Origin of the sequence: Pseudomonas rustica, assembly GCF_049959085.1 — a bacterium.
Lineage (GTDB): Bacteria > Pseudomonadota > Gammaproteobacteria > Pseudomonadales > Pseudomonadaceae > Aquipseudomonas > Aquipseudomonas rustica.
On sequence record NZ_CP188200.1, the window covers coordinates 4,145,788 to 4,201,738 of the forward strand.

The window sequence follows — 55,951 nt, forward strand, 5'->3', positions numbered from 1 at the left end:
CAAACGCCGAAAAGGTAACCCAAAAGGCTTTGCCCCGGCGTACGGCACTTCGCTGAGGCTCAGTGTTCCCTCGCTACGGTGTCCATCCGGGGACATCGCCTACGGTTTGCTTCGCTGCACCTCCTCTCGATGTGTGCGGCTACGCCGCACGGCGCTACGCGCCTGATCCCCGGATGGACACCTACGCTCGGCCTGCCGAAGGGGCTTGAGATCAAAAGCCACGTCAAAAGCCAGATCAAGATCAAGAGCCCCTCACTAGCCCTCTCCCGGAGGGAGAGGGGACTGATCGGGGTGTTTGGGAGAGGTACGCCGGCTTGGGATACCGAGTCGAACACACATTTTGAAAAGCCCACCAATCGGCTCCCTCTCCCTCGGGAGAGGGCTGGGCGGGCGGCGTTCCGATGAGGGGCAAAAACGCCACAAAAACCAAAGCCAAGCGCGCCGTGCTCCACACCACTCAATAGGCCGAGTGTCAGCTCGCCTGCTCTTGATCTTGATCTTGATCTCGGAGCCCGTCGGCAGGCTGAGTGGAGGGATTGATCCGGGGGTGGGAGCGCAGCGACCGTTTGGCGCAGCCAAACACAGCGAGAGGAGGTGCAGCGAAGCAAACCGTAGGCGCTGCCCCCCGGATCGATCCCGGAGCGAAGGAACCCCGAGCCCCAGCGAGCGGGCCGAACGTCAGGGCAAAGCCTTTTCGGTTACCTTTTCGGCGTTTGGAAAAGGTGACTCGCCGTAAGGGCGAAACCCTAAGCAGCCGTTACCGCAGCAACGGATATTCACAAAACACACCCCCAGCCTGGTCGGCCCAAAGGCCGCCAAGGCCGCCAAGGCAAAAAAAAGGGGCAACCGAAGTCGCCCCAAAATGCCTTGCGTGCCCATCAATCCAGAAGAATCACTTCTTACGCTTATGCGCATCCTTCCAGATAAAAAATCCAAACCCTGCAAAAAACAGAACCATCAGCCCTACAGTCAGAACCCCGGCAAACACCACGTTATCGAAAAACATGACTGGCCTCCTGGCCCCTGCTTTGCTGCGATGGGACTAAATTACCAAACACACAGGCGCACAAATTGACCGGGATCAATAACCGCAACAAAGGGAGAGAAAGGAGGGGAAATAACTGACCTGCATCAACAGATGCAGGGGGAGATCAACGCTTTTTCGGCTTGTTCTTCGACTTTTTCTTCGGCTTGCCCAACGGCATCGCCTGCTCAAACGCCTGACGCACTTCGTTCAGCCGCTTCTCTTTAATGTCATGCACCCGCTTGGCGCGTTCAGTGCTGAGGTCGATCAGTTTGTCGTCTTGGCTCATGGCGTTCAGAACATCGCTTCAAAGAATCACAACTGCCACATCACCGGCAGGACTGCGCCAATAATGCCGCCTGCCGTCAGCGCTGACCAGCCACCCAGCCCAACACGATCAAACCAATCATCTAGCCAGAGCCGCTCAAATCTCGATATCGACCCACAAGCCCTGACGCGGCTGATCTTCAATCAGCGGCACCACCGGCACGGTATTGTCGGCGTTGAGCACGGTACCCGGCACGGCCAGATGCTCTTCCGAGTCTTCGTCGGCCTCGCGCCGGCGACGATCACGCTCCTGCTGACGGCGCTGTTCTTCGCGCGCCAGCAGTCGATCCTCTTCCGGATCACGTTTCTGCAGATCGATCGTACTTTCGTTGGAGCTTTCCTGCACCGGCACCACCGGAGGAATATCCGGCCGCTGGCGGATCGGATCCTGCTGCGAAGTGATCGGCACAGCGCTCAAGGGGAGCATCGGTGGCAACATATAGGGGTTCTCCTGTCAGCAGGCTATCGGCTAAGACAAACACGCCTTGAGCCACCCGTCGCAATTCTGTGACCTGCTTAACACTTACAGGTGCCCTGCAAGAGGAGAAAACAGACGCATGACGCCTTTTGTTTCAGCTTGCAGCTCGCAGCTAAAAGCTCGCCACTGCTGCTAATCCTTTGGCCCTGAAGCCCTCATTCCGTTAAGATAGCCCGCTTTTTCAAGGTGGGAGTCAGGCAGCATGGCGCAGCAGTATCAACCGGGGCAACGCTGGATCAGTGACAGCGAAGCCGAGCTGGGTTTAGGCACCGTTCTGGCACAGGACGGCCGCTTGTTGACCGTGCTCTACCCGGCCACTGGCGAAACCCGCCAGTACGCGCTACGGAATGCGCCCCTCACCCGCGTGCGATTCTCGCCGGGTGACACCATTACCCACTTCGAAGGCTGGAAGATGACCGTGCAGCAAGTCGACGATGTCGACGGGCTGATGGTTTATCACGGCCTCAACGGGCAGAACGAAGCCGTTACCCTGCCAGAAACCCAGCTGTCGAACTTCATTCAGTTCCGTCTGGCCAGCGACCGTCTGTTCGCCGGGCAGATCGACCCGCTGTCGTGGTTCTCGCTGCGTTACAACACCCTCGAACACACTAGCCGCCAGCTGCAATCTTCGCTCTGGGGCCTGGGTGGCGTGCGTGCGCAACCGATCGCGCACCAATTGCACATCGCCCGTGAAGTCGCCGACCGCATTGCGCCGCGCGTATTGCTGGCGGACGAAGTAGGTCTGGGTAAAACCATCGAAGCCGGTCTGGTGATCCATCGCCAACTGCTCTCGGGTCGCGCCAACCGCGTGCTGATCCTCGTCCCGGAAAACCTCCAGCACCAGTGGCTGGTGGAGATGCGCCGCCGCTTCAACCTGCAGGTCGCGCTGTTCGACGAAGAACGCTTTATCGAAAGCGATGCCACCAACCCGTTCGAAGACACCCAACTGGCGCTGGTTGCGCTGGAATGGCTGGTCGACGATGAGAAGGCGCAGGACGCTCTGTTCGCCGCCGGTTGGGATTTGCTGGTGGTCGACGAAGCGCACCACTTGGTCTGGCACGAAGAAAAGGCCAGCGCCGAATACTCGCTGGTCGAGCAACTCGCCGAAGTCATCCCGGGCGTGCTGCTGCTCACCGCGACTCCGGAACAACTTGGTCAGGACAGCCACTTCGCCCGTCTGCGCCTGCTCGATCCAAACCGTTTCCACGACCTGGCCGCGTTCCGTGCCGAGAGCGATAACTATCGCCCGGTGGCCGAAGCCGTTCAGGAACTGCTCGACAAGGGCCGTCTCTCGGCCAAAGCGCACAAAACCATTCAGGGTTTCCTCGGCAACGAAGGCGAAGCCCTGCTGACCGCGGTCAACGATGGCGACACCGAAGCCAGCGCCCGCCTCGTGCGCGAACTGCTCGATCGCCACGGCACCGGCCGCGTGCTGTTCCGTAACACCCGCGCTGCCGTGCAGGGTTTCCCGGAGCGCAAGCTGCATCCGTACCCGCTGCCGTGCCCGGACGAATACCTCGAGCTGCCGTTGGGCGATCACGCCGAGCTGTACCCGGAAGTCAGCTTCCAGTCGCAGCCGGACGCCAGCGAAGAAGAGCGCTGGTGGAAATTCGACCCGCGCGTCGAATGGCTGATCGATCAGCTGAAAATGCTCAAGCGCACCAAAGTGCTGGTGATCTGCGCCCACGCTGAAACCGCGATGGATCTGGAAGACGCCCTGCGCGTGCGTTCCGGCATCCCGGCCACGGTGTTCCACGAAGGCATGAACATCCTTGAGCGTGACCGCGCCGCCGCGTACTTCGCCGATGAAGAGTTCGGCGCGCAAGTGCTGATCTGCTCGGAAATCGGCAGTGAAGGTCGTAACTTCCAGTTCGCACACCACCTGGTGCTGTTCGATCTGCCGTCGCACCCGGATTTGCTTGAGCAGCGTATCGGTCGTCTCGACCGGATCGGCCAGAAGCACATCATCGAACTGCACGTGCCGTACTTGGAAACCAGCCCGCAAGAGCGCCTGTTCCAGTGGTACCACGAAGCGCTGAACGCGTTCCTCAACACCTGCCCGACCGGCAACGCCTTGCAGCATCAGTTCGGCCCGCGCCTGCTGCCGCTGCTCGAAGAAGCCGACGACAGCGAGTGGCAAGCGCTGATCGACGAAGCGCGCAGCGAGCGTGAACGTCTGGAGGCCGAGCTGCACACTGGCCGCGACCGTTTGCTGGAGCTCAACTCCGGCGGCGCTGGCGAAGGTGAAGCGCTGGTTGAGGACATCCTTGAGCAAGACGATCAGTTCGCCCTGCCGATCTACATGGAAACCCTGTTCGACGCGTTCGGCATCGACAGCGAAGACCATTCGGAAAACGCCCTGATCCTCAAGCCGAGCGAGAAGATGCTCGACGCCAGCTTCCCTCTGGGCGACGACGAAGGCGTGACCATCACCTACGACCGTAACCAGGCGCTGTCGCGCGAAGACATGCAGTTCATCACCTGGGAACACCCGATGGTGCAGGGCGGCATGGATCTGGTGCTGTCCGGTTCGATGGGCAACACCGCCGTCGCGCTGATCAAAAACAAGGCGCTGAAGCCGGGCACCGTGTTGCTGGAATTGCTCTATGTCAGCGAAGTGGTGGCTCCGCGCGCGCTGCAACTGGGCCGTTACCTGCCGCCGGCCGCCCTGCGCTGCCTGCTCGATGCCAATGGCAACGACTTGTCGCCACGCGTCTCGTTTGAAACCCTGAACGATCAGCTGGAAAGCGTGCCGCGCGCCAGCGCCAACAAGTTTATCCAGGCTCAGCGCGATCAGCTGACGCCACGGATCAATGCCGGTGAAGACAAGATCACCCCGCGTCACGCCGAGCGCGTGGCCGAGGCCCGTCGCCGTCTGGCGGCCGACACCGACGAAGAACTGGCGCGCCTGACCGCGTTGCAAGCAGTCAACCCGACCGTACGTGACAGCGAACTGGTGGCATTGCGTGAACAGCGCGAGCAAGGTCTGGCGATGCTGGACAAAGCGGCGTTGCGCCTGGAAGCGATTCGGGTGTTGGTGGCGGGTTAAACCGCCCTGCTCCCCTGCTGAAAACAACAAGGCCCGCAGCGATGCGGGCCGATCGTTCCCACGTTCCGCGTGGGAATGCCTCAAGGGACGCTCAGCGTTCCAGCTCTGGAAAGGGACGCAGAGCGTCCCGTGCTGCATTCCCACGCAGAGCGTGGGAACGATCATGTAGGAGCTGCCGAAGGCTGCGATCTTTTGATCTTAAGCCGTCGCCACTGCAACCTCTGGTTCAACCACCGCAACCAAACCTTCCTTCATTCGCTGCGCATCGCGCACAAAACACCGCGCCGCGAGAAACAGAAACACCATCGTCAGAAACAGCGCCACCGGAATCAAATACATCGCGTCATGCAGCCCGACTGCCTTGAACGCCTCGCTCATCTGCTCAGCCCCCGCCGCCAGCATCGCCGTGTGCGCAAAGTGATCGGACAAACCACCGACCACCACCGGCCCCAAGCCACCGCCCAGCAGATACAACCCGGCAAAGAACAACGCCATCGCCGTCGCCCGCAGACGCGGTTCGACCACGTCTTGAATCGCGGTGTAAACGCAGGTGTAGAAGTTGTAGGCAAACAGCCAGCCGACACTGAATACCGCGACAAACACACCAATCTCGATGCGCCCGGAATGCAATGCCCACGCCGTGCACAGGGTCGAAATAATCAGACTGAACGCCGCGAACAACAGCCGCCCGTTGGCCACGCGCTGGTGAATCTTGTCCGCAATCCAGCCGCCCAGCGTCAAACCGATCAGTCCGGTCACGCCGACGATCACGCCAGTCGCCACGGCCGCTTCCTGCAGCGGCATGAGGAAATAGCGCTGCAGCATCGGCACCAGAAACGAGTTGCAGGCATAGGTCGCGAAGTTGAAGCACAACCCGGCCATCACCAGCCAGAGAAAGGTCGGCACGGCCAGAATCCGCCGGATCGGCTTGTCGACGCGTTCCTGCGAAACCTGCACGGTTTCCGCCGCGCCGCGCTTCGGCTCTTTAATGAAGAACATGAAGATCGCCAGGACCAGCCCCGGCACCGCCGCGATAAAAAACGGCGCGCGCCAGCTGTCGAATGCCTTGACCATCCAGCCGATGGTGAAAAACGCCAGCAACAAGCCCAGCGGCAGACCGAGCATGAAAATGCCCATCGCCCGCGCCCGACGATGCGCCGGGAACAGATCGCCGATCAGCGAGTTGGCTGCCGGCGCATAACTGGCCTCACCGATGCCGATGCCCATGCGCACGATCAAAAAGCTCCAGAAGCTGCCGACCAGCCCGTTGACTGCGGTCAGCGCGCTCCACGTCGCCAGGCCCCAGCCCATCAGTTTGCGCCGTGAGCCGGTGTCGGCCATGCGCCCCAACGGCAGGCCGGCAATCGCGTAAACAAGGGTGAATGCGGTACCGACGATGCCCAGTTGAAAGTCGCTGAGATGCCATTCCATGCGGATTGGCTCGATGATGATCGCCGGAATGGTGCGGTCGAAGAAATTGAACAGGTTGGCAAGGAACAGCAGGAACAGAATGCGCCAGGCATTCGCCGCTTGGGTCGAGTTCTGCATGGGTCCGTCTCTTTATTGTTATAGGGCTTCACTGCCAACGCATCCGAGCCCGGAACCTGCAATCTAGTCAGCCTGAACGGGGCTGTCTGTGATCATTCGTCTGCCTGATATCGGGCCATGGCACTGTAACGAAACGTAAGCCCTTGATAACGCTTGAATCCCCCGAAAACCGGGGCTTTTGCGGCAAAACCTTGCCACAAAAAAATAGTTTCACGCCCCCCTTCCCAACGCCGTGGCGAAGCCTAGAATAGCCGCCGGAACCGTCCGGATCTCCCGATCAATCCCTTTGATACCCCCGTCCATGTCCGAAGTCAGTCCGTGTCTGAATTGCGGTGCCTGTTGTTCCCATTTCCGTGTGTCTTTTTTCTGGGGTGAGTGCGCTTCCTCCGGCGGCACCGTGCCCGATGAACTGGTCACGCAGATCAGCCCGAGCCGGGTGGCGATGAACGGCACCGACTGCAAATCGCCACGCTGCACGGCGCTGGAAGGCGAAGTCGGTAGCGAAGTGAAGTGCTCCATTTATGAATTGCGTTCCAGTCCCTGCCGCGAGTTCGAATCGTCGTGGGAAAACGGCGAGCAGAACGTCGATTGCGACAAGGCCCGCGTACGTTTTGGCCTGCCGCCGCTGCAACCGGAATGGGCGCAAATACCTTTCGAACAGATCGCCTAAGCCTTTAGCGCCAATCGCTATGACGCTAATGCCGAAATCATTAGCGCCAATGTGCCACTACCACTTGCTCTGCGAAAACCGCCTCTATACTCCAGTCATTCGCCTGCGCTAGCCGCGCAGTAAGGACGACTCAGAGACGGGGCATGCTATGGAGTGGCTTGGTTTGCAGTTTGTTACCGAGCTGCCGGAGAGCGGGCAGGTCATTCTTAATTGCAGCCATAACCCGCTGCTGGTGCTGGTGGCCTATCTGGTCGCGTGCGCCGCCAGTTTTGCCACCCTCGACATGGCCGAACGCGTCGGTCACGCGGAAGACCCGCGTTCACAGCGACTATGGCGCTGGATCGGCGCGACCTGCCTGGCCGGCGGCATCTGGGCCATGCACTTCATCGGCATGCTTGCGTTTCAGGCACCGATCGACATCCAGTACGACCTGCCCATCACCCTGTTTTCCCTGCTGATCGCCCTGCTCGCCTCGTGGCTGGCCATGCACACCCTGAGCGAATCCCAGCCCAGTCTGGTGCTCTACCTGAAAACCGCGCTCGTCATCGGTCTGGGTATTGCCGGCATGCATTACGTCGGCATGGCGGCGATGCAATCGGCCGCAACGGCGTATTACGATCCTGGACTGTTCACCCTGTCAGTGGTGATCGCCATCGGCGCCAGTTTCGCCGCTCTGTGGGTGGCAGGCTATCTGCGCGAAGGCAGCGGTTTACTTCATCAGGTACTCAAATACAGCGCCGCACTGATCCTCGGCGCCGGCATCTTCAGCATGCATTTCACCGGAATGGCCGCACTCAAGCTGATTTTGCCCGAGGCCAGCACGCCGACACTGACCGCCGAAACCAGCCACCTGCAATTGGGCCTGACCGTGGCCCTGATCACCTTGCTGATTCTCGGCAGTGCGATCAGCGCCGCACTCGCCGACAAAAAGCTGCAACACAAGGAGCATGACCTGCGCCGGGTCAACGCCCTGCTCAGCCAGCTCGATCAGGCGCGCATGTCGCTGCAGCAAGTGGCCAATTACGACGCACTGACCAACCTGATCAACCGTCGCGGCTTCAACCAGATCTTCGCCGAGAAGCTCAATCAGAAAGCCATCGAGGGCGGCATGCTCGCGGTGATGTTTCTCGACATTGATCACTTCAAGCGCATCAACGACAGCCTCGGCCATGACGCCGGCGACGCGCTGTTGAAAGTCATCGCCGACCACATCAAAGGCTCGGTGCGCAGCCATGAAGACGTGGTCGCGCGGTTCGGTGGCGACGAGTTCTGCATCCTCATCGGCCTGCATGACCGCGAAGAAGCGCGCGGCATGGCCCAGCGCATCATGCAAAAAATGAAGGAGCCGATTGAGCTGGCCGGGCGGCGCATGGTGATGACCACCAGCATCGGCATCAGTCTGTTTCCGGATGACGGCACCACCTGCGAAGAACTGCTCAAGCACGCCGATCTGGCGCTGTATCAATCCAAAGGTGCCGGGCGCAACGGCCTGCACTTTTTCAATTCCAACCTGAAAAACCGCGCGACCATGGAGTTGCAACTTGAAGAAGAACTGCGTCATGCCCTGCGCGAAGAAAATGGTTTGATGCTGTATTACCAGCCGATCTTCGAACTGAAAACCGGCAAGGTCACCAAGCTTGAAGCGCTGATCCGCTGGCAGCATCCGGTGAACGGCCTGCTGACGCCGGATCGCTTCATCAGCATCGCCGAAAACAATGGCCTGATCGCCGAACTGGACAACTGGGTGCTGCGTCGCGCCTGCAAGGATTTGGGAGAACTGTCGCGCCACGGCTGCGACGAATTGAAAATCGCCTGGAACTGCTCGCCGCTGAACCTTGGCCGCGAAGAACTGGCTGACGAAATCGAAAACGCCTTACGCACTGCCGGTGTCGCGCCGGAACGGCTGGAGCTGGAAGTCACCGAGAATGCGCTGATGGGCAATATCGCCAACACCCTGGTGTTGTTGCGGCAGATCCGCGCCCTCGGCGTGTCGCTGTCGATCGATGATTTCGGCACCGGTTATTCGTCGTTGGCCTACCTCAAGCGTCTGCCGCTGAATACGCTGAAAATCGACCGCTCGTTCATCATCGACATTCCCAATGCCACCGCGGACATGGAGATCGTCCAGGCGATCATCGTCATGGCGCACACCCTGCATTTGCAGGTGGTCACCGAAGGCGTGGAAACCCTGGAGCAGTACGAATTTCTCGAACGCTCGGGCTGCGATTTCATTCAGGGTTACCTGCTCAGCCGCCCGGTGCCGCTGGACGAATTACGCCCGGTGCTGGAAGAAATCAATCAGCGCAAACAGTCCCATGCGGTCAATCCGTTGATTCTGGCGCGCGGTACATTTGCACCAGCGTTGCTGGATCCTTCGCCAAAAAGCCCTGCGCCCCATGCAGGCGCATCAATTGTGCGGCCAATCCGCTGATCGGCGTGGCCGAGCCCTGTTCGCGAGAAAACTTCACCGCGGTGTCGAGATCCTTGAGCAGCGTGCGCACGTGCCATTTGATCGGTTCGAAACGGCTTTCGGCCATTTGCGGGGCGAGGATCTGCAACGGTTTCGAATCGGCAAAACCGCCGGCCAATGCCTCGGCGATCAGGCTGGCATCGACCCCGGCTTTTTCCGCCAACGCCACCACTTCAGCAATCACCAGCGCGTTGCAGGCGACGATCATCTGATTGCAGGCCTTGGTCACCTGACCGGCGCCAACGCCGCCCATGTGCGTAACGCGCTGACCGAGATTGAGCAGCACCGGGCGCACTCGCTCGAGATCCGCAGCTTCACCACCAACCATGATCGCCAGACTGCCCGCCTCGGCGCCGACCACACCACCGGACACCGGGGAATCCAGCCACGACATGCCGGTTTTCTGCGCCAATTCAGCGGCCATCTCGCGCGTCGCGGTCGGTTCCAGGCTGGAAAAATCCACCAGCAACTGACCGCTCTTGCCACCCTCAGCGACACCGCGCGCGCCGAACACCACCTCGCGCACCACCGCCGTATCAGCCAGGCACAGCATCACCACATCGGCGTGTGCGCACAGTTCAGCCGGGGTCGCCACTTGCCGGGCGCCGGCCTCAACCAGTGGCGCGCACTTGTCCGGGTTGCGGTTCCACACGCTCAGCGGGTAACCGGCGGCCAGCAAGCGGCGGCACATCGGCAAGCCCATCAGACCGATTCCGGCGAACCCCAACGAAGGTAGCGTTGACATCATTTAGCCTCCTTTTGATTAAAGATCGCCGAATAATGGCCGATTCATCAGCGATCAGGAAAGGATTCCCCCGAGCGACCGTCAGGCCAAGTCCCTGACGCCCGGGCCAAATTCGCGCAAACAAGACGCGAGCTCTTATTCCGTGAGGTTCGCTGACACTGGTCTGCGAACCAACCCAGTACCAGGTAAATGGCGCCCAATGACTTCTAAAAACAATACCGCCACTGCGGTCTCCGATCTGAATCCGAGCCCCGCCGCCAACAGCCCGTCATCGCCCAAACCGCTGGTTCCCTCGCGTCCGTTGTCGACCCAGCAATACCTGTACTTCACCGAAACCAATACCGACCGCATCCTCGACAACCTCGACGGCCTGCGTGACATGGTGTTCCCGCGCCCGCCGCACCTGGAAGGCGATAACGAACAGCACAACGATCAGGAGTTCCCGTCGGTGTGCCTGATCGGCCTCGGTCGCTGCGGCTCCAACATCGCCCTCGACGTGGCGGAGCTGGTGTACAACGCGCGCAAGTTCTACCTCAACGAATTCAACAACGAAGATCGCCCGTCGAATGACCGACGCGCCACCGAAAAAGGCTACAGCCCGGCGCAGTGGATCAAGAACAACCTGCGCATCGGCAACAGCAAAGCGAGCAAACCGGTGTTTCTGGTCGAGCCGCTGGTGATGCTCGGCGACCTCGACAAGGACATCGCCGGGCGCATTCGTTTCTCGCGCAAGGGCGAAAAAAGCGGTTTCCTGCGCGACTACAGCAAAATGAAGATCATGGACTTGTCCGAAGTCCACGCCGGTGGCGCCGGTAACGCGCCGATTCTCGGCCAGTATCTGGCGAAGATCATCCTCAACAAGGACACGCAGCGCTTCTCCAGCCCTGACTGGAAAATGATCCACTCGTACCTGATCGACAGCTGCGGCATCAAGGCCAACCAGTCGCGCCTGTATTTCTCGATCTTCAGTGCCGGCGGCGGTACCGGTTCCGGCATGGCCTCGGAATTCGGCTTGGCCCAGCAGCACTCGTACATGAACAAGACGTTCGACACCAAGCCGATGGACGAGCATGACGGCAAGAGCGGTCATTCGTTCGTGTTCGAACCGATCTTCACCAGCGGCATCTGCGTGCTGCCGAATATTTCCGATCACCGCAGCGAAATGTCCGAGGCGCTGCACATCAACGCCGGACGCCTGCTGTGCAAATACCTTTCGGAAGAATGGGATTTCTCCTACAACTTCGCCAACGAAGACAGCAGCGAAGCCAGCGTCATGGGCCGTATCCGCCCATGGAACGCGATGATGCTGATCTCCAACGACATCATGCGTTACGCCGAAGAGAGCGATGACGGCAACATCCAGAACATTGATGTCAATGCGATGGAAAAGCACGCCAACCAATACATCTCGCAGCAAATCTTCAACATTCTGACGGCGCAGGCGGTGACGACTGACTACGATCAGAACTATTTCCGCCGCGCCGGCATCGACATCGGTGAGACCATTCGCCTCGATGCCAACGACCTGTTCATGAGTCTGGCCGGCCCGGTGGCGATTGCCTACGCCGAATCGGTGGTGCCGGAAACTCCGCCGCCGAGCAGCGACAAATTCAAGGTCTTCGATAAAGAGCCGCAGCGCCTGAACATCGACGATCTGTTCTTCCGCTCGATCGACCTGCCGCACTTCAACAAGGTCACACAAGCGATCGAAGGCATCAGCCTGCTGCCGATCGAATCCAAGCGTTATCGTGCTTCGCTGGAGCAGTACAAGAATTCCGGTTACGACGCCGCCGCGTTGCACGACCTGCACTTCTTCAAGAATTGCTCGTCGGTGGTCTCGATCGTTTCGCTGCCGAAGGATTACAAGCTGTCGTACATGGATCTGAACCGGTTGAAGACACACCTCAACAGCTTGTTCCCCAACACCACGCTCAAGCGTTATGCGCTGGTGATCGGCGCCTCGGCCAACCTGTCGCTGACCACATTGATCGCGAAGAGCCCGTGCCTGTCGGATGATTTCCTGACCCTGATCGTCGCGTTCATCAAACGCTGCTTCGCCAAGACCCCGTACCGTTTCGATGAGACGCTGGACAACTCGATCCTCGACTTCATCATTAATGAAGAATTCGACGAAGATCGCATCGACGATTTGCTTAATGAATTCGAGAACCCGGCGAAGATCCTCGACACCAACTGGTACGCGATCAAACCGATGTACGAGAAGAAATACCGCGAGCTGATCAACGACAAAGACAAGTTTGTTTCGATCAATGACATTCGGTTGTCGCGCGATTGTGTGAAGAAGTCGATCAAGTATTTGCGCGAGATTTATCGTCACCGGATTGGTAAGACCAAGGTTATTTCGCTGAATAACCATACCGGGAAGTCTTTCTCGGTCTGATCCGGAACCGAGGCGCCCCATTCGCGAGCAAGCCCGCTCCCACAGGTTTTGTGGTGTTCACAATATTTGTGTTCACTCGGACACTGTGGGAGCGGGCTTGCTCGCGAAGAGGCCCTCAAATTCACTGAATATTTCAGCCATTCCAACATCCAGAAACAATTAAGCAGCCCAAAGGCTGCTCTCTCAACTGTTCCCGTTACGTTTACGTCACCGTGATGCCACCCTCGCTTGTGGCCTTTCTTCACGGCAACGTGCCATCACGCTACTCCGCTACACACTTTTCGCTGACCAGCGGACGCACCATCAAGGTGCAACGTCGGCAGCACCCGCCCTTTCCTGGATCAGAATCCACGGCGAAACCACCACTGCCCACAGCTGCGGATCGCGTTCGAAAAGATCCAGCGCCCGCGTTTCAGACAGTTTGGCGACTTTGTCTTCGGCCAGCCAGGCGGCGACTTTCTCGCCATCATCCGACGCCACGGCCTCGGCGGCGGCGATCAAATCCAGGTCAGGGTCGACCCACAATAGGGCACCCTTGGCGAAGAACGGCTCCAACTCTTTCCAGGTAATAGATGCGGTTTCACCAAGCAGCTTGGCATAGAGGGTGCTAGGTTCTTGATTCATGGGAACTGTCCGGAAAAGAAATCGACGCGAATAATAACGTCGGTGATCCGTCAGCAAAACCCGGTTGCAAAAGGCTGTACCGAACGAAAAGAGCAGGAAAGCCAAGGAATGCTGCTGATTGGGGCATAACCCCACGAACGCCCCGCCGCAATTCTGTCTTTTTCATTCAAAAAAGCGACACCCTCAGGTTTTGCCCCTCGGCGCCCGCTTCCCAGGCTAACAACCGGCGCTCTACACTGTACCGGTACAGTTGCCGGGGGCATTTCTGGAGGGTATCGCAAAGATATCTGACCCGGTTCTGCTGCTACGGCGCCAGAACTCAAAAAAAAAATACAACAGTAAGAGTGGAGCACTATGACTAAGGCTACTAAGCAGATTTCCAAACTGTTTGCCGCAATGGTTCTGGCCGGGGTTGCCAGCCATTCGTTCGCAGCTGACACCATCAAAATCGGTATCGCCGGTCCTAAAACCGGTCCAGTAGCCCAATACGGCGATATGCAGTTCAGTGGCGCGAAAATGGCCATCGAGCAAATCAACGCCAAGGGCGGCGTCGACGGCAAGAAACTCGAAGCCGTTGAATACGACGATGCCTGCGATCCGAAACAAGCAGTAGCGGTAGCGAACAAGGTCGTCAACGACGGCGTCAAGTTCGTGGTCGGTCACCTGTGCTCCAGCTCCACTCAACCGGCTTCGGACATCTACGAAGACGAAGGCGTGATCATGATCACCCCGGCTGCCACCAGCCCGGACATCACCGCCCGTGGTTACAAAATGGTCTTCCGTACCATCGGTCTGGACAGCGCCCAGGGCCCTGCCGCCGGTAACTACATTGCCGATCACGTCAAACCGAAAATCGTTGCTGTGCTGCACGACAAACAGCAATACGGTGAAGGCATTGCCACCGCCGTCAAATCGACCCTTGAGAAGAAAGGCGTGAAAGTTGCCGTGTTCGAAGGCGTCAACGCCGGCGACAAGGACTTCTCCTCGATCATCGCCAAGCTCAAGCAAGCCAACGTCGACTTCGTTTACTACGGCGGCTACCACCCGGAGCTGGGCCTGATCCTGCGTCAATCGGCTGAAAAAGGCCTGAAAGCCAAGTTCATGGGTCCGGAAGGCGTGGGTAACGACTCGATTTCGCAGATCGCCAAAGACGCTTCCGAAGGTCTGCTGGTAACCCTGCCGAAATCCTTCGACCAGGATCCGGCCAACATCGCCCTGGCTGATGCCTTCAAAGCGAAGAAAGAAGATCCGAGCGGCCCGTTCGTGTTCCCTTCCTACTCGGCTGTTGAAGTGATTGCCGGCGGTATCACCGCTGCCAAGAGCGAAGACCCGGCCAAAGTGGCTGAAGCCATTCACGCTGGCACCTTCAAAACCCCGACTGGCGACCTGAGCTTCGACGCCAAGGGCGACCTGAAGGACTTCAAATTTGTGGTTTACGAGTGGCACTTCGGCAAACCAAAAACTGAAGTATCCCCTCAGTAAGGCGCTGCCTGACTGACTGCCAATAAAGCCCACGGCGTGCCGTGGGCTTTGTTTTACGAATGTATGGGCCGCGCTGGCGTGATCCGCCAGTCTCCCCACCTGAAAATCTCAAAACCGTCATCAGCGGTTCGCTGGCAAAACCCGGATTCGAAGTGGATATAGATCCACGGGGCCGGGCGGGAAAATGACTCCACCAGTGAAATGCGTATCAGGTTTTTAGGAGCGTTGTAATGCCTGACCTCTATCACTTCTTCCAGCAGCTGGTTAATGGTCTGACCATTGGCAGCACGTATGCCCTGATTGCCATCGGCTATACGATGGTTTACGGCATCATTGGAATGATCAACTTCGCCCACGGCGAGGTGTACATGATCGGTTCCTACGTGGCGTTCATCGCCATCGCCGGGCTGGCCATGATGGGAATCGACAACGTCCCGCTGTTAATGACCGCGGCCTTCATTGCGAGCATCGTTGTCACCAGTTCCTACGGTTACAGCATCGAACGGATCGCCTACCGCCCCCTGCGCGGCAGCAACCGTCTGATCCCGCTGATTTCCGCCATCGGTATGTCGATCTTCCTGCAGAACACGGTTCTGCTGGCGCAAGACTCCAAGGACAAATCCATCCCCAACCTGATCCCCGGAAACATTTCCTTCGGGCCAGGTGGCGCACATGAAGTGCTGATTTCCTACATGCAAATCGTGGTGTTCGTGGTGACGCTGATCGCCATGCTCGGCCTGACGCTGTTCATCTCCCGTTCTCGCCTGGGTCGCGCCTGCCGCGCCTGCGCCGAAGACATCAAGATGGCCAACCTGCTCGGCATCAACACCAACAACATCATCGCCCTGACCTTCGTCATTGGTGCTGCGCTGGCGGCCATCGCGGCCGTGCTGCTGAGCATGCAATATGGCGTGATCAACCCGAACGCCGGTTTCCTCGTCGGCCTCAAAGCCTTCACCGCGGCAGTGCTCGGCGGCATCGGCAGCATCCCCGGCGCCATGCTCGGCGGGTTGGTGCTTGGGGTGGCGGAAGCGTTTGGCGCCGATATCTTCGGCGACCAATACAAGGACGTCGTGGCTTTCGGCTTGTTGGTTCTGGTGCTGTTGTTCCGTCCGACCGGCATTCTGGGCCGTCCGGAGGTTGAGAAAGTATGACTAGGAATCTTAAACAGGCACTGTTCAGTGCCTTGCTGGTGTGGGCTGTGGCCTACCCGGTACTCGGACTGAAACTGACCATCGTCGGCATCAACCTCGAAGTGCATAACACCAGCCCGATGATTCTGGCGACCATCGCCATCTGTTCGGTGCTGATGTTCCTGCGGGTGCTGTTCAACCAGCAGATCAGCAAGGCATGGAAATCCTCGCCGGGCATGCCATTGATCCCGGCCAAGGCCAGCAACTTCCTGACCCTGCCGACCACGCAACGCTACTTCATCATTGCGCTGATCATCGGTGCACTGGTGTGGCCGTTCTTCGGTTCGCGTGGCGCGGTGGATATCGCAACGCTGATCCTGATCTACGTGATGCTCGGCCTCGGCCTGAACATCGTCGTCGGTCTGGCCGGTCTGCTCGACCTCGGTTACGTCGGCTTCTACGCCGTCGGCGCCTACAGCTACGCGCTGCTGTCGCACTACTACGGCTTGAGCTTCTGGATCTGCCTGCCGATTGCCGGCCTGATGGCGGCGACGTTCGGCTTCCTGCTGGGCTTCCCGGTGCTGCGTTTGCGCGGTGACTATCTGGCGATCGTGACCCTCGGCTTCGGTGAGATCATCCGTCTGTTCCTGCGTAACCTGACCGACATCACTGGCGGTCCGAACGGCATCAGCAACATCGAGAAACCGACGTTCTTCGGCCTGACCTTTGAACGCAAGGCTGCGGAAGGCATGCAAACCTTCCACGAGTATTTCGGCCTGCAATACAACTCGATCAACAAGGTGATCTTCCTCTACCTGGTTGCCCTGGTACTGGCGCTGGCGGCGCTGTTCGTCATCAACCGTTTGCTGCGCATGCCGATCGGCCGTGCGTGGGAAGCGCTGCGTGAAGACGAAATCGCCTGCCGTGCTTTGGGTCTGAATCCGACGATCATCAAGCTGTCGGCGTTCACCCTCGGCGCTGCATTCGCCGGTTTCGCCGGTAGCTTCTTCGCTGCCCGTCAGGGTCTGGTGACCCCGGAATCGTTCACCTTCATCGAGTCGGCAATCATCCTCGCCATTGTCGTGCTGGGTGGTATGGGCTCGCAGTTGGGTGTGATTCTGGCCGCCGTGGTAATGATCCTGTTGCCGGAAATGATGCGTGAGTTCAGCGAGTACCGCATGTTGATGTTCGGTGCCCTGATGGTGTTGATGATGATCTGGCGTCCACAAGGTCTGCTGCCGATGCAACGCCCACACATGGAGTTGCGAAAATGAGCCGCGAGATCTTAAAAGTTGAGAACCTGAGCATGCGCTTCGGCGGCTTGCTGGCGGTCAACGGCGTGGCCCTGACCGTCAAAGAGAAACAAGTGGTTGCCTTGATCGGGCCGAACGGCGCGGGCAAGACCACCGTGTTCAACTGCCTGACCGGTTTCTATCAGCCAACCGGTGGCAGCATCCTGCTCGACGGCGAGCCGATTCAAGGCCTGCCGGGCCACAAGATCGCCCTCAAAGGCGTGGTGCGTACCTTCCAGAACGTGCGCTTGTTCAAAGACATGACGGCGGTCGAGAACCTGTTGATCGCCCAGCACCGTCACCTGAACACGAACTTTCTGGCCGGCCTGTTCAAGACCCCGTCGTTCCGCAAAAGCGAGCGCGAGGCGATGGAATTTGCCGAGTACTGGCTGGAAAAGGTCAACCTGAAAGAGTTCGCCAACCGTACCGCCGGCACCTTGGCCTACGGTCAGCAACGTCGTCTGGAAATCGCCCGCTGCATGATGACCCGTCCGCGGATCCTCATGCTCGACGAACCGGCCGCCGGCCTGAACCCGAAGGAAACCGAAGACCTCAAGGCGCTGATCAGCGTGCTGCGTGAGGAGCACAACGTCACCGTGCTGTTGATCGAACACGACATGAAACTGGTCATGAGCATTTCCGACCACATCGTCGTGATCAACCAGGGCACGCCTCTGGCCGACGGCACGCCGGAACAGATCCGCGACAATCCTGAAGTGATCAAAGCCTACCTGGGGGAAGCGTAAATGCTGCAGTTCGAAAACGTTTCCACCTTCTACGGCAAGATCCAGGCCCTGCACAGCGTCAACGTCGAAGTCCGTCAGGGCGAGATCGTGACCCTGATCGGCGCCAACGGGGCCGGCAAGTCCACGCTGCTGATGACGCTGTGCGGTTCGCCGCAAGCGCACAGTGGCAGCATCCGTTACATGGGTGAGGAACTGGTCGGCCAGGACTCGTCGCAGATCATGCGCAAAAGCATCGCGGTGGTGCCGGAAGGTCGTCGGGTGTTTGCCCGTCTGACCGTTGAAGAAAACCTGTCCATGGGCGGCTTCTTCACCGACAAGGGCGACTATCAGGAACAGATGGACAAGGTTCTCGGACTTTTCCCACGCCTGAAAGAACGCTTCAACCAGCGCGGCGGCACCATGTCCGGCGGCGAACAGCAAATGCTCGCCATCGGCCGCGCGCTGATGAGCAAGCCGAAACTGCTGCTGCTCGACGAGCCGTCGCTGGGCCTGGCACCGATCATCATCCAGCAGATTTTCGACATCATCGAAATGCTGCGCAAGGACGGTGTGACGGTGTTCCTGGTCGAGCAGAACGCCAACCAGGCGCTGAAAATCGCTGATCGCGCGTACGTTCTGGAGAACGGCCGTGTGGTCATGCAAGGCACCGGTGAAGCGCTGCTGACCGACCCGAAAGTACGCGAGGCGTACCTCGGCGGTTGACGCATTTCGCCCAACAAAAAAACGGCCTTCGGGCCGTTTTTTATGTCCACCATAAACCTCGAACCCACCGAAAATCCCCCTGTGGGAGCGAGCCTGCTCGCGAAGACGGTGTGTCATTCAATATCAATGGTGTCTGACACAACGCTTTCGCGAGCAGGCTCGCTCCCACAAGGGGGACGGCGGTGCCCGGAAGAATTATAAAAAAAAAACATCCAGCCCCGCTGTAACGCATCGCCATGACCTTTCTCTAGAGGGTTAAGCAAGCGCAAAAACGCTTGTAAAAACCCTGACCGAAACTGGAGAAACACCATGACTGCTACCACCCGCACCCTGTCCGCTACCGCCCTGGTTCTGGCCCTCGGCTCTGCGCTGAGCATCGCTGCCGTTTCTACCGCCCACGCGGCCGATGACATGGAAAAATGCTTTGGCGTGGCCATGAAAGGCAAGAACGATTGCGCTGCAGGCGCCGGCACCACCTGCGCTGGCACCGCGAAAACCGACTACCAGGCCAACGCCTGGAAGCTCGTCCCTAAAGGCACCTGCGCCAAGACTGAAAGCAAAACCTCGCCGACCGGCTTCGGCCAGATGGAAGCTTTCAAAGCGAAGTCCTGATTCACGGCCTGCCTGAGTGACGATCATGTTCACACCTGACGACCATGCCCTCCCCCGCACTCAGGCAGCCCTCACCGGGCTCCCGCCCCGTGCCGGGCTGGGGCTCAAGACCGGGCACTTTCGTGAAGTGCTCGACACCCGACCGGACATCGGTTTCTTCGAAGTCCACGCCGAAAACTACATGGTGGCCGGCGGCCCGTTTCATCACTTTCTCGGTTTGATTCGCGAACAGTATCCGCTGTCGCTGCATGGCGTCGGTTTGTCCATCGGCAGCGAAGGGCCGCTGAATACTCAGCACCTGCAACGTCTGGCCGAGCTGATCGAGCGCTATCAACCACACTCCTTTTCCGAACATCTGGCCTGGTCGAGCCACGGCCCGGTGTTCCTCAATGACCTGCTGCCCCTGGCCTACGACGAGCCGACGCTGAACCGCGTCTGCGCGCACATCGATCAGGTGCAAAACACTCTTAAACGGCCAATGCTGCTGGAAAACCCGGCAACGTATCTGGCGTTTCAGCATTCAACGTACGACGAGCCTGACTTCATCCATGAAGTGATCCGTCGCAGCGGCTGTGGGCTGTTGCTCGACGTCAACAATGTCTATGTGTCGTGCGTAAATCATCACCGTGATCCATTGGCGTATCTCGATGCGCTGCCGCTGCACGCGGTTGGCGAGATTCATCTGGCCGGGTTTGCCGAAGATTCCGACAACCTGGGTGATCGCTTGCTGATTGACGATCATGGCGCGCCGATCGATCAAGCGGTTTGGGCCTTGTATTGGCAGACGCTGGATCGTATCGGGCCGATATCAACCTTGATCGAACGGGACAATCAGGTGCCCGCATTCAACACCTTGCTGGCCGAAGCGCAACAGGCAGACGAAATGCTGCTGTGCGCCGGAAGTCGGCCATGAGCACGCAAAGCGCATTCAGCGCCGCGCTGCTCGATGTACGTCTGCCCTGCCCTGCCGGTTTGTGCAGCAGTAACGGCGCCGATCCCGCCAGTCGTTTCGCGGTGTACCGCAACAATGTGCAGAACTCGTTGATCAACGCACTGGCGGACGGTTATCCGGTGGTTGCGCAACTGGTCGGCGAGGAATTTTTCCGCGCCATGGCGGCCACTTTCGTACAACAGCAGCCGCCGCAGAGTCCGTTGATGAGCCGCTATGGCGAAGCGTTTGCGGACTTTATCGACGCCTTCGAACCGGCATCGAGCGTGCCTTATCTGGCCGATGTCGCGCGCCTTGAGCATCTGCGCACGCAGGCCTATCACGCCGCCGACGCCGACCCCGTACGGCCAGAACAAATCACCGCAGCACTCGCCGCCCCGCAAGGCTTGAGCGATCTGTGCTTCACGCTTCATCCCTCCCTGCACCTCCTCCATTCGGCTTATGCCGTGGTTGCGATCTGGGCTGCACATCAGCAACAACCTTCACTTGAAGGCATCGAAATCCATCAGGCCCAGCACACGCTGATCCTGCGCAACGGACTGGAGGTTGAGGTGTTCGCCATCGATCACGGCGCCAGCGTGTTTATCCGCCATCTGATCAACGGCCAGCCATTGCTGGCAGCCGCCGAAAACAGCCCTGAATTCGATCTCAGCCAGACCCTGGCCTTGCTGATCGCGCGCAACGTCATCACCCACTTGAACAATAAGGTAACGCCATGAACAACCTGATCACTCGCGCCATTGCGCTGCTCGAGAGAATCCCCCAGAGCCTGATCGCTTTTATTGCGCGCTTCGCGATTGCGGCGGTGTTCTGGAAGTCCGGGCAGACCAAGATCGAGGGGCTGGCGATCGACCTCATCGACGGCACCTTTCAGCTTGGCTGGCCGCGTCTGGCCGATTCGACCATTCCGTTGTTCACCAGCGAATATCACGTGCCGCTGCTGTCGCCGGAGATCGCCGCGCACATGGCCGCGTTTGCCGAGCACTTCTTTCCGGTGCTGATTCTGGTTGGGTTTGCTACGCGCTTTTCGGCCATGGCGTTGCTGGGGATGACGTTGACCATTCAGCTGTTTGTATACCCGGATGCTTACCCGACTCACGGTACGTGGGCGGCGGTATTGCTGTATTTGATGGCGACCGGGCCGGGCAAGATGTCGATCGACCACCTGATCGCCCGCCGTTTCGCAAAATAAGCAGATCCCTGTGGGAGCGAGCCTGCTCGCGAAGGCAATTTCACATTCACCCGAAATGTTGACTGAACCGGCGCATTCGCGAGCAGGCTCGCTCCCACAGGGGTAAGGGTTAACGCTGGAGTCGATCCAGCGCCTCGCCGCTGCGTTTGAACCAGCCAATCAGATAGTCCGCCAGCACTTGCGTGCGCTTGGGCAACCCGCCCTGATACGGATGCACCAGGTACATCGGCATGCGCCGCGTCTGATAATCACGCAGGAGCCAGCGCAATCGGCCGTCAGCCAATTCCGCTTGCAGCAGGTACGAAGGCAATCGCGCAATACCGGCGCCGCTCAGCGCGGCTTTTTTCAGCAAGTTGTAGTGATTGCTGGCAAACGGCCCGGACACGCGTACTCGCAACAATTCGTGCTGCTGGTGATACAGCCATTCTTCGCGACCGCTGTAGTGGCTGTTGAGCAAGCAACGGTGCTCGGCCAGCGCCTGTGGCGTCGACGGTTCGCCGAATCGATCCAGATAAGCGGGACTCGCACAGGTCATTTCCTGCCAGGCCAGCAACGGCTTGGCCACCAGTCGTTCGTCATTGGCCACTTCTGAACGGATCGCCAGATCAAAGCCATCGCGGGACAGATCGCGGTAGCTGTTGTTCAGCTCCAGCTCGATCTGCACCTCGGGATACTGCTGCGAAAACTCCAGCAACAATCCATCGAAAAACGTTTCCCCCAGCGACACCGGAACCGTCATTCGTACCGGGCCGGCCATGTCGTCCTTCAATCGCGCCAATGCCTGACGGGCTTTTTCGACCTGGACTACAAGCGCCTGCGCCTGAGGCAATAACGCAGCGCCCGCCGCCGTCAGGCTCAGGCGTCGAGTGGTGCGTTGTAGCAACACCACGGAAAACTGCGCTTCGAGCTGGCTAATGCGTTTGGACAACTGCCCCTTGCTGCAGCCCAATTGCTGCGCCGCCAAGGTGAAACTGCCGGCTTCGATCAACACGGCGAACGCCGCCAGATCATCCATTTCGCTCATGGATTGTTTCCATTTGAAAACCAAAGGTTGCCTATTAGTGCGCTTATCCACAGAAAAAACCACTCTAGACTGAAACCTCGTTCACACACTTGAGGTACAGCTCGATGAAGATTCTGTTGATAGGCGCTGGCGGCACCATCGGTTCGGCCGTGGATAAAGAACTGTCGCAACGCCACGAAGTGATTCGTATCGGCCGCACCAGCGGTGATTTCCATGTGGATATCAGTGACAGCACGTCGATCCGCAAGCTGTTCGAGCAGACCGGCAAATTCGACGCACTGGTCTGCGCCGCTGGCAACGTCACCTTCGCCCCGCTGGGCGAGATGAGCGAAGACAGCTTCGCCCTCGGCCTCAAGGACAAGTTGATGGGCCAAGTGAATTTGCTGCTGATCGGCCGCGAATTCGCCAACGATGGTGCCTCGTTCACCTTCACTACTGGCGTGCTCAGCCACGATCCGATTCGCAGCGGTGCGTCGGCGGCGCTGGTCAACGGCGCGCTGGACAGCTTTGTGCGGGCAGCGGCCACTGAGTTGCCGCGTGGCCTGCGCGTTAACTCGATCAGCCCGACGGTGTTGCTGGAGGCGATGGGCAAATATGCGCCGTACTTCCGTGGCTATAAGCCGGTTCCTGCGGCGGATGTGGCGTTGGCCTACGCCAAGAGTGTTGAAGGGCTACAGACCGGGCAGACGTTTCACGTTGGGTAAGATCAAGAGATCGCAGCCTTCGGCAGCTCCTACAGGGGAGTGTCGGGGGTTGCGATGTTTTGCATTTTGTCGGCGGGCGGCGTAACTCGGTGTAGGAGTTGCCGCAGGCTGCGATCTTTTGCATTTGACTGACAGGCTGCGTAACGTGGCGACACTTGTCTGGAGAGCCGAAGATGCGTGTTGCCCGTTCGTTAGTCCTTGTTGCCCTGCTGCCGTTGTTTGCGGCGTGCCAGTTGTTCGATGGCCCGCGTGAAAGTGCCTCGCACGTCGGGCAAACGCGGATGCAGGGGCAACTGACCGCCGCTGACGGCAAACTGGTGTTCCAGCCGTGTCAGGATCAGCGCCAACTGGTGGTCAACGACATCGGCGGCACCAGCGTGCTGCAAGAAGCCGCCACCCTCGCCGACGAGCAAGGCAAGCTGTTCGCCGATGTTCGCGGCAAAGTCTCCGGCGATCGCCTCGATCTGACTCAGCTGTATCGCGTCGAGCGCTCCGGCACCGCGTGTGATGATCCGAATTTCAAACTGCTGATCCTGCGTGCCGCCGGCCATGGCCCGGAGTGGAACGTCAAGGTCAGCGGCAAAGGTATGGTCATCGACCGTGAAGGCCAGCCGCCACTCGCCGTGCCATACATTGAAGATCAATTGGGCGACGGTCGCTTCAATCTCAGCAGCGAAGCCAACAACCAGCGCATTGAATTGTGGGTCGCGCCGCAGCGCTGCATCGACAGCAACACCGGCAGCGTCCAGCACATGAGCGCCGAGCTGCGCATCGACGGCAAGGTGCAGCGCGGTTGCGGGTATTTCGGCGGATCGCGCAACGACTGAGCGTTTTAGCCTCACCGGATCCGGCCTTTGCGGCTTATAATCGCGGCCTTCAAACGCCCTGGCGCAGTTGTGCGCCCCGCGAACCCGGATCCTCGCCATGTTACGAATCACTGAACTCAAGCTGCCAATCGACCATCCCGAAGAAGACCTGCGCCCTGCCATCGTGCAGCGCCTGGGCATCGCCAGCGATGATTTGCTCGATTTCACCTTGTTCAAGCGCAGCTACGATGCGCGCAAAAAGTCCTCCGAACTGTGCTTCATCTACACCATCGACCTCGAAGTGCGCGACGAGGCCACGGTGTTGGGCAAGTTCGCCGACGACCGTAACGTCAACGTGGCGCCGGATGTCAGCTACAAATTCGTCGGCGAAGCGCCGAGCGACCTGAACCAGCGCCCGATCGTTGTCGGTTTCGGCCCGTGCGGCATCTTCGCCGGCCTGCTGCTGGCGCAAATGGGCTTCAAGCCGATCGTCCTCGAACGCGGCACCGAAGTCCGCCAGCGCACCAAAGACACTTGGGGCCTGTGGCGTAAAAGCGTACTCAATCCAGAATCCAACGTGCAGTTCGGCGAAGGCGGCGCGGGCACGTTCTCCGACGGCAAGCTGTACAGCCAGATCAAGGATCCGAAGTTCCTTGGCCGCAAAGTCCTGCACGAGTTCGTCAAGGCCGGCGCGCCGGAAGAAATTCTATACGTCAGCAAGCCGCACATCGGTACGTTCCGTCTGACCGGCATGGTTGAAAACATGCGCGAGCAGATCCGCGAACTGGGCGGCGAAGTGCGCTTCCAGGAACGCGTCACCGACGTGCTGATCGAAGACGGCCAACTGGTCGGCGTCGAACTCGCCAGCGGTGAAACCCTGCATTCGAAACACGTGGTTCTGGCCCTCGGCCACAGCGCCCGCGACACCTTCCGCATGCTGCACAGCCGTGGCGTGTTCATGGAAGCCAAACCGTTCTCGGTGGGTTTCCGTATCGAACACCCGCAATCGCTGATCGACCGTGCGCGTCTGGGCAAATACGCCGGCCACCCGAAACTCGGTGCCGCCGACTACAAACTGGTGCACCACGCCAAGAACGGCCGCTCGGTCTACAGCTTCTGCATGTGCCCGGGCGGCACCGTGGTCGCGGCGACTTCCGAGCCGAACCGCGTGGTCACCAACGGCATGAGCCAGTACTCGCGTAACGAGCGCAACGCCAACTCCGGCATCGTCGTCGGCATCACCCCGGAAGTCGATTATCCGGGCGGCCCGCTGGCGGGGATCGAGTTGCAGGAACGCCTGGAATCTCACGCCTTCATCCTTGGCGGCAGCGATTACAAGGCGCCGGCGCAACTGGTTGGCGACTTCATCAACGACATTCCTTCGACCGAACTGGGCGAAGTCGAGCCGTCGTACAAACCGGGCGTGTCGCTGGGCGATCTGTCCCTGGCATTGCCGGAATTTGCGATTGAAGCGATTCGTGAAGCCTTGCCGGCGTTCGAGAAGCAGATTCGCGGTTACTCGCTGCACGATGCGGTGTTGACCGGGATCGAGACGCGTACCTCGTCGCCGCTGCGCATTACGCGTAACGAAACGCTGCAGAGCATGAACGTGAAGGGCTTGTTCCCGGCGGGTGAAGGCGCGGGTTATGCGGGCGGGATTTTGTCGGCAGGTGTGGACGGGATTCGGATTGCCGAAGCCGTGGCACGCGACATCCTCGGCCTGACTGACTAATCAGCACTAGCTGACACTACACGAAACCCCTGTGGGAGCGGGCTTGCTCGCGAAAGCGTCGTTTCAGTCGATACATGTATCGCCTGACACACTGCCTTCGCGAGCAAGCCCGCTCCCACATTTGGTTTTCGGTGTGTCAGATGTTGGCGCGTTGCACTGAGGTCGGCAGCGGTTCACCGCGCTCGGCACTCGCCGCCACCGCCTCAATCAACCCACTCAACTCATACCCCTGCGCCGTCAGCCAACCCTGATCGTAATACGTGTCGGCATACCGCTCGCCGCCATCGCACAAAATCGCCACGATCGACCCCGACTTCCCCGCCGCCTTCATCTGCTGCGCCGCCATCAACGCGCCGATCAGATTGGTGCCACTCGATCCACCAACACGCCGGCCCAGACGCTGCGCCAGATAATGCATGGCCGCCAGCGACAAGGCGTCCGGCACTTTGACCATCGCATCGATCACCTTCGGCAGGAACGACGCTTCCACCCGTGGCCGGCCAATGCCTTCAATCCGCGAGCCGCAATCCAGACGCAAAGTCGCGTCGCCAGTCTGGTAGTAATCGAAGAACACTGAACGCTCGGCATCGGCGCACAACACGCGGGTGCAATGCTGGCGATAGCGCACGTAACGACCAAGGGTCGCGGTGGTGCCGCCGGTGCCGGGGCTGGAAATCAGCCAGCTCGGTTCCGGGTGCGTCTCGAAGCGCATCTGCTGGAAGATCGATTCAGCGATGTTGTTGTTCGCGCGCCAGTCGGTTGCGCGCTCGGCGTAGGTGAACTGGTCGATGAAGTGACCATCGTGTTCACGGGCCAGCCGCTCGGATTCGGCGTAGATCTGCGTCGGATCTTTTACCAGATGGCTTTTGCCGCCATAGAACTCGATCTGGGCGATTTTTTCTTTCGAGGTGGTCGCCGGCATCACCGCAATAAACGGCAAACCGAGCATCCGCGCGAAATACGCTTCGGAAATCGCCGTCGAACCGCTCGACGCTTCAATCACCGGCGCACCGGGTTTCAGCCAGCCGTTACACAGTGCATAGAGGAACAGCGAACGGGCCAGGCGATGTTTGAGGCTGCCGGTCGGATGGCTGGATTCATCCTTGAAGTACAGCTCGATGCCCGGAAAACCCGGCAGCGGCAAGGGGATCAGATGGGTGTCGGCGCTGCGCTGGAAGTCCGCTTCGATGATGCGGATGGCTTCGCGGGCCCACTGTCGGTTGTCGCTCATGGTCTGTGTTCTCGTTGAATCGGGCAGGAGATTGGCCTCCTGCAAAGGTTCGTACGTCAGATTAGGAGTAATCCTATATTCCGCACAGATACAGCTGAGTCTCAATATGTCAGGCAACTGCTAGGCTCACCGTGGCTTGAGCCAGACAGCCTGTAACGACATATAACAAAAAAGAATATAACTTTTGTTTTAACAACTAACAGTACGGGTTAGGGTGTTCCACCTTTTGACGATTCGATGGAGAGCGACCTTGCCTCTGCGTAGCACTTTCACGCGTTTCTTTCAGTTGGAAGCTGCCAGCGGTCTGTTATTGATCGCCGCGGCCATCCTGGCTTTGATTATCAACAACTCGCCACTGTCGTGGCTGTACACCGGCCTGCTCGACACCCCCGTGGTGGCGCAGATCGGTGCGTTGAAAATCGCTAAACCCCTGCTGCTGTGGATCAATGACGGTCTGATGGCGATGTTTTTCCTGCTCATCGGCCTGGAGGTGAAACGCGAGGTACTCGACGGTCAGCTGTCGAAGCCGTCGCAAATCGTCCTGCCCGGTGCGGCGGCGATCGGCGGCATGCTGGTGCCGGCGCTGATCTACTGGTTCCTCAACCGCGACAACCCTGCGGCCCTCAGCGGCTGGGCGATCCCGACCGCCACCGACATCGCCTTCGCCCTCGGCGTACTGGCCCTGCTCGGCAAGCGCGTACCGGTGTCGTTGAAGCTTTTCCTGATGACGTTGGCGATCATCGATGACCTCGGCGCCATCGTCATCATCGCGATCTTCTACTCCGGCGAACTGTCGACCCTGTCGCTGGGCCTCGCGGCCGCGTGCATTGCGTCGCTGGTGGCGATGAACCGACTCGGGGTCGTCAAGCTCGGGCCGTACATGATCATCGGTCTGATCCTCTGGGTCTGCGTGCTCAAAAGCGGTGTCCACGCGACGCTCGCCGGCGTGACCCTGGCCTTCTGCATCCCGCTGCGCACGAAAAACGCCGAGCCGTCGCCCCTGCTGACCCTCGAACATGCGCTACACCCGTGGGTCGCTTACGGCATCCTGCCGCTGTTCGCCTTCGCCAACGCCGGCCTGTCGCTGAGCGGCGTCACCGTCGAAAGCTTCACCCACGACGTGCCGATGGGCATTGCAGTCGGCCTGCTGCTCGGCAAAACCGTCGGCGTCTTCGGCCTCACCTGGCTGGCCGTCAAAGTCGGCATCGCCGCCCTGCCGCAAGGCGCCAACTGGGGCCAGGTCATGGGCGTGGCGATCCTCTGCGGCATCGGCTTCACCATGAGCCTGTTCGTTGGTTCGCTGGCCTTTGAACCGGGCGTGAGCGACTACGCCGGGATGGATCGAATGGGCATTCTGACCGGCTCGATTCTGGCGGCGCTGATTGGTTATGCGGTGACGGCGGCGGCGAGTCGAAAGAACACCTTACAAAACGCCTGAGATACATCTTTCTACAAAAATCAGAGCCCCTCTCTTATAGAGGGGCTTGGCTCTAAACCTTGCAAGTGTGCTATATCTTTCGTTGCCGCAGCACCTTTTCAGCAGCGACTTTCTGGAGTCATCCATGTCACGTAAAGCAGAAAAACGCCCAATGACGGACGATCAGATTTCCGTCCAGGAATCGCGGATTCCAGATATCGCTCTGAAGGCCTTCAACAACGCCTATAAGATGGCGCTCGCCAATGGCGCAGTGGTGCTCGTCGCTAAAGACGGCCAGTTGTTTGAAGTGACTGAGAAGACTTCCGTTGCACTGCGCTCAATCGGTACCTATGGAAATCTGAAAAGCGGCACTCGCCTGCACATCAACAAATCCTCAAAACAGGTCACTTCTTGAGCACACCCAGAATACGGATATTTGCGGGTCCGAACGGATCAGGAAAAAGTACTTTCAATCGACTGGTTCCCGCGCATTTGCTGGGAAACTACATAAATCCTGATGACATAGAACGGGCAATCAAAGATACCGGTTATTTTGATTTCACCTCCTACCGCATCGAGGCTCACAAGGAAGGCATTTTCGACTTCTTCCGTGAGCATGCCCTACTCAAGAAGTCCCCTCGTTCGTTAGCAAAGCTCGATACCCTTACGATTGATGGCGAACGCCTAAGCTTCTTCAATACGGAAATCGACTCCTATGTCGCATCCGCCCTCTCCGACTTCATACGTAGGTCTCTGATCAAGGAACGCATCAGTTTCACGTTCGAAACAGTCATGTCCTCCTCAGACAAAGTCAGCCTGCTCGCCGAAGCCCATCAGTCTGGCTACCGGGTTTACGTTTACTACGTCGCTACCGCTGATCCTCAGATCAACATTGCCAGGGTTGCCTATCGTGTGTCCCAAGGCGGACACAGCGTTCCTCCCGAAAAAATAGAAGCGCGATACTGGCGCTCTCTTGAGCTTTTGTCTGAAGCTATCCTGACCTCAAACCGGGCCTATATATTCGATAACTCGGATGAAGGTAGTGAAGGCTTGACGCAAATAGCAGAGATCACTGATGGCGAGCTGATTGAAATCAAATCAGACACCCAACCACCTTGGTTCAAAGAGTTCGTGCTCGACAAATTACTTTAGGTCGGTAGAACAGGCTTCTCTGTGGACTCATGGCTCTAAACCTCTTCAGATCAGTACCTCACTGACATACAGCGACTAATCCCCACCTCTTTGAAGACGCGTCCTACAGCCACAAATTTCCTGCTTCGTTAACGTTGCCCAGTCCCTTGCGAGGGGCTGTCGATGGATGAACGAAAGGACGATCAGTGGCTGGCAACAAGGACATTCCCCGGGTTTCCAACCCACCGCAAGGCGACGGGCATCACGTCACCTACCGCTACATGACGGCCAGTGAACTGGCTGACCGCGACGCCAGACAAAATGCTTACGACGCCATGCTGGCCCGGCAGGAGGCGTTCGAGCGTGGTCGGGAAGTGGCGGCGAAAAAGGACGATGTCGTTCGGGCCGGCTGCGTATTCGCCAAGTCCTGCAAATTACCGGATGCGATCATCGACTACACCAATCCTTCGGGGATGGTGCCGACTGACAGTTTGAAGGATTACGGTGAGCTGATTTTGCTGGGCGCGCGTGAGGCTGATGATAGCGGCGGCGTCCCGCTCAAGAAAATCGGTGCAACCGCCATTCCTGCCGGGTTTGGCAGTCTGGCGTTGGCGGGTTCGGTGTTTGAAGCCCTGCCCGCAGTGGTATCCAGTGCGGCCGTTGCGCCTTTGGTGGGTTTGGTCGCGCTGTTCATGCCATCGAGTCTTGACGACAGCGCGCTGTATACCGACGAGCAGTTGCGCAGACTTGAGCAGGCGCGAACTCGTGTTCGGCTGAGAATCGAACAACAGGCCGACGGCAGTCTGAAAGGTTACGGTTTCTACACCGGCAAGAATCGCGATTGGGAAATGGTTGATGTCGTGCAGTTCACCGCGCGCGGCAGCCAATTCATTGCGGATCTGGGTGAAGGCGTCGAACTGATCTGGACGCCTGCTGTGGATGGCTCCGACATTCTCGGTATTCCGGCGCTGGAGGCTGCACCGCAAGCGCCGCATATCTGGGTGTATCCACCGACGAAAGCGGCGGACGGGATTCTGGTTAATCCGATTTATCCGCCGGAGTACCGGGATTTCATTTTGGTTTTTCCGGTGGGTTCGGGGGTAAAACCGTTATACGTTGTACTGAACACAGCACGCAAAGGCTTGGCACCTGCTGGCCATAGTTACCATAAACCGCCAACTACAGAGCAAATCACCGCGTTTCCAGACTTGAAAAAAGTTAAAGACAAGAATCCAGTTCAGGGCGGAGGTGGACTTCGTAAGCGCTGGACAGATGCCAAAGGCAAGAGAATTTACGAATGGGACTCAAGGCATGGTGAGTTAGAAATGTACCAAAGCGATGGAGCTCACTTAGGAGCCTTCGATCCCTACACAGGTGAGCAACGCGAAGGGCCTAGAAAAGAAAGAAGCATTAAAAAAAGATATCTGTGAGGAAGAGATGGGACTGCAACTGAGAATGGAGTGGTATGACACAGCAACCCTACAACTTCAGGGCGAAGAGTCGTCAAAAAATCTTGGGGATGATGAATCAGTATTGAATGCCTTGGGCATTCCGGTGGAGGGCAACATCAATAATGGCAGCTTCAATGTTATCGAAAAGTGGGTTGCTACCATTCAGCCGTACTTTCAACATCAAATCACCCTGAGTACCAACGACTATCAAATTTCGTTTGACTACAGTTAATAGCGAAAACAGGCTGATTGACCGTGTGCGCTACCTTTCGATCACCGGCTTCTTTCCTGATGAAGTCCAAGATAATTCAGTGCAATTTGAGCTAGATATCGCCGGTAGCGAGATGAATGAGAAAGTCGCACAACTCATTGAATCCAAGCCTCTGAGTGAGCTGGAGCCCGGCGAGTTGTTGTTAAGCGAAGATCAAGTAGCTGCGCTGGAAACTCTTCTCAAGGTGAGTTTCCCGAGGGGCTTGGAGTTCTTCATGGGCACATGTGCTGATTAGTGACTCTCCAAACTGAAAGCATAAAAAACCCCGACCAGTCACCTGATCGGGGTTTTCTTCAACGACTCGCTTTCGCTTAGTGCGAAACGCGGCTCGTCCCGCCAACAGTCGAAATCCGTACCCGCTCGCCAACACGGAACACTTCGTTCTCCTGAACCTGCTGCACGTAGGCGCGCATGCTGCCGTCGTCTTCACGTACGGTGATTTCCACACCCTGAGTACGGGTCAAACCTTCTTCCGTGGCCGAACCAATCAAACCACCCGCCACCGCACCGATGACTGCGGCAACGATGCTGCCCTTGCCGCCGCCAATGGCGCTGCCGCCGACGCCGCCGACTGCTGCACCGGCGAGGCCGCCGATCGGGGTTTTGGTGCCTTCGATTTTGACCGGGCGCAGGGATTCGATGGTGCCCATGCGAATCGTCTGCACGCGACGCGCTTCGTCACGGGAGTAGGAGTCACCGGTCAGGCTCGATTGGCAGCCGGTAAGCAACATCGCCATCGTGGAAAAGGAAGCAACCAGCAGAACAGACTTACGCATAGCATCAACTCCAAAAGAACATATATTCATTAAACTCCGCTGCTTGACGCCTGTCACGGCGCAGCCCGGACAAATTTGCTTTCATTCAGGCGAGGTACAGACGCCTGCACGTTTCCTTCTAGAGCCCTACAGTAGCGCCAAATTACGGATCCTGCGCCACCGCCCCCAAGGATTTTCATGGATTACTTCATCATTTTCGCCACCACGCTCGCCGGGCTGTACTTCCACGGGTGGCTGTACGTGCGGATCAAACGCTGGATGGATCGCGACTTGGCGCTGTCGCTGGCCGGCAAGGATGAAGGTAAACGCGCCTACATGCTCGAGCAACTGGCGAGCGCTCGGGCGCAGAAGATCAAGCGCCGCGATCTGCCGCAGTGGCTCAATGCCGCTGCGGCAAGCTATCTCGCTCGGTAGACTGCTTAAGGTGCCAGACGTTCAACAGACCATTGGCCGGTCTGCAGACGGTAGTTGAGGCGATCGTGCAGACGGCTCGGACGGCCCTGCCAGAATTCGATGCGCTCAGGCAGCAAGCGGTAACCGCCCCAGTGTTGCGGGCAATCTGGCTGGCTGTCGGAGAAACGTTGTTCAGTCGCTTTGAGCAAGTCTTCCAGTTCACCACGGCCGTTGATCACCCGGCTTTGCGGCGACGCCCAGGCACCGAGGCGACTGCCCAGCGGACGCACTTGATAATACGCATCGGACTCTTCAGGCGTGACCTTCACGACGCGCCCTTCAATGCGCACCTGGCGCTCAAGGGTCGGCCAGAAGAACGTCATGGCGGCAAACGGATTCGCCGCCAGATGCTGGCCCTTGGCACTTTCGTAATTGGTGAAGAAGGTAAAGCCCTGCGCGTCCAGGCCCTTGAGCAGCAGAATGCGGCAATGCGGACGGCCGTCCGCATCAACCGTGGCCAGGGTCATGGCGTTGGCTTCCACCGGTGCCTGCTCGGTTTTCACCGCGTCGGCGAACCACTGGTGGAACAGCGCAAACGGCTCAGCCGGGGCTTGCGCCTCGGACAAACCATCCCGGGTGTAATCACGACGCATATCTGCCAGAGCCTGGGTCATGGCGCATTCCTTTCGTTAGCGAATCACTTTTTGGTGGTATCGGTCGCCGCGACTTTCTTGTCGGTGGTCGACGCTTTGGCTGGCGTGGTTTTCTTCGCCGGGGCCTTGGCCGGGGCTTTTTTCGCAGGCGCTTTGGCAGCGGCTTTTTTCACCGGGGCTTTTTTGGTGGCCGGTACAGCGGCTTTCTTCGCGGCCGGAGCCGGAGTTACCGGTTTGGCCACTGGCTTGACGTCTTGCGCCGCCACCATGGTGACGGGTTTCGGTGCTGGCATGTTGTACTTGCTCAGCAGGGCAACCATGGTGTTTTGCGGAGTGACCAGCATCTCGACGCGACGGTTCAGGGCGCGACCTTCAACGCTGTCGTTGGCCGCACGCGGTGCTTCGGAACCCATGCCGCGCAGCATCAGACGATCACGCTGCAAACCGCTGAGGCGGAAAATCGCCGCGATGGCTTGTGCACGCTCCTGGCTCAGCTTGACGTTGGCTGGCGCGGAACCGCTGGTGTCGCTGTGACCGAGTACCAGCACAGCGGTTTTCGGATCGGCTTCGAGGATTTTAGCCACGCGAGTGAACGGGCCTAGGGTGACTGGCAATAGCATGGCCGGGCGATCCGGGTTGAACGAACCTTCTACCGGTGCGGTAACGACCAAGACGTTTTCACGGCGCTCGAGTTGCAGGTTGCTGTCCTTGACCGCTTCGCGCAGGCGCGGCTCGTAATCGTCGAGCCAGGCCTGGGTCACTTTCGGATCTGGCATCGGCACGGCTTTAGGGGTTTGATCGTCCTTGGCGCCGAACGGCCACCACCATTTAGCGCCCGAATCGGCATCAGCCTTGGCCACGGCGACTGGTTTTTTCGCTTCAGGCGCGACTTCGGCCTTCATGTCAGCCTTGACGGCTTCGTCATCGGAACCGAACGGCCAGTACCAAGGGTTGCTGCTTTCAGACTTGGCAACCGGCGCAGTAGCGGCGGGTTTCAACGGGGCTGGAGCAGGCTCTTTGGCCGCGACTTTGTCGGAGGAACCGAACGGCCACCAAGTGCTGGTGCCTTCCGCATCGTTCTTTGGGGTCTGTGCGCAACCGGTGATCGCTACACACAGGGCCAGGGCGAGGGTCTTTTTAGATGACATTGAAAATCCACAAAATAAAGTAATGAAAAATCAGAGCACTTTCGCCCGGATAAACTGTCGCTTTGAATCGAAAAATTGCACGAGGTTCCGATGCAGAGACCTCGGGTGTTGCTTTATAGACAAGTGGCAAGCACCCGCGCGAGCTTCTGCGCGCGCGGATCCATCAAAACGTAAGGCCCAAGGGTATTTGTCACAAAACCAAACGCGACATCGTGCTCAGGGTCAGCAAAACCGATCGATCCGCCCGCGCCCGGATGGCCGAACGCCCGTGGGCCGAGGCCGTAGGTGGCGTTAGGCACATCGGGTTGGTCGAGCATGCAGCCCAGACCAAAACGGGTGCGGGTCAGCAGGGTTTTATCTTCGCCGAGGCTGTGTTCGCGGGTCAGCTCTTCGAGCATGTCGCTTTCCAGCAGGCTGCCGTCGAGCAACCCGGCATAGAAGCCGGCGAGGCTGCGCGCATTGCCGTGACCATTGGCCGCCGGTTGCTGCATGCGTCGCCATTCCGGTTTGTTGGTGCTGGTGAGCACCGACGGCGGATTGGTAAAGGCGCGGGTGCTCATGGCGGTCGGTTCACGCATAGTCACTTGCAGCAGACGTTGCGCGGCGGCATCGCCGGGATTGCCTTTGCCGCGCGCAATATGCGCCACGCGATGGAATTCTTCGTCAGCCAGACCCACGTGGAAATCCAGCCCCAACGGCTTGGCCACGCGGGCGACAATCGATTCGCCCGGGCCGCGACCGTCGGCACGTCGCAGCAATTCGCCGATCAGCCAGCCATAAGTGATTGCCGCGTAACCGTGGCCAGTGCCCGGCGTCCACCATGGCGTTTCCGCCGCGAGGGCGTCGACCATGGTTTGCCAGTCGTACAGGGCTTCCGGCGCGAGCAATTCTCGCAGTGCCGGCAGACCGGCCTGGTGGCAAAGCAATTGGCGCAGGGTGATGGATTCTTTGCCGGCGGCGGCAAATTCCGGCCAGTAGCGGGCGACCGGCACATCGAGTTGCAACTTGCCTTCGGCGACCAGTTGCAGCGCGGTGACGGCAGTGAAGGTTTTGGTGCAGGAGAACAGGTTGGCGATGGTGTCGCTGTGCCAGGCTTCGGCGCCGTCCTTGTCGGCGGTACCTGACCAGAGGTCGAGGACGGTTTCTCCACCGACCTGAATGCACAGGGCTGCGCCGCGTTCCTGGGGATCGTCGAACAGTGCGGCGAAAGCATCGCGCACCGCTTCGAATTGAAGCTCGTAATGTCCCTGAATCTGCACCCGCAACTCCCCCGCGAAAACGCTCTACAAAGTGGCCCGCATTGTTCCAGCCCTTGAGGGATTTGGGAACAGCTGCGGGCTAGACGGTTAAAAAGCCAAATCAAAAGATCGCAGCCTGCGGCAGCTCCTACATGGGATTGCGTTCCTTTGTAGGAGCTGCCGCAGGCTGCGATCTTTTAGCGTTTCAAACCTTAATGACCATTCCCCGAATGCCCACCCGCATGCCCTGCCCCCGCGCCTTTGCCGGCCTCGCCTTTGCGGCCGCCTTCCGCTTCATGCACCGGCGCTTTCTGCGCCTGCTGACCCAACTGATCCATCGCCTGCAAATTGCTCTTGCGCACGGTTTCGACAAAGCCCTGATACGGCAGATCCGTCACGCCCACCAGACCAAAGTGACCATTCTCGCCATCGAGCAGACGCCCCGTCACCGGTTGATCCAGATACTGGAACCAGTGCACGCCGACGATCGACGGTTCACTCAGCGCCTGTTTGAGGAAATTGGCATATGCCGGCCCGCGATCTTCTTCCTTGCTCAGTTGCGTCACGCCACCCCAGAACGGGCCACGATCGGCCGAGCCAAAGTTGAATTCGGTGATCAGCACCGGTTTGTCCAACGCCCCCAGCGCAGCAAAGTCATAGCCATCCTGCGGCTTGAGCGTGTACATGTTGAAGCTCAGCACATCGCAATACTGCGCGCAGGACGCCACGGCTTCCGGCGTGCTGGTGGCGAAGCGACCGCCCAACAGCATCTGGTTGGGCGCGTGCCATTTCAGCGAATCGGAGATGGTCTTGAAGTAGGTGTCGGCGAAGACTTTCTGGAAATATTTGAAGTCGGCCTCGATTTCCGGGTGCTCGGGGTTCGGCAGCGGCGGCACGAACCCCGGGTCTTCCATCAATTCCCACGCCGGCAGATCAATGCCCCACGCCTTCGACAGGCCCGCCTGATTGCGATACTTGTCGCGCAATTGCTTGAGAAACGCACGTTTGGCCGGCACGTCGGTGGTCATTTTCAACGTACCGTAGGCCAGCGCGTAACGGGATTTCGCATCGTCGCCCGGGCCGGCCCAGGCCAGTTCGTTGTCGGCGTAATAGCCGATCAACCATGGATCGTCGCGGTGATCGCGAGCAGCGATGGCCACGGCACGCTCGGTGGCCATGGCGAAACGCGGGTCGAACGGATCGGGCATGCCGCCCCACCAGTCGCTGCCGGTGCTGATGCTGGTGTAATCGCCGACGATCGACAGCGGCAAGGTGTACGGCACGCGCTCGGCGTCACTCAGCGAATCGGCACTCCAGTTGCCGACCGTGTTGAAGCCCCAGGCTTGCAGGCGATCGAGCGTGTGGTTGGCCCACTGTTGCTCATCAATAGTTGCTTTGCACGGCGCGGCAGCCTTTTCCGTGGCCACTTGCACGGTTTCAGTCTTGGCCGCTTCGGCGACGCCTGACTTCGGCTCTGCCGGTACAGCGGCAGGTTCTGCGGCTTTGGCGGCGGCGGTTTCAGTGGCTTCAGCCTTCGCCGCTTCAGCGACCCCGGATTTGCCTTCGCTGTCCGCTTTGCACGGTTCGCCGTACACACGCTGCAAGTTGGCGCCGTAGAAATCGTACCAGCGGCCGTTGGCGTAGCCTCGACCTTGATCAACACCATTGCCGCCACGGTTGTCGCCTTCACCAAAGTGACTGGCCAACGGCTCATCCGGTTTCGGCAAGGATTCGAACATGAACTCGCGACCTGTCACGTACGTCTGGCTGACGTCGGGGCTGACGGTATTGACGCCGAGGGAGTAGAACGGATGCCCCTCAGGCGTGACCAGATACCAGCGGCCGTCACGTTTTTCGGTGCGGAAGAAGCCGCTGGCCTTGAACGCCGGGCCTTTGTTCCAGCCACCAAACTTGTCCAGCGAGGACTTCTCGCGCTCGGCCAGCCAGGTTTTCAGCTGTTGCTGTTCCTTGGCGGCGGCGGATTTCAGTTGTTCGTCGCTGGCGATTTTTTCCGGCCATTTGCTGCGCGTCGATTGCCCGTAAGCGTCGACCAGATTGCCGTACACCGCTTGGCTGACCGACTCGCCGTCCTGCACGCCGAAACGCTCAAGCAGCAAGCTCTGCGCGACTTTCGGCTGATCCATCGACAGGCTCACCGATACCACTTGGCTGCGATCAATCTCACCGCTGCTCGCGGCCAGCAAAATACGCTGACCGTCGACGGTCATCGGCATCGGCGGCCCGGCTTTCATGCCCTGGCTCAGCGGCGTCGACGCCACCAGCGGCACCAGCAAGGTCTGCGCAGGGCCGGCCGGCAGGTCGACGCGGCTGACCAGTGTGCGGCCGTCATTGCTCTGGATTTGCACATAGACCGTCACGGCCCAGTTCATCGCGCTCTGCAGACGCAGGCTCATCATGCCCGACTGCGACCAGTCCCAGGCACCGGTCTGCGGGGTCAGACGCAGGGTCGGACGGGCCACCGGGTTGAACGTCACCCGGCGCAGCACTTCGCCTTCTGCGGTCTGCTCGGCATTGGCTTGAGGCAGATCGGCGTTTTCAGTGGTGACTTTGACCACATCCGCCGGGCGGACAAAGTTGAACAGGGTCTGCTGACCGGCAGGCGCTGCCATCAAAGGCGCAGCGAAGATCAAGGCGAAAACGGCAGGCAGCGAACGGCGGATCATAAGAACGGAGTTCTCCCTAACGACCAATAATGGCCAATGGAAAAGCGATGGCAGAGAGATAGACAACACGGCGGGCAAAACTGCCCACCGATGTCTCAGGATATTTCACGACGGAAGGGCGGCAACGCATTGAGGATCGCCTTGCCGTAGCGCTGGGTGACCAGGCGCCGATCCAGCAAGGTGATGGTGCCGCGATCTTCTTCGGTACGCAGCAGACGACCGCAGGCCTGAACCAGTTTCAGCGAGGCGTCGGGCACCGAGATTTCCATGAACGGATTGCCGCCACGGGCTTCGATCCATTCCGACAGCGCCGCTTCGACCGGATCGTCCGGCACCGAGAACGGAATCTTGGCGATGACCACGTGCTCGCAGTAGGCACCCGGCAAGTCGACGCCTTCGGCAAAACTGGCGAGACCGAACAGCACGCTGGAATCACCGCCATCGACGCGCGCCTTGTGCTTGTTCAGGGTTTCCTGTTTCGACAGGTTGCCTTGAATGAACACTTGCTTGCGCCAGTCGCGGTCGAGGCCGTCGAATACGTCCTGCATCTGTTTGCGCGAAGAGAACAGCACCAGCGTGCCGCGCGAGCCTTCGACCAGATCCGGCAGATCACGAATGATCGCGGCGGTGTGCGCGGGAGCATCGCGCGGATCGGCTTTCAGATCCGGCACTCGCAGCACGCCGGCATCAGCGTGATGGAACGGGCTCGGCACCACGGCGGTGACGGCTTTTTTCGGCAGACCGGCACGCATGCGGAAGCGGTCGAAGGTGCCCAGTGCGGTCAGGGTTGCCGACGTTACCAAGCAACCGTAGGCGACGTTCCACAGGCTGCGGCGCAAGGTTTCAGCGGCCAGAATCGGGCTGGCGTTGACCTCGATGTCGAACAGCGAACCGCTTTCGGCCAGGGTAAGCCAACGCGCCATCGGCGGGCTGTCTTCCGGGTCTTCGGCGGTGAAGGCTGTCCACAACTCCCAGTTGCCGGAGGCACGGGACAGCAGGCTGCCGAACAGCGGATACCACTCTTCCGCCTGATTGCTGGCGATGCCGATGTTGACCTCACCGTCCATGCCTTCCTTGAGCAGGTCGGTCAGACGGGTGAACAGATCGTTGAGACGCGAGAAGCCTTTCTTCAGCTCGATGCCCATTTCGCGCATGTGCTCGGGAATCACCCCGGCGACGAACCGATGACGCGGGCGCTCACGGCCCTCGACGTCTTCGCCGGGTTTGAAATCGGCGACCTGTTCGCAGGCGCTGAACATGAACTGCTGCTGCGCCTTGATCTCCCGTGCCAGCTCCGGCACTTGCTCGATCAACTTGCCGAGATCGCCCGGCAGCGGATGCTGGGCGAGCAGTTTGGTGAGGTTCTTGGCGGTGGTTTCCAGCCAGTCGGCGGTGGAACGCAGACGCGTGTAGTGGGCGAAGTGGCCGATGGCCTTGTCCGGCAGGTGGTGACCTTCGTCGAACACGTAAATGGTGTCACGCGGATCGGGAAGCACCGCGCCGCCGCCCAAGGCCAAGTCAGCCAGCACCATGTCGTGGTTGGTGACGATCACGTCGACCTTGCCCATGCCTTCGCGGGCCTTGTAGAAGGCGCACTGGCCGAAGTTCGGGCAATGACGGTTGGTGCACTGACTGTGATCGGTGGTCAGACGCGCCCAATCGGCGTCTTCCAGCGCATTCGGCCAGCTGTCGCGGTCGCCGTCCCATTTATTGCCGGCGAGTTTCTCGATCATACTGGTGAACAGCTTCTGACTGGCCTCGTCGACCTCGATCTTGAAGCCTTCTTCTTCGAACAGCTGGGCAGTGGCGGTTTGCGCGTGGCCTTCCTGCAAGAGCATGTCGAGTTTGGACAGGCACATGTAGCGGCCACGGCCCTTGGCCAGGGCGAAAGTGAAATTCAGCCCGCTGTTGCGCATCAGGTCGGGCAAATCCTTGTAGACGATCTGCTCTTGCAGCGCGACGGTCGCCGTGGCGATGACCAGACGCTTGCCGGCGGCTTTCGCGGTGGGGATCGCCGCCATGCTGTAAGCCACGGTCTTGCCGGTACCGGTGCCGGCTTCCACCGCAACAATTGCGGGGTCGCCACTGCGCCGGCCTTCGTCGTCGGTGTCGATATCCCCGAGGACTTTGGCGATTTCAGCGATCATCAGGCGCTGGCCGTAACGCGGCTTGAGGCTCTTGGCTTCAAGAAAACGCGAGTAGGCGCCCTGGATCGTGGTTTTGAGTTCAGTGCTGATCATTGAGTGTCGGGCGCAAAAAACGCTGGATAAATTTTCAGTGGTTTGGATCGGCGGCTATCATACCCCGCGAATCGATCCTGCGCAGAACGGAGTAACCCAATGACACTTTTTAGCCTCGTCTACCCCCTGCATGTCCTGTCCGCCCTGGTGTGGGTCGGCGGCATGTTTTTCGCCTGGATGGTCTTGCGCCCTGCGGCCGTGAAGGCCCTCGACGGCCCCGCCCGGCTGACCTTGTGGGTGGAAGTGTTTCAAGGTTTTTTCCGCTGGGTGTGGGTCGCGGTGATCCTGTTGCCGATTAGCGGTGTGGGCATGTTGCATCTGCAGCAGGTCGGGTTTGAAACCGCGCCGAAATATGTGCAGGTGATGATCGGGTTGTACGTGGTGATGACGGCGCTGTTTATCCGCATTCAGGGGCTGATGCTGCCGGAATTGCGCACGGCGGTGGATGCGAAGGACTGGCCGACGGGTGCGGCGGTGTTGGGGCGGATTCGGCGGGTGGTGGGGATTAATTTGATTGTCGGGTTGGTGCTGGTGGCGATAGCGGCGGCGAGGCCGATGATTTGAAGATCGGGGATCAGATCAAAAGCCCCTCACCCTAGCCCTCTCCCGGAGGGAGAGGGGACTGAATGGGGGATATTTGAGGGGTACGCCGACTTGAGATATCTGTTCTGAATCCATAATCGACTCGATCCTTCAGGTCGGGGGATTAGCTCAAAAGCCCCTCACCCTAGCCCTCTCCCGGGGGGAGAGGGAACTGAATGGGGGATATTGAAGAGCTACGCCGACTTGAAAGATTGGCGTTGAATCCATAATCGACTCGGTTTTTCAGGTCGATGGATAGCGTGAGTCATCTCGGTCAGCCCCCTCTCCCGCCGGGAGAGGGCTGGGGTGAGGGTCTGCTTTTACAGGCGCTGAACAGTCACAGCCCCCGCCGCACCCACTGGCCCAGGCTGTCCATCCGCCCCGGCCTTGCCGTTCTTGCCGCCATCGGCGCGATACACCAGGCAGCCCTTGGACTTGCCGCCCTTGCCTGCCTTGCCGCCGACACCCGCCGGGCCACCGTTGCCACCGGTCACATTGACCTTGATCAGCTCAGCCGGAAACTCGCGCGGCACCTCCAGCCGCACCAGCGCACCCGGTGCACCCGGCTGGCCGTCGGCGCCGTCACTGCCATCAAAACCATGCCCGGCCGAACCATAAGTGCAGCCCGGATCCTCACCGTTGCCGCCATCCAGACCGACAAACCCCGGCGCACCGGTGCCACCACGGGCATCAACCAACAGTTGCGGCGCGTTCAACGCTTTGAATTGCAGATTCAGATTACGCCCCGCGCGCGCGGCTTTTTCATAAGTACCGGGAGCACCGCGCGCGGTGATCTGGCTGCCTTCGCTCAATTCAGCGCGCGCCACTTTCATCTCCAGCGCCTGTTCGGCCGGGACGATGGCGATGCGTGCTTCATGACCCAGACGCAATTCGCCCACGGTCAGTTCGGTCACGTTCGATGGAATCAGCAACGTGCCGTAATCAGCCACGTCCAGACGTTCAAGTTGCAAGGTGCTGGTGGTGTTGGGCAGGCGCATCAGCGAGTTGGTTTCAACCGTCACCACTTGGGCGCAGGCCAAAGGGCTGATGAATGCAGCGAGCAGGCAAAGTTTACGCATGGGAAGAAGCCTCCGGAGCGGCCGGGGCCGGGATGGTTTGCAGGTGGAATACGCCGAACAACAGGATGCGGCCACGGTCACGCCAAGGGTGCGGACGCCCCTTGAGGCTGCGATTGCACAGCAGCACTTCGAGCACGTGGATCAGCAACAACAGACCGCCAGCCAGATTGACCAGCAGGTGCAGCGGATGAACGAATGGCACCAGTTGATTGGCCAGCACCACGCAGCAGAACAGCAGGGTCAACAACCGCCCCAGCCCCCAGAACACTTTCATACGCTCCCCCGTGTTGCGAATTATTCTTTGGACGCACAGTAACGGCTTCTGCGGGGGATAAGCCAGAGGGGAAAAGAAAAAATCCAGACAAGTCGCCAAATGGCCGCCGGGTCAACGATGATCGAAGCCCGGCGGCTCTAGCCTGCGCCCTACAGACGCGTCCTAACGATTGAGGTGCAATTCCACGCGACGGTTTTTCGCGCGGCCCTCATCGGTTGCGTTGTCAGCCACCGGTTCACTCTCGCCACGTCCTTCACTGGTGAGTTTATTCGGCGACAGACCCTGACTCAGCAAATAGGAGGCGACACTGCTGGCGCGACGTTCCGACAGCGCCTGGTTGTAAGCGTCCGAACCTTTGCTGTCGGTATGACCGATGACCTTGATGCTCACCACGTCGGCATTACGCAGTTTGTCCATCAGCGTATCGAGCTGGGCTTTGGCCGAAGGCGTCAGATCAGACTTGTCGAAATCGAACAAGACATCGCCGGCATCGCTGAGGGTGATGACTTCCGTTTGCGGCACAGGCTCCGGTGTTTTTTCGGTGACCGGATATTGCGGCAACGGGCAGCCACGGTGATCGACCGGGGTATTGGCCGGCGTATCGGGGCAACGGTCGCGGCGGTCGAACACGCCATCGTCGTCTTCATCGCCATCCTGGGCGTAACAGATCAGTCCGCCGGCAAGAATCCCCAGCGCTGCGCCGCCACCGGCCCAGCCGCCACTTTCAATGGCGCCAAGACCGCCACCGACCAAGCCGCCAAGAAGGCTGCAGACCGGCCACGTACGTTGATTGAGGGGTGCAGTGCCATCGCTGTGCGTGGCGCAACCGGTGAGCAAACTGCCTAGCAGCAGAACCGGCAAGACGGACCTTGAGAAAACACTCATTTGAAAGCTCCTGTGTCACCGGCCCATACCGGTTACACAGGAGTAAAGACCCGCATCCGCGACTGCACAAGCCGCGGATGCGAGGGGGCTAGCGTTGGATTTTGATTTCGGTGCGACGGTTTTGCGCGCGACCGTCTGCCGTTTTGTTGTCAGCGACCGGCTGGCTTTCACCCAGACCCGACACCGAAACGAAGCTGGCACGTGGCACGCCCTGCTGGATCAGGTACTCCACCACCGAGTGCGCACGGCGATCCGACAGTTTTTTGTTGTAGGCATCGCTGCCCACGCTATCGGTGTGACCCGTGACGGTCAGTTGTGCAGTCGAGGATTCCTGTTTCAGGCGCGTCGCGACTTTATCGAGCACCTGTTTGTCAGGGCTGGTCAGTGTGGCTTTGTCGAACTGGAAGTGCACATCACGAATAACGATGGTTTCTTCTTTGACCACTACCGCTTCTTCAACCACGGGGGCTGGAGCCGGTGGTGGGCAGCCGTCAGCATCGACCTGCACGCCTTTTGGAGTGCCCGGGCACTTGTCGCGGCTGTCCGGCACACCATCGCCGTCTTCGTCGCCATCACCATGTACCCAGCAATACGCCGCTGCCGTACCGCCTACGATCAGCGCGCCGTAGCCCGCCCACGCCGAACTTTCCGTCGCGCCAAGACCGGCCCCGACGACACCACCGACCGCCGCACAGGTCGGCCAGTCGGTTTTCTGCAAACCTGCGCAACCCGTCAACACACTGGTTAGCAGAATCAAAGGTAATGCTGTCCGCACTATGCTCATCTGGTTTTCTCCTGAGGGATCGGCTTGAAACCGATTCAGGGAGTAAAGACCGGAGTTTTAATCTCCGCCAGCAATAGGCCACTGCTGTTTGCGACCGTGTTCACAGGACTTCGCCGCAATTGCCGCAAAGTCGCGGGACAGGGCTCTTTGCGGGCGTGATCAGGCAGGCTAGTCTTGGCGGTCTGATTGAGGAGCTTCGATGAACGTCGCCATTTCTTCCCGCACGCCGCAACAGGCGTTGGCCGCATTGCTGGATCGCTACGCGCCGGCGCGTTTGCTGTTGATCGGCGCCAGCGAATTCCCGGCCCTGACTGCTTTCAAGGAGGCGCACCCGGATTCCGTTGTCGCCCACGCCGCCCCCGGTGCTTTGCCCGCCGAACTGGCTGCGCAGCGTTTTGATCTGGCGCTGGTGGTCGATTGCCTGGAACATTTGCCCAAGCGCGACGGCCTGAATCTGTTGGGCGGGATTCGAAATTTAAATGCCAGCCGCATCGCGGTGCTGGCAGATCTGTCGGCTTGCGGCTGGCAGGAAACCGATTTCTATTCGCTGGCCCTGCAAGCCACCGAACGTTTTCAGCGCGACGATCAAGTGTTGACCCTGTTCACCTACGATCTGCTTGACTACAAACAAGTCCCCGACTGGCTCAACGCGCGGTTCTGGGCCAATCCGGAAAATTTCGGGAAATACTGGTGGTAATGCAATGAGTACAGCCATTTGCCCGTGCGGCAGCGGCAACCTGCTGGATGCCTGCTGCGGCCATTATCACGACGGCCTGCCGGCGCCCTGTGCCGAAGCCTTGATGCGTTCGCGCTACAGCGCTTATGTGCTGGGCCTGATCGACTATCTGGTGGCGACCACCCTGCCCGCTCAGCAAGCGGGTCTGGATCGGCAGTCGATCAGCAACTGGAGCGCGCAGAGCACCTGGCTCGGCCTGGAAGTCGAGAGCTCGGAAGTCTTTGGTGGGCAGCCGGAACATGCGTTTGTGACCTTCACTGCGCGCTGGCACGACGATCAGGGTGAGCACAGCCATCGCGAGCGTTCCTCGTTTGTGCAGAACGCCGGGCGCTGGTTTTTCATCGACCCGACAGTGCAATTGAAACTGGGGCGCAATGACAGTTGCCCATGCGCCAGCGGGCAGAAGTTCAAGAAGTGCTGCGCGGGGTATTTCGGCGCTTGAGGTTGAAGATCAAAAGATCGCAGCCTTCGCCATCTCCTACGGGGGACGCGATCTCCTGTAGGAGCTGCCGCAGGCTGCGATCTTTTAGCGTCTAGACTGGCACCAAAGGGAGTTAAACCATGCTCGGTCGTCGGCGCACATTCCAATTCTTGATCCTCACGCTGTTCCTCAACCTCGGCGGCTGTGCCTCGTGGTTCAGCGACGACAGCGTCGATCCCGCCGTGCACTTGGTGAACGTCGAAGTGGTGCGGGCGAAACTGCTCGAGCAGAAATTCATCCTGCACTTCCGTGTCGACAATCCCAACGACAGCGACCTGACCGTGCGCGGCCTCGAATACCGCATTCATCTGGGCGATATGCTCTTGGCTGAAGGCGAGCATGAACACTGGTTCACCGTCGGGCCGAAGCACAGCGCGTACTTCAAGGTGCCGATCCGCACCAACCTGTGGCCGAAGGTCAAAGACGTGGTGAAACTGCTGAAAAAACCCGACCAGCAGATTCCTTATCGATTGCAGGGTGAAATGGAAACCGGTTTATTCATCGCCCACTACGTGCACCTTGAGCGCAATGGCGTGATAATCCCCGCCGATTTTATTCCGGAGCAACACCGATGACTCAGCAACCTCATGTCCATGGCCCTGACTGCAACCACGATCATGATCATGACCATCATCACGATCATGACCACGGTCACGTACACGGCCCGAACTGCGGCCACGCCCACCAGGAACCGGTGCGCAACGCCCTGAAAGACGTCGGCCGCAACGACCCGTGCCCATGCGGCAACGGCAAGAAATTCAAGAAGTGCCACGGGGCGTGATGCTCTGGGCGGAGAGCTTCTTCGCCTGATCTGAAGCCTTCGCGAGCAAGCCCGCTCCCACAGTTGACCGCGTTCCTTCAGTTGGAATGCATTTATTGTAAGAGTGAGCCTGCTCGCGATTGCGGTGTGTCAGTTGATGAATTTGTTACCTGACAAACTGCTATCGCGAGCAGGCTCACTCCTACAGTTGACCGCGTTCTTTCTGCTGGAACGCCATTAATTGTGGGAGCGAGCCTGCTCGCGAAGAGGCCCGCACATTCACTACAGATTTCAGCCCGCCGCCAATACCTGCGCCGCACTCACCACCGTCGCATACTCCCCCTGCAAATTCCCCAACGACATCCCGTGCACCTCTTCAGCCGTCCGCAACGTGCCGAAATAATCGGCCTTGTCGAAGGTAAAGCACGCATCCTCTGCCACCCACGTATCAAACCCCAGATTCCCCGCCGAACGCGCCGTCGATTCCACCGAGTTATTCGTCGCCACGCCAACAATGACCAACTGCCCAACCCCCGCCTCACGCAAACGCGCCGCCAGTCCGCTGGCACAAAACGCATCCGGCACTTGTTTCTGAATCAGCCATTCAGCGTCCTGCGGCAAGAACCGTTGCTGAAACTCCACGCCCTCCTGCTCAGGCCAGAACACCGAGTCAGGTTCGCGCGACAGATGCTGCACATGAATCACCGGCCGCCCGCTGCGCCGCCAAAACCCCAGCAGTTCAAAAATCCTGTCTTCCGCCTGAGGATTATTCCGTCGCCCCAAACGTGGCTGCAGGATGCCTTTTTGCTGGTCGATGATGATCAGTGCTGCGTTGGCCTGAAGCTCCATGGCGATTTTTCTCACGGGCGGGTCATTGAATTCTGCGCAGTTCAGCATCACCTCCTGATAACAGGCAAGCTATCGAACGCACACGGGATCACCTGACGCTGGCGTTTGCTGTCCGCACGTAAGCCATTTTCTGATTTGGAGCTTTCCATGATCGACCTGTATTACTGGACCACCCCCAACGGCCACAAGATTTCCCTGTTCCTCGAAGAAGCCGGCCTGCCCTACAAGGTTCACCCGATCAATATCAGTCAGGGTGAGCAGTTCCAGCCCCACTTTCTGAAAATTTCCCCGAACAACCGCATCCCGGCGATCGTCGATCATCAGCCGGTTGATGGCGGCGAGCCGTTGTCGGTGTTTGAATCCGGGGCGATTCTTCTGTATCTCGCGGAAAAAACCGGCCAGTTCCTGCCCAAGGATCTGCGCGGGCGGCAAACCGCGTTGCAATGGCTGTTCTGGCAGATGGGCGGTTTGGGGCCGATGGCCGGGCAGAATCATCACTTCAGCCAGTTTGCGCCGGAGAAAATTCCTTACGCGATCAAGCGCTACATTGATGAAACGGCGCGGTTGTATGGCGTGTTGAACAAGCAATTGGCGGATAACGAGTTTGTTGCTGGCAGTGAATACAGCATTGCCGACATGGCGATTTATCCGTGGATCGTCTCGCACAAATGGCAGAGCCAGAACCTTGAAGACTTCCCGCATGTGCAGCGCTGGTTCAACCACATCAAGGATCGCCCGGCGACGGTGAAGGCGTATGCGCTGGTGCAGAAGATCAATCCACCGAAATCCTGATTGAAGATCAAAAGATCGCAGCCTTCGGCAGCTCCCACATGGGAATGAATGCTTATGTAGGAGCTGCCGCAGGCTGCGATCTTTTCCATTCGACAGAAATACACAAATAACCCCCGCCCCCGCTTGCGCGGCATCCTCCTGCTCACTAACGTAGCGCCTTTACTGACGCTACCCCCCGCAGGAGCTTTGCCATGGCCTCGCCAGCCCTTACTCATTTTCTTCCCCGGTTCGGCGTTGCCGCAGCAGTGGCCGGTGTTTTGGGCCTGTCCGGTTGCCAGACCTGGAACGCTCAGGACACCCTCCCGCCAACCTCTGGCGTGCAACCGCTCAAGGGCCTGGCGCAGAATGTTTCGGTGCGACGCAATGCCATGGGCATGCCGTTGATCGAAAGTAACACCTTCCATGACGCACTGTTCAGCCTCGGCTACGTCCACGCCAGCGACCGGATCAACCAGATGGTCACCCTGCGTCTGCTGGCTCAGGGCCGTCTGGCGGAAATGTCCGGCGCCTCGATGCTCGACGCCGACCGCTACATGCGCGCGGTCAATCTGAAGAAAAGCGCTGCCGAGTTGTACAAGGCCTCGTCGCCACGCCTCAAGCGTTTCTTTGAAGTCTATGCGCGGGGCGTCAACGCTTACCTGTTCCGCTACGCCGACAAGCTGCCGGGCGACCTCGCTTCCAGCGGCTACAAACCCGAATACTGGAAACCGGAAGATTCGGCGCTGATTTTCGCCCTGCTGAATTTCAGCCAGTCGGCCAACCTGCCGGAAGAAATTTCCTCGCTGGTGCTCGCGCAAACCGTGACCACCGACAAACTCGCCTGGCTGACGCCGTCGGCGCCGGACGAAAATCTGCCGCTGGCCGAGGCCGACAAGCTGCAAGGCCTCAAGCTCAACGGGCAGATCCCCGGCCTGACTGAATTGAGCAGCGCCAGCCAGCAACTGTCGACGCTGAACCTGCTCGGTGCGACGTCTTCGAACAACTGGGCGATCGCCCCGCAACGCAGCCGCAGCGGCAAAAGCATTCTCGCCAGCGACGCCCATGGGCCGCTCGCCGCGCCGTCGCTGTGGAGCTTCGTGCAGATCCGCGCACCGAAGTATCAAGCCGCCGGCGTCACCGTTGCCGGTTTGCCGCTGGTACTGGGTGGTTTCAACGGCAAAGTCGCCTGGAGCATGACCAGCGTGCTCGGCGACAACCAGGATCTGTTCCTGGAAAAAATCCGTCGTCAGGGCAGCAGCCTGACCTACGAGGTCAACGGCAAATGGCAGCCGCTGGGTGTGCGCAACGAAACCTATTTCGTCAAAGGTCAGCGACCGATTCGCGAAGCGGTGTACGAAACCCGTCACGGTGCGTTGCTCAACAGTGCGCAGGCAGCGGCGCAAGGCAGTGGCTACGGTCTGGCGTTGCAGACGCCGAGCTTCACCGACGATAAATCGCTGGATGCATTTTTCGATCTGACCCGCGCGCAAACCGTTGAACGTGCCTCGGACGCCAGCCGTGAAATCCGCGCCATCGCCCTGAATCTGGTGTTCGCCGATGCGAGCAACATTGGCTGGCAAGTCACCGGACGTTTCCCTAACCGTCGCGAAGGCGAAGGTTTGCTGCCCTCGCCGGGCTGGGAAGGTCGTTACGACTGGGACGGTTACGCCGACCCGATGCTGCACCCCTACGATCAGGATCCGGCGCAAGGCTGGCTCGGCACCGCCAACCAGCGCGTGATTCCTCACGGTTACGGCATGCAGCTGTCCAATTCCTGGGCCGCACCGGAGCGTGGCGAACGCCTGGCCGAACTGGCCGGCAGCGGCAAGCACGACAGCCGCAGCGTGATCGCCATGCAATACGACCAGACCACCACGTTTGCCGCCAAGCTGAAGAAAGTCTTCGAAGCGCCGGGCATGAAGCAGCCGCTGAAGCAGGCGATCGATGCCCTGCCGGAAGCCGACCGCAGCAAGGCCCGCGAAGCGTTCACACGATTGATGGCGTTCGACGGCAAGCTCAGCCCGAACTCGGCGGACGCGGCGATTTATGAGCTGTTTCTGCAAGAAAGCATGAAGCAGATCTTCCTCGACGAACTCGGCCCGGAATCGAGCCCGGCTTGGAAAGCATTTATCGCCAACGGCGATTTGTCCTACGCGGCGCAGGCCGATCATCTGTTGGGGCGTGAAGACAGTCCGTTCTGGGACGACATCCGCACACCGCAGAAAGAAGACAAAGCGCTGATTCTTGCCCGCAGCCTTGCGGCGGCGATCAGCGCTGGCGACAGTCAGTTGGGCGGCGATCACCGGGCCTGGCAGTGGGGCAAGTTGCACAGCTATGCCTGGAAAAACAGCAATGGTCAGACCGTGCGCGGCCCATTGGCGGCGGGCGGCGATCACACCACGTTGAACACGTCGGCATTCGCTTGGGGTCAGGACTTCAACACCACGCGCGCGCCGTCGATGCGTTTTATCGTCGACTTCGGCCAGACCGAACCGCTGATGGGGCAAAACGGTACGGGGCAATCGGGCAATCCGCAGAGCCCGAATTACCTGAACGGGATTGATCAGTGGCTGAAGGGGCAATACATCGGGTTACCAATGCAGCCGCAGAACTTTGAGCGGGTGTATGGCAAAACCCGGTTGACCCTGACTCCGGGTAAGTAAACGCAATTCCCCTGTGGGAGCGGGCTTGCTCGCGAAGGCGTCGTGACAGTCAATACTTTTGGCGCCTGACACACCGCATTCGCGAGCAAGCCCGCTCCCACATTGGCTTTGTGTCGTCCTGAAAATAGAGGCAGCCGCACAACTTTGAGCGGGTGTATGGCGAAACCCGGTTAAGCCTGACTTTAAAAGCCCCTCACCCTAACCCTCTCCCGGAGGGAGAGGGGACTGATTGGGGGTGGCTGAAGTTTTATGCCGAACTGAAGGTGCTGTGCTGAATCCGGGATTTGCTCGGTTCGTGTTTTTCCACACCCGGGATTTGCTCGGTTCCTGCAGTGCCGAAACCATAATCGACCCGGTTTTTCAGGTCGATGTCATTCGCCAGACACCTCGGTCGGCCCCCTCTCCCTCCGGGAGAGGGCTGGGGTGAGGGTGGCGCTTCAAAGTCGATAGAACTTCCAGCCCAGCGCCAGCCTCATAGCTAACAAGCCCCCCATTGTGGTCACGCCATGGACCTTGTTATCGCGCGTCCCGAAGGTCTTTATTGCCCTGCGGGTGATTTCTATATTGACCCCTGGCGCCCCGTCGAGCGCTCGGTGATCACCCATGCCCACGGTGATCATGCGCGCACCGGCAATCAGCATTACCTGTCCAGCAGCGCCAGCGAAGGGATTCTCCGCGCGCGTCTGGGTCAAGACATCAACCTGCAAACCCTCGACTACGGCCAACGCCTGACCCATCACGGCGTCACCCTCAGTTTCCACCCGGCCGGCCACGTGCTCGGTTCAGCACAAGTGCGCCTCGAATACGGTGGCGAAGTCTGGGTCGCGTCCGGCGATTACAAGATCGAACCGGACGGCACCTGCGCCCCCTTCGAACCGGTGCGCTGCCACACCTTCATCACTGAATCGACCTTCGGCCTGCCGATCTATCGCTGGCAGCCGCAAGCGCAGGTGTTCAGTGAAATCAATCAGTGGTGGTCAGCCAATATCGCCGCCGGCAAGGCCAGCGTGCTGTTCTGTTACTCGTTCGGCAAAGCCCAGCGAATCCTTCACGGCATCGACGAAAGCCTCGGCCCGATCCTCAGCCACGGCGCGGTCGAGCCGCTGAACCGCGTGTACCGCGAGGCCGGCGTGTACCTGCCGCCGACGATCTACGCCGGCGACGTCAGCAAATACGATCCGCTCATGCGCCAAGCCCTGGTCATCGCCCCGCCTTCTGCTGGCGGCAGTAGCTGGATGCGCCGTTTCGGTGATTTCAGCGATGCCTTCGCCAGCGGCTGGATGCGTTTGCGTGGCACTCGGCGGCGGCGCGGTGTCGATCGTGGTTTCGTTCTCTCCGATCACGCCGACTGGCCCGGCCTGTTGTGGGCGATCAATCAAACCGGCGCGGAACGCGTGATGGTCACCCACGGCTCAATTGGCGTTCTGGTGCGCCATTTGCGTGAGCAAGGCCTCGACGCGCAAGGCTTCAACACCGAATACGGCGATGACGAGGAAGACAACATCGCCGCCGAACCCACCGTCGCCGAGACTCCCACATGAAAGCCTTCGCCGAGTTGTACGCCGAGCTCGACGCAACCACTTCCAGCAACGCCAAACTGGCGGCGATGCAAGCTTACTTCGCCCAGGCTGCACCGCAGGACGCGGCATGGGCGGTGTATTTTTTGTCCGGCGGACGGCCTCGGCAGTTGGTGCCGGTGCGGATTCTGCGCGAGATTGCCGTGGAAATGTCGGGCCTCGAACCGTGGCTGTTCGAGGAGAGCTATCAGTCGGTCGGCGATCTGGCGGAAACCATTTCGCTGGTGCTCCCGGAGAATCCGCACAGCTCTGAAGCCGGCCTCGCCGAATGGATCGAAGAAAAGCTGCTGCCGCTGCGTGGTGAAACACCCGAATTTTTGAGCAGGCAACTGCCAACGCTGTGGGCGCAACTCGATCGATCAAGCCTGATGCTGTGCATCAAACTGATCACCGGCAGCTTCCGCGTCGGCGTGTCGAAATTGCTCGTCACCCGCGCGCTGGCCTCAATGGCTGGCCTGGACAGCAAACGCGTGGCGCAGCGACTGGTGGGTTACACCGACCTGTCGAACCGCCCGAACGCTGCCAGTTACCTGAAACTGATCGCCCCAGAATCCGCCGACGAGCATGCTCAGCGCGGCGGCCAGCCCTACCCGTTTTTCCTCGCGCACGCATTGTCGCAACCGGTTGAAGAATTTGAAGCGCTGATCGGCCCGGCGAGCAATTGGCAGATTGAATGGAAATGGGATGGCATCCGCGCGCAGGTGGTCAAACGCGACGGCAAATTGTGGGTGTGGTCACGCGGCGAAGAGCTGGTCACTGAACGTTTCCCCGAGCTGGATGTGCTGGTGCACGGCTTGCCCGACGGCACGGTGATCGACGGTGAAATCGTCGTGTGGAAAAGCACTCACCCGACCACCGAAGACGCCTTCGATCCGCAATCGACAGAGCCGCCAGCGGTGCAGCCGTTCGCCCTGCTGCAACAGCGCATCGGCCGCAAAACCCTCGACAAGAAAATCCTCGAAGAAGTACCGGTGGTGGTGCTCGCCTACGACTTGCTCGAATGGCAGGGCGAAGACTGGCGCAACCAGCCGCAGGCCAAACGTCGCGCGCAACTTGAAGAGGTCATTGCAAGGTGTAACAGCCCGGTGTTGCTGCCCTCCCCCGTGCTGACCGGCAGCGACTGGTTCGACCTCGCCCGCCAGCGCGAAGCCTCTCGGCGACTGGGTGTGGAAGGCATGATGCTCAAGGCGCGAGATTCGCTGTACGGCGTCGGACGCACCAAGGACATGGGCGTTTGGTGGAAATGGAAGGTTGATCCGTTCAGCGTCGACGCGGTGTTGATTTATGCGCAGCGCGGGCACGGTCGGCGCGCCAGTTTGTACAGCGATTACACCTTTGCCGTGTGGGACGGCCCGCCGGAGTCGAGCCAGCGGGCGCTGGTGCCATTTGCCAAGGCGTATTCGGGGCTGACGGATGCGGAGATGCGTCAGGTCGACAGCATTGTGCGCAAGACCACGGTGGAGAAATTTGGCCCGGTGAGTAGCGTGAAACCGAGTCTGGTGTTTGAGCTGGGCTTCGAAGGCATCGCCCTGTCGCGGCGGCACAAGAGCGGGATCGCGGTGCGCTTCCCGAGGATGTTGCGCTGGCGGCAGGATAAAACCGTGGAAGAAGCGGATAGCCTCGCGACCTTGCAAGATCTGTTGGCCTGACCTCCCTTCTCAGGCGATAAATATCCCCTGTGGCGAGGGGATTTATCCCCGATGGGCTGCGAAGCGGCCCCCTGCAATTCTCCCTGAATACCGTGCATTCAGGTTTTGCGACTGCTGCGCAGCCGATCGGGGATAAATCCCCTCGCCACAATGGTTTGTTGCCATGACATCGAACCAGGTTGGTGCAGCGTTATTCATGTGCCCATTTCCGGGCATTCAATCGCCCTCATCCCTCCCCGCCCAACCTTTTAAAACACTTGTTCGGGACTATGGTTCGGAAATTGCTACTTTCTATAGGTCGTACGCGTTCCAGTAACAATAATTCTGCGCCACAAGCGCTCATATTGGTTCTTAGGGATTGAATAATGAAAAAAGCATTGCTGACCCTTTCTGCACTGGCGTTGTGCATGGCCGCTGGCTCCGCGCTGGCCAAGGAATACAAAGAGCTGCGCTTTGGCGTTGACCCTTCGTATGCACCGTTTGAGTCGAAAGCGGCCGACGGCAGCCTGGTGGGCTTCGACATCGACCTGGGCAACGCGATTTGCGCCGAACTGAAGGTCAAGTGCAAGTGGGTCGAAAGTGACTTCGACGGCATGATTCCGGGCCTCAAAGCCAACAAATTCGACGGTGTGATCTCGTCGATGACCGTGACCCCGGCCCGCGAGAAAGTCATCGATTTCTCCAGCGAGCTGTTCTCCGGCCCGACGGCTTATGTGTCGAAAAAAGGTTCGGGGATCACCGCCGACGTTGCATCGCTGAAGGGTAAAACCGTTGGCTACGAGCAAGGCACCATTCAGGAAGCCTACGCCAAAGCCGTGCTGGACAAGGCCGGCGTGAAAACCCAGGCCTATCAGAACCAGGATCAGGTGTATTCCGACCTGACCTCCGGCCGTCTCGACGCCGGTATCCAGGACATGCTGCAAGCCGAACTGGGTTTCCTGAAGTCGCCACAGGGCGCCGACTATGACGTCAGCAAGCCAGTCGACAACGAATTGCTGCCAGCCAAAACCGCTGTCGGTATTAAGAAAGGTAACACTGAGCTGAAGGCGCTTTTAGATAAAGGTATCAAAGCGTTACACGATGACGGCAAATACGCCGAGATTCAAAAGAAACACTTTGGCGATCTGAATCTGTACAGCGGCAAATAATGCCCCGGCGCCCATCCTCGATGGGCGCCTTTTCCATCCGCTCAGGTTGCTGATTTATGTTCGAAACCCTCCTGCAAAATCTGGGGCTCTCCGCCTTCAGCCTCAAGGGCTTTGGTCCTTTGCTGCTGGAAGGCACCTGGATGACCATCAAATTATCGGCGTTGTCGCTGCTGGTGGCCGTGTTGCTCGGCCTGCTCGGCGCCAGTGCCAAACTGTCAAAGATCAAACTGGTGCGCCTGCCTGCTCAGCTCTACACCACGCTGATTCGCGGGGTGCCGGATCTGGTGCTGATGCTGCTGATTTTCTACAGCCTGCAAATCTGGCTGACATCGCTGACCGACTACATGGAATGGGAATACATCGAGATCAACCCGTTCAGTGCCGGGGTGCTGACCCTGGGCTTCATTTATGGCGCGTATTTCACCGAGACTTTTCGCGGCGCGATCCTCGCGGTGCCGCGCGGTCAGGTTGAAGCTGCGACCGCCTATGGCCTCAAACGCGGTCAGCGCTTTCGCTACGTGGTGTTTCCGCAAATGATGCGCTTCGCCCTGCCGGGCATCGGCAACAACTGGATGGTGATGCTCAAAGCCACCGCGCTGGTGTCGATCATCGGTCTCGCCGACCTGGTCAAAGCCGCGCAGGACGCCGGTAAAAGCACCTATCAACTGTTCTACTTTCTGGTACTCGCCGCGTTGATTTATCTGCTGATCACCAGCGCTTCAAACTTCATCCTGCGCTGGCTCGAACGCCGTTACGCCGCCGGTTCCCGGGAGGCCGTACGATGATCGAACTTCTGCAGGAATACTGGCGCGCCTTCCTTTATACCGACGGCCAGAACATCACCGGGCTGGCGATGACGATGTGGCTGCTCACGGCCTCAATCGTTATCGGTTTCCTTGTGTCGATTCCGTTGTCGATCGCGCGGGTGTCGCCGCACTTCTACATTCGCTGGCCGGTGCAGTTCTACACCTACCTGTTCCGGGGCACGCCGCTGTATATCCAGTTGCTGATTTGCTACACCGGGATCTATAGCCTCGCCGCCGTGCGTGCGCAGCCGATTCTCGACAGCTTCTTTCGCGACGCGATGAACTGCACGATCCTAGCCTTCGCCCTCAACACTTGCGCTTACACCACGGAGATTTTCGCCGGGGCGATCCGCAGCATGAACCACGGCGAAGTCGAAGCAGCCAAGGCCTATGGTCTGACTGGCTGGAAGTTGTATGCCTACGTGATCATGCCGTCGGCCTTACGCCGTTCGTTGCCTTACTACAGCAACGAAGTAATCCTTATGCTGCACTCGACCACGGTAGCTTTCACCGCGACCATTCCCGACATCCTGAAAGTCGCGCGGGACGCCAACTCGGCGACCT

The 55,951-nt window shown here is 59.3% G+C and carries 54 protein-coding genes (1 of these 54 cut by a window edge); 35 read left to right on the plus strand and 19 right to left on the minus strand.

Going from position 1 to position 55,951, the window contains the following annotated elements; genetic code table 11:
• Nucleotides 1–892: 892 nt before the first annotated feature.
• The 3 genes from ccoM to ACP3TY_RS18810 form a co-directional block, all read right to left on the minus strand.
• Nucleotides 893–1,006: a cytochrome c oxidase subunit CcoM gene (gene ccoM, locus ACP3TY_RS18800; protein ID WP_041070550.1), complete on the minus strand. Its 114-nt coding sequence runs from the start codon at nt 1,004–1,006 to the stop codon at nt 893–895.
• Nucleotides 1,007–1,151: 145 nt separating this feature from the next.
• Nucleotides 1,152–1,313, minus strand: a complete 162-nt coding sequence (locus tag ACP3TY_RS18805) for a hypothetical protein (RefSeq protein ID WP_172680076.1) — start codon at nt 1,311–1,313, stop codon at nt 1,152–1,154.
• Nucleotides 1,314–1,448: 135 nt separating this feature from the next.
• Nucleotides 1,449–1,790 (minus strand): aspartate-semialdehyde dehydrogenase, encoded by a 342-nt coding sequence (locus ACP3TY_RS18810; protein ID WP_426618193.1) that lies wholly within the window; start codon nt 1,788–1,790, stop codon nt 1,449–1,451.
• Between the two features lie 241 nt (nt 1,791–2,031).
• Between ACP3TY_RS18810 and rapA the strand changes: the two genes are divergently transcribed.
• A complete protein-coding gene (gene rapA, locus ACP3TY_RS18815; protein WP_401244608.1) occupies nt 2,032–4,878 on the plus strand; it encodes an RNA polymerase-associated protein RapA in 2,847 nt (948 codons plus the stop codon).
• Nucleotides 4,879–5,076: 198 nt separating this feature from the next.
• On the opposite strand, the gene ACP3TY_RS18820 is transcribed toward rapA, so the two are convergent.
• The gene (locus ACP3TY_RS18820) at nt 5,077–6,426 is read right to left on the minus strand and encodes a spinster family MFS transporter (RefSeq protein ID WP_212545273.1); all 1,350 of its coding nucleotides are present in this window, start codon (nt 6,424–6,426) and stop codon (nt 5,077–5,079) included.
• A 301-nt stretch (nt 6,427–6,727) separates the two neighbouring features.
• Between ACP3TY_RS18820 and ACP3TY_RS18825 the strand changes: the two genes are divergently transcribed.
• On the plus strand, nt 6,728–7,096 hold the full coding sequence (locus ACP3TY_RS18825; RefSeq protein WP_426618194.1) for a YkgJ family cysteine cluster protein: 369 nt from the start codon (nt 6,728–6,730) through the stop codon (nt 7,094–7,096).
• Nucleotides 7,097–7,244: 148 nt separating this feature from the next.
• Nucleotides 7,245–9,527 (plus strand): putative bifunctional diguanylate cyclase/phosphodiesterase, encoded by a 2,283-nt coding sequence (locus ACP3TY_RS18830; protein ID WP_426618195.1) that lies wholly within the window; start codon nt 7,245–7,247, stop codon nt 9,525–9,527.
• Here ACP3TY_RS18830 and ACP3TY_RS18835 read toward each other — a convergent pair.
• Entirely contained in the window at nt 9,418–10,314 is an 897-nt protein-coding gene (locus ACP3TY_RS18835) for an NAD(P)-dependent oxidoreductase (protein ID WP_426618196.1), read from the minus strand. The two genes, ACP3TY_RS18830 and ACP3TY_RS18835, sit on opposite strands and share 110 nt — an antisense overlap.
• A gap of 196 nt (nt 10,315–10,510) precedes the next feature.
• Between ACP3TY_RS18835 and ACP3TY_RS18840 the strand changes: the two genes are divergently transcribed.
• A complete protein-coding gene (locus ACP3TY_RS18840) occupies nt 10,511–12,712 on the plus strand; it encodes a hypothetical protein (RefSeq protein WP_053117842.1) in 2,202 nt (733 codons plus the stop codon).
• 303 nt (nt 12,713–13,015) lie between these two features.
• Here the strand turns inward: ACP3TY_RS18840 and ACP3TY_RS18845 are convergent, their stop codons facing one another.
• Nucleotides 13,016–13,336 (minus strand): DUF2288 domain-containing protein, encoded by a 321-nt coding sequence (locus tag ACP3TY_RS18845; RefSeq protein WP_159815466.1) that lies wholly within the window; start codon nt 13,334–13,336, stop codon nt 13,016–13,018.
• Between the two features lie 354 nt (nt 13,337–13,690).
• On the opposite strand from ACP3TY_RS18845, the gene ACP3TY_RS18850 reads away from it, so the two are divergent.
• The 9 genes from ACP3TY_RS18850 to ACP3TY_RS18890 all read left to right on the plus strand — a co-directional run bounded on the left by ACP3TY_RS18850 (nt 13,691) and on the right by ACP3TY_RS18890 (nt 21,444).
• Complete coding sequence (locus ACP3TY_RS18850) at nt 13,691–14,818, plus strand: branched-chain amino acid ABC transporter substrate-binding protein (protein ID WP_053117839.1); 1,128 nt, start codon at nt 13,691–13,693, stop codon at nt 14,816–14,818.
• Nucleotides 14,819–15,048: 230 nt separating this feature from the next.
• Nucleotides 15,049–15,972, plus strand: a complete 924-nt coding sequence (livH, locus tag ACP3TY_RS18855; protein WP_008082254.1) for a high-affinity branched-chain amino acid ABC transporter permease LivH — start codon at nt 15,049–15,051, stop codon at nt 15,970–15,972.
• Nucleotides 15,969–17,225: a high-affinity branched-chain amino acid ABC transporter permease LivM gene (locus tag ACP3TY_RS18860; RefSeq protein ID WP_008082257.1), complete on the plus strand. Its 1,257-nt coding sequence runs from the start codon at nt 15,969–15,971 to the stop codon at nt 17,223–17,225. Before livH ends, ACP3TY_RS18860 begins: the two co-directional genes overlap by 4 nt.
• A complete protein-coding gene (gene livG, locus ACP3TY_RS18865) occupies nt 17,222–17,989 on the plus strand; it encodes a high-affinity branched-chain amino acid ABC transporter ATP-binding protein LivG (protein ID WP_034154995.1) in 768 nt (255 codons plus the stop codon). The genes ACP3TY_RS18860 and livG overlap by 4 nt, the downstream gene beginning before the upstream one ends.
• On the plus strand, nt 17,990–18,691 hold the full coding sequence (locus ACP3TY_RS18870; RefSeq protein ID WP_008082262.1) for an ABC transporter ATP-binding protein: 702 nt from the start codon (nt 17,990–17,992) through the stop codon (nt 18,689–18,691). It begins immediately after the preceding gene.
• A 309-nt stretch (nt 18,692–19,000) separates the two neighbouring features.
• A complete protein-coding gene (locus tag ACP3TY_RS18875) occupies nt 19,001–19,303 on the plus strand; it encodes a BufA1 family periplasmic bufferin-type metallophore (RefSeq protein ID WP_053117837.1) in 303 nt (100 codons plus the stop codon).
• Between the two features lie 25 nt (nt 19,304–19,328).
• Nucleotides 19,329–20,216 (plus strand): DUF692 domain-containing protein, encoded by an 888-nt coding sequence (locus ACP3TY_RS18880; RefSeq protein WP_426618197.1) that lies wholly within the window; start codon nt 19,329–19,331, stop codon nt 20,214–20,216.
• Entirely contained in the window at nt 20,213–20,971 is a 759-nt protein-coding gene (locus ACP3TY_RS18885) for a DNA-binding domain-containing protein (RefSeq protein ID WP_426618198.1), read from the plus strand. Before ACP3TY_RS18880 ends, ACP3TY_RS18885 begins: the two co-directional genes overlap by 4 nt.
• On the plus strand, nt 20,968–21,444 hold the full coding sequence (locus ACP3TY_RS18890; protein ID WP_426618199.1) for a DoxX family protein: 477 nt from the start codon (nt 20,968–20,970) through the stop codon (nt 21,442–21,444). Before ACP3TY_RS18885 ends, ACP3TY_RS18890 begins: the two co-directional genes overlap by 4 nt.
• A 109-nt stretch (nt 21,445–21,553) precedes the next feature.
• Here ACP3TY_RS18890 and ACP3TY_RS18895 read toward each other — a convergent pair whose 3' ends face one another.
• Nucleotides 21,554–22,468, minus strand: a complete 915-nt coding sequence (locus ACP3TY_RS18895; RefSeq protein WP_426618200.1) for a LysR family transcriptional regulator — start codon at nt 22,466–22,468, stop codon at nt 21,554–21,556.
• A 104-nt stretch (nt 22,469–22,572) separates the two neighbouring features.
• On the opposite strand from ACP3TY_RS18895, the gene ACP3TY_RS18900 reads away from it, so the two are divergent.
• From ACP3TY_RS18900 to ACP3TY_RS18910, 3 genes are all read left to right on the plus strand, one after another.
• Complete coding sequence (locus ACP3TY_RS18900; RefSeq protein ID WP_053117827.1) at nt 22,573–23,172, plus strand: short chain dehydrogenase; 600 nt, start codon at nt 22,573–22,575, stop codon at nt 23,170–23,172.
• 173 nt (nt 23,173–23,345) lie between these two features.
• Nucleotides 23,346–23,999, plus strand: a complete 654-nt coding sequence (locus ACP3TY_RS18905; RefSeq protein WP_159815827.1) for a COG3650 family protein — start codon at nt 23,346–23,348, stop codon at nt 23,997–23,999.
• A 97-nt stretch (nt 24,000–24,096) separates the two neighbouring features.
• Nucleotides 24,097–25,710, plus strand: a complete 1,614-nt coding sequence (locus ACP3TY_RS18910; RefSeq protein ID WP_426618201.1) for an NAD(P)/FAD-dependent oxidoreductase — start codon at nt 24,097–24,099, stop codon at nt 25,708–25,710.
• Between the two features lie 136 nt (nt 25,711–25,846).
• Here ACP3TY_RS18910 and ACP3TY_RS18915 read toward each other — a convergent pair whose 3' ends face one another.
• Nucleotides 25,847–26,941, minus strand: coding sequence for a PLP-dependent cysteine synthase family protein (locus ACP3TY_RS18915; RefSeq protein WP_426618202.1), 1,095 nt, complete (start codon nt 26,939–26,941; stop codon nt 25,847–25,849).
• Nucleotides 26,942–27,191: 250 nt separating this feature from the next.
• Here ACP3TY_RS18915 and nhaA point away from each other — a divergent pair, with 250 nt between their 5' ends.
• The 6 genes from nhaA (at nt 27,192) to ACP3TY_RS18945 (ending at nt 31,446) form a co-directional block, all read left to right on the plus strand.
• The gene (gene nhaA, locus ACP3TY_RS18920; protein WP_159815724.1) at nt 27,192–28,379 is read left to right on the plus strand and encodes a Na+/H+ antiporter NhaA; all 1,188 of its coding nucleotides are present in this window, start codon (nt 27,192–27,194) and stop codon (nt 28,377–28,379) included.
• 124 nt (nt 28,380–28,503) lie between these two features.
• A complete protein-coding gene (locus ACP3TY_RS18925) occupies nt 28,504–28,773 on the plus strand; it encodes a hypothetical protein (protein ID WP_159815725.1) in 270 nt (89 codons plus the stop codon).
• Nucleotides 28,770–29,510 carry a zeta toxin family protein gene (locus ACP3TY_RS18930; protein WP_282354755.1) on the plus strand — a complete coding sequence of 247 codons (741 nt, stop codon included), beginning with the start codon at nt 28,770–28,772 and terminating at the stop codon, nt 29,508–29,510. Before ACP3TY_RS18925 ends, ACP3TY_RS18930 begins: the two co-directional genes overlap by 4 nt.
• Nucleotides 29,511–29,695: 185 nt before the next feature.
• Nucleotides 29,696–30,919 carry a colicin E3/pyocin S6 family cytotoxin gene (locus ACP3TY_RS18935; RefSeq protein WP_426618203.1) on the plus strand — a complete coding sequence of 408 codons (1,224 nt, stop codon included), beginning with the start codon at nt 29,696–29,698 and terminating at the stop codon, nt 30,917–30,919.
• A 7-nt stretch (nt 30,920–30,926) separates the two neighbouring features.
• A complete protein-coding gene (locus tag ACP3TY_RS18940) occupies nt 30,927–31,172 on the plus strand; it encodes a colicin E3-like toxin immunity protein (RefSeq protein ID WP_159815728.1) in 246 nt (81 codons plus the stop codon).
• A gap of 25 nt (nt 31,173–31,197) precedes the next feature.
• Nucleotides 31,198–31,446 carry a pyocin S6 family toxin immunity protein gene (locus ACP3TY_RS18945; RefSeq protein WP_426620498.1) on the plus strand — a complete coding sequence of 83 codons (249 nt, stop codon included), beginning with the start codon at nt 31,198–31,200 and terminating at the stop codon, nt 31,444–31,446.
• A 76-nt stretch (nt 31,447–31,522) separates the two neighbouring features.
• Here the strand turns inward: ACP3TY_RS18945 and ACP3TY_RS18950 are convergent, their stop codons facing one another.
• A complete protein-coding gene (locus tag ACP3TY_RS18950) occupies nt 31,523–31,987 on the minus strand; it encodes a glycine zipper 2TM domain-containing protein (RefSeq protein WP_007918566.1) in 465 nt (154 codons plus the stop codon).
• Nucleotides 31,988–32,164: 177 nt separating this feature from the next.
• On the opposite strand from ACP3TY_RS18950, the gene ACP3TY_RS18955 reads away from it, so the two are divergent.
• Nucleotides 32,165–32,401 carry a hypothetical protein gene (locus tag ACP3TY_RS18955; protein ID WP_426618204.1) on the plus strand — a complete coding sequence of 79 codons (237 nt, stop codon included), beginning with the start codon at nt 32,165–32,167 and terminating at the stop codon, nt 32,399–32,401.
• A 5-nt stretch (nt 32,402–32,406) separates the two neighbouring features.
• Here ACP3TY_RS18955 and pdxH read toward each other — a convergent pair whose 3' ends face one another.
• The 5 genes from pdxH to dinG form a co-directional block, all read right to left on the minus strand.
• Nucleotides 32,407–33,054: a pyridoxamine 5'-phosphate oxidase gene (gene pdxH / locus ACP3TY_RS18960; protein WP_426618205.1), complete on the minus strand. Its 648-nt coding sequence runs from the start codon at nt 33,052–33,054 to the stop codon at nt 32,407–32,409.
• Nucleotides 33,055–33,077: 23 nt separating this feature from the next.
• Nucleotides 33,078–34,181 (minus strand): OmpA family protein, encoded by a 1,104-nt coding sequence (locus ACP3TY_RS18965; RefSeq protein WP_426618206.1) that lies wholly within the window; start codon nt 34,179–34,181, stop codon nt 33,078–33,080.
• Nucleotides 34,182–34,294: 113 nt separating this feature from the next.
• Nucleotides 34,295–35,440 (minus strand): serine hydrolase domain-containing protein, encoded by a 1,146-nt coding sequence (locus ACP3TY_RS18970; RefSeq protein WP_426618207.1) that lies wholly within the window; start codon nt 35,438–35,440, stop codon nt 34,295–34,297.
• Between the two features lie 191 nt (nt 35,441–35,631).
• Nucleotides 35,632–38,103, minus strand: a complete 2,472-nt coding sequence (locus ACP3TY_RS18975; RefSeq protein ID WP_426618208.1) for a beta-galactosidase — start codon at nt 38,101–38,103, stop codon at nt 35,632–35,634.
• Nucleotides 38,104–38,198: 95 nt separating this feature from the next.
• Complete coding sequence (gene dinG / locus ACP3TY_RS18980) at nt 38,199–40,343, minus strand: ATP-dependent DNA helicase DinG (RefSeq protein ID WP_008085357.1); 2,145 nt, start codon at nt 40,341–40,343, stop codon at nt 38,199–38,201.
• Between the two features lie 99 nt (nt 40,344–40,442).
• Here dinG and ACP3TY_RS18985 point away from each other — a divergent pair, with 99 nt between their 5' ends.
• Nucleotides 40,443–40,907 carry a CopD family protein gene (locus ACP3TY_RS18985; RefSeq protein WP_426618209.1) on the plus strand — a complete coding sequence of 155 codons (465 nt, stop codon included), beginning with the start codon at nt 40,443–40,445 and terminating at the stop codon, nt 40,905–40,907.
• 338 nt (nt 40,908–41,245) lie between these two features.
• Here the strand turns inward: ACP3TY_RS18985 and ACP3TY_RS18990 are convergent, their stop codons facing one another.
• From ACP3TY_RS18990 to ACP3TY_RS19005, 4 genes are all read right to left on the minus strand, one after another.
• Complete coding sequence (locus ACP3TY_RS18990; protein ID WP_282354794.1) at nt 41,246–42,004, minus strand: collagen-like triple helix repeat-containing protein; 759 nt, start codon at nt 42,002–42,004, stop codon at nt 41,246–41,248.
• On the minus strand, nt 41,997–42,278 hold the full coding sequence (locus ACP3TY_RS18995; RefSeq protein ID WP_053117797.1) for a DUF1145 domain-containing protein: 282 nt from the start codon (nt 42,276–42,278) through the stop codon (nt 41,997–41,999). The genes ACP3TY_RS18990 and ACP3TY_RS18995 overlap by 8 nt, the downstream gene beginning before the upstream one ends.
• Nucleotides 42,279–42,440: 162 nt before the next feature.
• Nucleotides 42,441–43,163, minus strand: coding sequence for an OmpA family protein (locus ACP3TY_RS19000; protein WP_426618210.1), 723 nt, complete (start codon nt 43,161–43,163; stop codon nt 42,441–42,443).
• Nucleotides 43,164–43,251: 88 nt separating this feature from the next.
• Nucleotides 43,252–43,947, minus strand: coding sequence for an OmpA family protein (locus ACP3TY_RS19005; protein ID WP_053117794.1), 696 nt, complete (start codon nt 43,945–43,947; stop codon nt 43,252–43,254).
• 199 nt (nt 43,948–44,146) lie between these two features.
• On the opposite strand from ACP3TY_RS19005, the gene ACP3TY_RS19010 reads away from it, so the two are divergent.
• The 4 genes from ACP3TY_RS19010 (at nt 44,147) to ACP3TY_RS19025 (ending at nt 45,945) form a co-directional block, all read left to right on the plus strand.
• Nucleotides 44,147–44,644, plus strand: a complete 498-nt coding sequence (locus tag ACP3TY_RS19010; protein ID WP_426618211.1) for a DUF6231 family protein — start codon at nt 44,147–44,149, stop codon at nt 44,642–44,644.
• Between the two features lie 4 nt (nt 44,645–44,648).
• A complete protein-coding gene (locus ACP3TY_RS19015) occupies nt 44,649–45,125 on the plus strand; it encodes a YchJ family protein (RefSeq protein WP_426618212.1) in 477 nt (158 codons plus the stop codon).
• Nucleotides 45,126–45,244: 119 nt separating this feature from the next.
• On the plus strand, nt 45,245–45,739 hold the full coding sequence (locus tag ACP3TY_RS19020) for an LEA type 2 family protein (RefSeq protein ID WP_159815011.1): 495 nt from the start codon (nt 45,245–45,247) through the stop codon (nt 45,737–45,739).
• The gene (locus ACP3TY_RS19025; protein WP_008083915.1) at nt 45,736–45,945 is read left to right on the plus strand and encodes an SEC-C metal-binding domain-containing protein; all 210 of its coding nucleotides are present in this window, start codon (nt 45,736–45,738) and stop codon (nt 45,943–45,945) included. Before ACP3TY_RS19020 ends, ACP3TY_RS19025 begins: the two co-directional genes overlap by 4 nt.
• A 270-nt stretch (nt 45,946–46,215) precedes the next feature.
• Here ACP3TY_RS19025 and ACP3TY_RS19030 read toward each other — a convergent pair whose 3' ends face one another.
• Nucleotides 46,216–46,773: a cysteine hydrolase family protein gene (locus tag ACP3TY_RS19030; protein WP_426620500.1), complete on the minus strand. Its 558-nt coding sequence runs from the start codon at nt 46,771–46,773 to the stop codon at nt 46,216–46,218.
• A gap of 147 nt (nt 46,774–46,920) precedes the next feature.
• Between ACP3TY_RS19030 and ACP3TY_RS19035 the strand changes: the two genes are divergently transcribed.
• From ACP3TY_RS19035 to ACP3TY_RS19065, 7 genes are all read left to right on the plus strand, one after another.
• Nucleotides 46,921–47,565 carry a glutathione binding-like protein gene (locus ACP3TY_RS19035; protein ID WP_053117786.1) on the plus strand — a complete coding sequence of 215 codons (645 nt, stop codon included), beginning with the start codon at nt 46,921–46,923 and terminating at the stop codon, nt 47,563–47,565.
• Between the two features lie 191 nt (nt 47,566–47,756).
• Entirely contained in the window at nt 47,757–50,207 is a 2,451-nt protein-coding gene (locus ACP3TY_RS19040) for a penicillin acylase family protein (protein ID WP_426618213.1), read from the plus strand.
• 506 nt (nt 50,208–50,713) lie between these two features.
• Nucleotides 50,714–51,748 (plus strand): ligase-associated DNA damage response exonuclease, encoded by a 1,035-nt coding sequence (locus tag ACP3TY_RS19045; RefSeq protein WP_159815009.1) that lies wholly within the window; start codon nt 50,714–50,716, stop codon nt 51,746–51,748.
• Complete coding sequence (locus ACP3TY_RS19050) at nt 51,745–53,433, plus strand: ATP-dependent DNA ligase (RefSeq protein ID WP_053117779.1); 1,689 nt, start codon at nt 51,745–51,747, stop codon at nt 53,431–53,433. The genes ACP3TY_RS19045 and ACP3TY_RS19050 overlap by 4 nt, the downstream gene beginning before the upstream one ends.
• A 365-nt stretch (nt 53,434–53,798) precedes the next feature.
• Nucleotides 53,799–54,581 (plus strand): transporter substrate-binding domain-containing protein, encoded by a 783-nt coding sequence (locus tag ACP3TY_RS19055; protein WP_008083900.1) that lies wholly within the window; start codon nt 53,799–53,801, stop codon nt 54,579–54,581.
• A gap of 56 nt (nt 54,582–54,637) precedes the next feature.
• Entirely contained in the window at nt 54,638–55,366 is a 729-nt protein-coding gene (locus tag ACP3TY_RS19060) for an ABC transporter permease (protein ID WP_426618214.1), read from the plus strand.
• Nucleotides 55,363–55,951 carry the 5' portion of an ABC transporter permease gene (locus ACP3TY_RS19065; RefSeq protein WP_158832068.1) on the plus strand. The gene runs 122 nt beyond the window's last position, so 589 of the gene's 711 nt are visible here — the first part of the coding sequence; it begins with the start codon at nt 55,363–55,365; its stop codon lies beyond the right edge, outside the window. The genes ACP3TY_RS19060 and ACP3TY_RS19065 overlap by 4 nt, the downstream gene beginning before the upstream one ends.

What these genes read in the sequence shown, in the direction of transcription:
- ACP3TY_RS18975 (WP_426618208.1), bottom strand. Translation starts at nt 38,103, where the DNA reads ATGATCCGCCGTTCGCTGCCTGCCGTTTTCGCCTTGATCTTCGCTGCG.
- ACP3TY_RS18955 (WP_426618204.1), top strand. Translation starts at nt 32,165, where the DNA reads ATGGATTACTTCATCATTTTCGCCACCACGCTCGCCGGGCTGTACTTC.
- livH (WP_008082254.1), top strand. Translation starts at nt 15,049, where the DNA reads ATGCCTGACCTCTATCACTTCTTCCAGCAGCTGGTTAATGGTCTGACC.
- ACP3TY_RS19000 (WP_426618210.1), bottom strand. Translation starts at nt 43,163, where the DNA reads ATGAGTGTTTTCTCAAGGTCCGTCTTGCCGGTTCTGCTGCTAGGCAGT.
- ACP3TY_RS18905 (WP_159815827.1), top strand. Translation starts at nt 23,346, where the DNA reads ATGCGTGTTGCCCGTTCGTTAGTCCTTGTTGCCCTGCTGCCGTTGTTT.
- ACP3TY_RS18835 (WP_426618196.1), bottom strand. Translation starts at nt 10,314, where the DNA reads ATGATGTCAACGCTACCTTCGTTGGGGTTCGCCGGAATCGGTCTGATG.
- ACP3TY_RS18850 (WP_053117839.1), top strand. Translation starts at nt 13,691, where the DNA reads ATGACTAAGGCTACTAAGCAGATTTCCAAACTGTTTGCCGCAATGGTT.
- ACP3TY_RS19020 (WP_159815011.1), top strand. Translation starts at nt 45,245, where the DNA reads ATGCTCGGTCGTCGGCGCACATTCCAATTCTTGATCCTCACGCTGTTC.
- ACP3TY_RS18880 (WP_426618197.1), top strand. Translation starts at nt 19,329, where the DNA reads ATGTTCACACCTGACGACCATGCCCTCCCCCGCACTCAGGCAGCCCTC.
- ACP3TY_RS18925 (WP_159815725.1), top strand. Translation starts at nt 28,504, where the DNA reads ATGTCACGTAAAGCAGAAAAACGCCCAATGACGGACGATCAGATTTCC.
- ACP3TY_RS18900 (WP_053117827.1), top strand. Translation starts at nt 22,573, where the DNA reads ATGAAGATTCTGTTGATAGGCGCTGGCGGCACCATCGGTTCGGCCGTG.
- rapA (WP_401244608.1), top strand. Translation starts at nt 2,032, where the DNA reads ATGGCGCAGCAGTATCAACCGGGGCAACGCTGGATCAGTGACAGCGAA.
- livG (WP_034154995.1), top strand. Translation starts at nt 17,222, where the DNA reads ATGAGCCGCGAGATCTTAAAAGTTGAGAACCTGAGCATGCGCTTCGGC.
- ACP3TY_RS18870 (WP_008082262.1), top strand. Translation starts at nt 17,990, where the DNA reads ATGCTGCAGTTCGAAAACGTTTCCACCTTCTACGGCAAGATCCAGGCC.
- ACP3TY_RS19010 (WP_426618211.1), top strand. Translation starts at nt 44,147, where the DNA reads ATGAACGTCGCCATTTCTTCCCGCACGCCGCAACAGGCGTTGGCCGCA.
- ACP3TY_RS19050 (WP_053117779.1), top strand. Translation starts at nt 51,745, where the DNA reads ATGAAAGCCTTCGCCGAGTTGTACGCCGAGCTCGACGCAACCACTTCC.
- ACP3TY_RS19060 (WP_426618214.1), top strand. Translation starts at nt 54,638, where the DNA reads ATGTTCGAAACCCTCCTGCAAAATCTGGGGCTCTCCGCCTTCAGCCTC.
- ccoM (WP_041070550.1), bottom strand. Translation starts at nt 1,006, where the DNA reads ATGTTTTTCGATAACGTGGTGTTTGCCGGGGTTCTGACTGTAGGGCTG.
- ACP3TY_RS19025 (WP_008083915.1), top strand. Translation starts at nt 45,736, where the DNA reads ATGACTCAGCAACCTCATGTCCATGGCCCTGACTGCAACCACGATCAT.
- ACP3TY_RS19035 (WP_053117786.1), top strand. Translation starts at nt 46,921, where the DNA reads ATGATCGACCTGTATTACTGGACCACCCCCAACGGCCACAAGATTTCC.
- ACP3TY_RS18890 (WP_426618199.1), top strand. Translation starts at nt 20,968, where the DNA reads ATGAACAACCTGATCACTCGCGCCATTGCGCTGCTCGAGAGAATCCCC.
- ACP3TY_RS19055 (WP_008083900.1), top strand. Translation starts at nt 53,799, where the DNA reads ATGAAAAAAGCATTGCTGACCCTTTCTGCACTGGCGTTGTGCATGGCC.
- ACP3TY_RS18840 (WP_053117842.1), top strand. Translation starts at nt 10,511, where the DNA reads ATGACTTCTAAAAACAATACCGCCACTGCGGTCTCCGATCTGAATCCG.
- ACP3TY_RS18915 (WP_426618202.1), bottom strand. Translation starts at nt 26,941, where the DNA reads ATGAGCGACAACCGACAGTGGGCCCGCGAAGCCATCCGCATCATCGAA.
- ACP3TY_RS18965 (WP_426618206.1), bottom strand. Translation starts at nt 34,181, where the DNA reads ATGTCATCTAAAAAGACCCTCGCCCTGGCCCTGTGTGTAGCGATCACC.
- ACP3TY_RS18860 (WP_008082257.1), top strand. Translation starts at nt 15,969, where the DNA reads ATGACTAGGAATCTTAAACAGGCACTGTTCAGTGCCTTGCTGGTGTGG.
- ACP3TY_RS18985 (WP_426618209.1), top strand. Translation starts at nt 40,443, where the DNA reads ATGACACTTTTTAGCCTCGTCTACCCCCTGCATGTCCTGTCCGCCCTG.
- ACP3TY_RS19005 (WP_053117794.1), bottom strand. Translation starts at nt 43,947, where the DNA reads ATGAGCATAGTGCGGACAGCATTACCTTTGATTCTGCTAACCAGTGTG.
- ACP3TY_RS18940 (WP_159815728.1), top strand. Translation starts at nt 30,927, where the DNA reads ATGGGACTGCAACTGAGAATGGAGTGGTATGACACAGCAACCCTACAA.
- ACP3TY_RS19015 (WP_426618212.1), top strand. Translation starts at nt 44,649, where the DNA reads ATGAGTACAGCCATTTGCCCGTGCGGCAGCGGCAACCTGCTGGATGCC.
- ACP3TY_RS18950 (WP_007918566.1), bottom strand. Translation starts at nt 31,987, where the DNA reads ATGCGTAAGTCTGTTCTGCTGGTTGCTTCCTTTTCCACGATGGCGATG.
- ACP3TY_RS18875 (WP_053117837.1), top strand. Translation starts at nt 19,001, where the DNA reads ATGACTGCTACCACCCGCACCCTGTCCGCTACCGCCCTGGTTCTGGCC.
- ACP3TY_RS18805 (WP_172680076.1), bottom strand. Translation starts at nt 1,313, where the DNA reads ATGAGCCAAGACGACAAACTGATCGACCTCAGCACTGAACGCGCCAAG.
- ACP3TY_RS18845 (WP_159815466.1), bottom strand. Translation starts at nt 13,336, where the DNA reads ATGAATCAAGAACCTAGCACCCTCTATGCCAAGCTGCTTGGTGAAACC.
- ACP3TY_RS18885 (WP_426618198.1), top strand. Translation starts at nt 20,213, where the DNA reads ATGAGCACGCAAAGCGCATTCAGCGCCGCGCTGCTCGATGTACGTCTG.
- ACP3TY_RS18995 (WP_053117797.1), bottom strand. Translation starts at nt 42,278, where the DNA reads ATGAAAGTGTTCTGGGGGCTGGGGCGGTTGTTGACCCTGCTGTTCTGC.
- ACP3TY_RS18910 (WP_426618201.1), top strand. Translation starts at nt 24,097, where the DNA reads ATGTTACGAATCACTGAACTCAAGCTGCCAATCGACCATCCCGAAGAA.
- ACP3TY_RS18820 (WP_212545273.1), bottom strand. Translation starts at nt 6,426, where the DNA reads ATGCAGAACTCGACCCAAGCGGCGAATGCCTGGCGCATTCTGTTCCTG.
- ACP3TY_RS18990 (WP_282354794.1), bottom strand. Translation starts at nt 42,004, where the DNA reads ATGCGTAAACTTTGCCTGCTCGCTGCATTCATCAGCCCTTTGGCCTGC.
- ACP3TY_RS19045 (WP_159815009.1), top strand. Translation starts at nt 50,714, where the DNA reads ATGGACCTTGTTATCGCGCGTCCCGAAGGTCTTTATTGCCCTGCGGGT.
- pdxH (WP_426618205.1), bottom strand. Translation starts at nt 33,054, where the DNA reads ATGACCCAGGCTCTGGCAGATATGCGTCGTGATTACACCCGGGATGGT.
- ACP3TY_RS19030 (WP_426620500.1), bottom strand. Translation starts at nt 46,773, where the DNA reads ATGGAGCTTCAGGCCAACGCAGCACTGATCATCATCGACCAGCAAAAA.
- ACP3TY_RS18895 (WP_426618200.1), bottom strand. Translation starts at nt 22,468, where the DNA reads ATGAGCGAAATGGATGATCTGGCGGCGTTCGCCGTGTTGATCGAAGCC.
- ACP3TY_RS18830 (WP_426618195.1), top strand. Translation starts at nt 7,245, where the DNA reads ATGGAGTGGCTTGGTTTGCAGTTTGTTACCGAGCTGCCGGAGAGCGGG.
- ACP3TY_RS18810 (WP_426618193.1), bottom strand. Translation starts at nt 1,790, where the DNA reads ATGTTGCCACCGATGCTCCCCTTGAGCGCTGTGCCGATCACTTCGCAG.
- dinG (WP_008085357.1), bottom strand. Translation starts at nt 40,343, where the DNA reads ATGATCAGCACTGAACTCAAAACCACGATCCAGGGCGCCTACTCGCGT.
- ACP3TY_RS18825 (WP_426618194.1), top strand. Translation starts at nt 6,728, where the DNA reads ATGTCCGAAGTCAGTCCGTGTCTGAATTGCGGTGCCTGTTGTTCCCAT.
- ACP3TY_RS19040 (WP_426618213.1), top strand. Translation starts at nt 47,757, where the DNA reads ATGGCCTCGCCAGCCCTTACTCATTTTCTTCCCCGGTTCGGCGTTGCC.